The sequence below is a fragment of the Ideonella oryzae genome (assembly GCF_024055665.1).
Classification (GTDB): Bacteria; Pseudomonadota; Gammaproteobacteria; order Burkholderiales; family Burkholderiaceae_C; genus Ideonella; species Ideonella oryzae.
The window spans coordinates 336,866-392,986 of the sequence record NZ_JAMXMC010000004.1; the positions used below are offsets into that span (position 1 = coordinate 336,866).

At 69.6% G+C, this 56,121-nt stretch carries 50 protein-coding genes (2 of these 50 only partly in view); 31 read left to right on the forward strand and 19 right to left on the reverse strand.

What is annotated here, in order from left to right; all coding sequences use genetic code 11:
- From M0L44_RS08465 to murJ, 4 genes are all read right to left on the reverse strand, one after another.
- Positions 1–107 carry the start of a histidinol-phosphatase gene (locus tag M0L44_RS08465; protein WP_252769194.1) on the reverse strand. 568 nt of this gene lie to the left of the window's left edge, so only the first 107 of its 675 coding nucleotides appear in the window; it begins with the start codon at positions 105–107; its stop codon lies off the left edge, out of view.
- Positions 104–781: a DnaA regulatory inactivator Hda gene (gene hda, locus M0L44_RS08470; RefSeq protein ID WP_252769195.1), complete on the reverse strand. Its 678-nt coding sequence runs from the start codon at positions 779–781 to the stop codon at positions 104–106. Before hda ends, M0L44_RS08465 begins: the two co-directional genes overlap by 4 nt.
- A gap of 233 nt (positions 782–1,014) precedes the next feature.
- Entirely contained in the window at positions 1,015–1,884 is an 870-nt protein-coding gene (locus M0L44_RS08475; RefSeq protein ID WP_252769196.1) for a SirB1 family protein, read from the reverse strand.
- Positions 1,885–1,917: 33 nt separating this feature from the next.
- A complete protein-coding gene (gene murJ, locus M0L44_RS08480; RefSeq protein WP_252769197.1) occupies positions 1,918–3,474 on the reverse strand; it encodes a murein biosynthesis integral membrane protein MurJ in 1,557 nt (518 codons plus the stop codon).
- A gap of 151 nt (positions 3,475–3,625) precedes the next feature.
- On the opposite strand from murJ, the gene rpsT reads away from it, so the two are divergent.
- On the forward strand, positions 3,626–3,922 hold the full coding sequence (gene rpsT, locus M0L44_RS08485; RefSeq protein WP_252769198.1) for a 30S ribosomal protein S20: 297 nt from the start codon (positions 3,626–3,628) through the stop codon (positions 3,920–3,922).
- Positions 3,923–4,026: 104 nt separating this feature from the next.
- Here rpsT and M0L44_RS08490 read toward each other — a convergent pair whose 3' ends face one another.
- On the reverse strand, positions 4,027–4,362 hold the full coding sequence (locus M0L44_RS08490) for a DUF3579 domain-containing protein (protein ID WP_252769199.1): 336 nt from the start codon (positions 4,360–4,362) through the stop codon (positions 4,027–4,029).
- A 329-nt stretch (positions 4,363–4,691) separates the two neighbouring features.
- Between M0L44_RS08490 and M0L44_RS08495 the strand changes: the two genes are divergently transcribed.
- The 9 genes from M0L44_RS08495 to M0L44_RS08535 all read left to right on the forward strand — a co-directional run bounded on the left by M0L44_RS08495 (position 4,692) and on the right by M0L44_RS08535 (position 14,341).
- Entirely contained in the window at positions 4,692–5,885 is a 1,194-nt protein-coding gene (locus M0L44_RS08495; RefSeq protein WP_252769200.1) for an aspartate aminotransferase family protein, read from the forward strand.
- Positions 5,882–6,844 (forward strand): ornithine carbamoyltransferase, encoded by a 963-nt coding sequence (gene argF / locus M0L44_RS08500; RefSeq protein ID WP_252769201.1) that lies wholly within the window; start codon positions 5,882–5,884, stop codon positions 6,842–6,844. Before M0L44_RS08495 ends, argF begins: the two co-directional genes overlap by 4 nt.
- An 82-nt stretch (positions 6,845–6,926) precedes the next feature.
- Positions 6,927–7,670, forward strand: a complete 744-nt coding sequence (locus M0L44_RS08505) for a metallophosphoesterase family protein (protein WP_252769202.1) — start codon at positions 6,927–6,929, stop codon at positions 7,668–7,670.
- A complete protein-coding gene (locus M0L44_RS08510; RefSeq protein WP_252769203.1) occupies positions 7,660–9,168 on the forward strand; it encodes a serine/threonine protein kinase in 1,509 nt (502 codons plus the stop codon). Before M0L44_RS08505 ends, M0L44_RS08510 begins: the two co-directional genes overlap by 11 nt.
- A 4-nt stretch (positions 9,169–9,172) precedes the next feature.
- A complete protein-coding gene (locus M0L44_RS08515) occupies positions 9,173–9,520 on the forward strand; it encodes a YkgJ family cysteine cluster protein (protein ID WP_252769204.1) in 348 nt (115 codons plus the stop codon).
- A gap of 84 nt (positions 9,521–9,604) precedes the next feature.
- On the forward strand, positions 9,605–10,264 hold the full coding sequence (gene kynB / locus M0L44_RS08520) for an arylformamidase (RefSeq protein WP_256490193.1): 660 nt from the start codon (positions 9,605–9,607) through the stop codon (positions 10,262–10,264).
- 25 nt (positions 10,265–10,289) lie between these two features.
- Complete coding sequence (kynU, locus tag M0L44_RS08525; protein WP_252769205.1) at positions 10,290–11,576, forward strand: kynureninase; 1,287 nt, start codon at positions 10,290–10,292, stop codon at positions 11,574–11,576.
- Between the two features lies 1 nt (position 11,577).
- Positions 11,578–12,447, forward strand: a complete 870-nt coding sequence (gene kynA / locus M0L44_RS08530; protein ID WP_252769206.1) for a tryptophan 2,3-dioxygenase — start codon at positions 11,578–11,580, stop codon at positions 12,445–12,447.
- Between the two features lie 85 nt (positions 12,448–12,532).
- Positions 12,533–14,341 (forward strand): aminopeptidase P family protein, encoded by a 1,809-nt coding sequence (locus M0L44_RS08535; RefSeq protein WP_252769207.1) that lies wholly within the window; start codon positions 12,533–12,535, stop codon positions 14,339–14,341.
- A gap of 24 nt (positions 14,342–14,365) precedes the next feature.
- On the opposite strand, the gene M0L44_RS08540 is transcribed toward M0L44_RS08535, so the two are convergent.
- The 3 genes from M0L44_RS08540 to M0L44_RS08550 all read right to left on the reverse strand — a co-directional run bounded on the left by M0L44_RS08540 (position 14,366) and on the right by M0L44_RS08550 (position 18,708).
- Complete coding sequence (locus M0L44_RS08540; RefSeq protein ID WP_252769208.1) at positions 14,366–14,770, reverse strand: hypothetical protein; 405 nt, start codon at positions 14,768–14,770, stop codon at positions 14,366–14,368.
- A gap of 263 nt (positions 14,771–15,033) precedes the next feature.
- The gene (ettA, locus tag M0L44_RS08545) at positions 15,034–16,698 is read right to left on the reverse strand and encodes an energy-dependent translational throttle protein EttA (RefSeq protein ID WP_252769209.1); all 1,665 of its coding nucleotides are present in this window, start codon (positions 16,696–16,698) and stop codon (positions 15,034–15,036) included.
- Between the two features lie 129 nt (positions 16,699–16,827).
- Positions 16,828–18,708, reverse strand: a complete 1,881-nt coding sequence (locus tag M0L44_RS08550; RefSeq protein ID WP_252769210.1) for a putative bifunctional diguanylate cyclase/phosphodiesterase — start codon at positions 18,706–18,708, stop codon at positions 16,828–16,830.
- Between the two features lie 317 nt (positions 18,709–19,025).
- Between M0L44_RS08550 and M0L44_RS08555 the strand changes: the two genes are divergently transcribed.
- The 4 genes from M0L44_RS08555 to M0L44_RS08570 all read left to right on the forward strand — a co-directional run bounded on the left by M0L44_RS08555 (position 19,026) and on the right by M0L44_RS08570 (position 25,263).
- On the forward strand, positions 19,026–20,438 hold the full coding sequence (locus tag M0L44_RS08555) for a DEAD/DEAH box helicase (protein WP_252769211.1): 1,413 nt from the start codon (positions 19,026–19,028) through the stop codon (positions 20,436–20,438).
- A 237-nt stretch (positions 20,439–20,675) separates the two neighbouring features.
- Positions 20,676–22,493, forward strand: a complete 1,818-nt coding sequence (locus M0L44_RS08560) for a methyl-accepting chemotaxis protein (RefSeq protein WP_252769212.1) — start codon at positions 20,676–20,678, stop codon at positions 22,491–22,493.
- Between the two features lie 110 nt (positions 22,494–22,603).
- Positions 22,604–23,977 (forward strand): MBL fold metallo-hydrolase RNA specificity domain-containing protein, encoded by a 1,374-nt coding sequence (locus M0L44_RS08565; RefSeq protein ID WP_252769213.1) that lies wholly within the window; start codon positions 22,604–22,606, stop codon positions 23,975–23,977.
- Positions 23,977–25,263, forward strand: a complete 1,287-nt coding sequence (locus tag M0L44_RS08570) for an MgtC/SapB family protein (protein ID WP_252769214.1) — start codon at positions 23,977–23,979, stop codon at positions 25,261–25,263. Before M0L44_RS08565 ends, M0L44_RS08570 begins: the two co-directional genes overlap by 1 nt.
- Positions 25,264–25,281: 18 nt before the next feature.
- Here M0L44_RS08570 and M0L44_RS08575 read toward each other — a convergent pair whose 3' ends face one another.
- Genes M0L44_RS08575 through ypfH form a run of 3 tightly spaced genes read right to left on the reverse strand, consistent with a single transcriptional unit; the run spans position 25,282 to position 27,659 of the window.
- Positions 25,282–26,115 carry a 2OG-Fe(II) oxygenase gene (locus M0L44_RS08575; protein WP_252769215.1) on the reverse strand — a complete coding sequence of 278 codons (834 nt, stop codon included), beginning with the start codon at positions 26,113–26,115 and terminating at the stop codon, positions 25,282–25,284.
- The gene (yaaA, locus tag M0L44_RS08580; protein WP_252769216.1) at positions 26,112–26,897 is read right to left on the reverse strand and encodes a peroxide stress protein YaaA; all 786 of its coding nucleotides are present in this window, start codon (positions 26,895–26,897) and stop codon (positions 26,112–26,114) included. Before yaaA ends, M0L44_RS08575 begins: the two co-directional genes overlap by 4 nt.
- Positions 26,898–26,924: 27 nt before the next feature.
- Complete coding sequence (gene ypfH, locus M0L44_RS08585) at positions 26,925–27,659, reverse strand: esterase (protein ID WP_252769219.1); 735 nt, start codon at positions 27,657–27,659, stop codon at positions 26,925–26,927.
- Between the two features lie 75 nt (positions 27,660–27,734).
- On the opposite strand from ypfH, the gene metG reads away from it, so the two are divergent.
- Positions 27,735–29,780: a methionine--tRNA ligase gene (metG, locus tag M0L44_RS08590; protein ID WP_252769221.1), complete on the forward strand. Its 2,046-nt coding sequence runs from the start codon at positions 27,735–27,737 to the stop codon at positions 29,778–29,780.
- Positions 29,781–29,798: 18 nt separating this feature from the next.
- Here metG and M0L44_RS08595 read toward each other — a convergent pair whose 3' ends face one another.
- The gene (locus M0L44_RS08595) at positions 29,799–30,407 is read right to left on the reverse strand and encodes a DNA-3-methyladenine glycosylase I (protein ID WP_252769223.1); all 609 of its coding nucleotides are present in this window, start codon (positions 30,405–30,407) and stop codon (positions 29,799–29,801) included.
- Positions 30,408–30,601: 194 nt separating this feature from the next.
- Between M0L44_RS08595 and M0L44_RS08600 the strand changes: the two genes are divergently transcribed.
- Positions 30,602–32,284 (forward strand): SulP family inorganic anion transporter, encoded by a 1,683-nt coding sequence (locus M0L44_RS08600; protein ID WP_252769224.1) that lies wholly within the window; start codon positions 30,602–30,604, stop codon positions 32,282–32,284.
- A gap of 6 nt (positions 32,285–32,290) precedes the next feature.
- Here M0L44_RS08600 and M0L44_RS08605 read toward each other — a convergent pair whose 3' ends face one another.
- The gene (locus tag M0L44_RS08605) at positions 32,291–33,826 is read right to left on the reverse strand and encodes a CYTH and CHAD domain-containing protein (RefSeq protein ID WP_252769226.1); all 1,536 of its coding nucleotides are present in this window, start codon (positions 33,824–33,826) and stop codon (positions 32,291–32,293) included.
- A 76-nt stretch (positions 33,827–33,902) separates the two neighbouring features.
- Between M0L44_RS08605 and M0L44_RS08610 the strand changes: the two genes are divergently transcribed.
- From M0L44_RS08610 to M0L44_RS08620, 3 genes are all read left to right on the forward strand, one after another.
- Positions 33,903–34,667: a GNAT family N-acetyltransferase gene (locus tag M0L44_RS08610; RefSeq protein WP_252769228.1), complete on the forward strand. Its 765-nt coding sequence runs from the start codon at positions 33,903–33,905 to the stop codon at positions 34,665–34,667.
- A gap of 66 nt (positions 34,668–34,733) precedes the next feature.
- A complete protein-coding gene (locus M0L44_RS08615; RefSeq protein ID WP_252769230.1) occupies positions 34,734–34,937 on the forward strand; it encodes a DUF3460 family protein in 204 nt (67 codons plus the stop codon).
- A 91-nt stretch (positions 34,938–35,028) separates the two neighbouring features.
- On the forward strand, positions 35,029–35,874 hold the full coding sequence (locus tag M0L44_RS08620; protein ID WP_252769307.1) for a segregation and condensation protein A: 846 nt from the start codon (positions 35,029–35,031) through the stop codon (positions 35,872–35,874).
- Positions 35,875–35,895: 21 nt separating this feature from the next.
- Here M0L44_RS08620 and M0L44_RS08625 read toward each other — a convergent pair whose 3' ends face one another.
- Together M0L44_RS08625 and M0L44_RS08630 are read right to left on the reverse strand one after the other, a co-directional pair.
- A complete protein-coding gene (locus M0L44_RS08625; protein ID WP_252769232.1) occupies positions 35,896–36,609 on the reverse strand; it encodes a LuxR C-terminal-related transcriptional regulator in 714 nt (237 codons plus the stop codon).
- A gap of 114 nt (positions 36,610–36,723) precedes the next feature.
- Positions 36,724–37,347: a nucleotide-binding protein gene (locus M0L44_RS08630; protein WP_252769233.1), complete on the reverse strand. Its 624-nt coding sequence runs from the start codon at positions 37,345–37,347 to the stop codon at positions 36,724–36,726.
- A gap of 43 nt (positions 37,348–37,390) precedes the next feature.
- Here M0L44_RS08630 and kefF point away from each other — a divergent pair, with 43 nt between their 5' ends.
- From kefF to M0L44_RS08645, 3 genes are all read left to right on the forward strand, one after another.
- Positions 37,391–38,002 carry a glutathione-regulated potassium-efflux system oxidoreductase KefF gene (gene kefF, locus M0L44_RS08635; protein ID WP_252769234.1) on the forward strand — a complete coding sequence of 204 codons (612 nt, stop codon included), beginning with the start codon at positions 37,391–37,393 and terminating at the stop codon, positions 38,000–38,002.
- Entirely contained in the window at positions 37,999–39,867 is a 1,869-nt protein-coding gene (gene kefC / locus M0L44_RS08640) for a glutathione-regulated potassium-efflux system protein KefC (RefSeq protein ID WP_252769235.1), read from the forward strand. Before kefF ends, kefC begins: the two co-directional genes overlap by 4 nt.
- A gap of 111 nt (positions 39,868–39,978) precedes the next feature.
- Positions 39,979–41,949, forward strand: coding sequence for an aminotransferase class I/II-fold pyridoxal phosphate-dependent enzyme (locus tag M0L44_RS08645; RefSeq protein ID WP_252769236.1), 1,971 nt, complete (start codon positions 39,979–39,981; stop codon positions 41,947–41,949).
- Between the two features lie 88 nt (positions 41,950–42,037).
- Here the strand turns inward: M0L44_RS08645 and M0L44_RS08650 are convergent, their stop codons facing one another.
- Complete coding sequence (locus M0L44_RS08650) at positions 42,038–42,418, reverse strand: hypothetical protein (protein ID WP_252769237.1); 381 nt, start codon at positions 42,416–42,418, stop codon at positions 42,038–42,040.
- A gap of 206 nt (positions 42,419–42,624) precedes the next feature.
- Entirely contained in the window at positions 42,625–44,031 is a 1,407-nt protein-coding gene (locus tag M0L44_RS08655) for an aminotransferase-like domain-containing protein (protein WP_252769309.1), read from the reverse strand.
- A 195-nt stretch (positions 44,032–44,226) separates the two neighbouring features.
- Here M0L44_RS08655 and M0L44_RS08660 point away from each other — a divergent pair, with 195 nt between their 5' ends.
- Genes M0L44_RS08660 through M0L44_RS08670 form a run of 3 tightly spaced genes read left to right on the forward strand, consistent with a single transcriptional unit; the run spans position 44,227 to position 46,779 of the window.
- Entirely contained in the window at positions 44,227–45,459 is a 1,233-nt protein-coding gene (locus M0L44_RS08660; protein WP_252769238.1) for an aminotransferase-like domain-containing protein, read from the forward strand.
- Complete coding sequence (locus M0L44_RS08665; RefSeq protein WP_252769239.1) at positions 45,456–46,301, forward strand: PhzF family phenazine biosynthesis protein; 846 nt, start codon at positions 45,456–45,458, stop codon at positions 46,299–46,301. Before M0L44_RS08660 ends, M0L44_RS08665 begins: the two co-directional genes overlap by 4 nt.
- A gap of 46 nt (positions 46,302–46,347) precedes the next feature.
- Positions 46,348–46,779 carry a DUF1841 family protein gene (locus M0L44_RS08670; RefSeq protein WP_252769241.1) on the forward strand — a complete coding sequence of 144 codons (432 nt, stop codon included), beginning with the start codon at positions 46,348–46,350 and terminating at the stop codon, positions 46,777–46,779.
- A 24-nt stretch (positions 46,780–46,803) separates the two neighbouring features.
- On the opposite strand, the gene M0L44_RS08675 is transcribed toward M0L44_RS08670, so the two are convergent.
- Positions 46,804–48,051, reverse strand: coding sequence for a cyclic di-GMP phosphodiesterase (locus M0L44_RS08675; RefSeq protein WP_252769243.1), 1,248 nt, complete (start codon positions 48,049–48,051; stop codon positions 46,804–46,806).
- A gap of 111 nt (positions 48,052–48,162) precedes the next feature.
- Complete coding sequence (locus tag M0L44_RS08680) at positions 48,163–48,819, reverse strand: c-type cytochrome (RefSeq protein WP_252769244.1); 657 nt, start codon at positions 48,817–48,819, stop codon at positions 48,163–48,165.
- 108 nt (positions 48,820–48,927) lie between these two features.
- Here M0L44_RS08680 and M0L44_RS08685 point away from each other — a divergent pair, with 108 nt between their 5' ends.
- The 6 genes from M0L44_RS08685 to M0L44_RS08715 form a co-directional block, all read left to right on the forward strand.
- Positions 48,928–49,770: an AAA family ATPase gene (locus M0L44_RS08685; protein ID WP_252769245.1), complete on the forward strand. Its 843-nt coding sequence runs from the start codon at positions 48,928–48,930 to the stop codon at positions 49,768–49,770.
- Positions 49,771–49,780: 10 nt separating this feature from the next.
- Positions 49,781–50,374, forward strand: coding sequence for a GNAT family N-acetyltransferase (locus M0L44_RS08690; protein ID WP_252769247.1), 594 nt, complete (start codon positions 49,781–49,783; stop codon positions 50,372–50,374).
- Positions 50,375–50,444: 70 nt separating this feature from the next.
- Complete coding sequence (locus tag M0L44_RS08695) at positions 50,445–52,499, forward strand: S9 family peptidase (protein ID WP_252769249.1); 2,055 nt, start codon at positions 50,445–50,447, stop codon at positions 52,497–52,499.
- An 18-nt stretch (positions 52,500–52,517) separates the two neighbouring features.
- A complete protein-coding gene (locus M0L44_RS08700) occupies positions 52,518–53,687 on the forward strand; it encodes a vWA domain-containing protein (RefSeq protein ID WP_252769250.1) in 1,170 nt (389 codons plus the stop codon).
- Positions 53,688–53,907: 220 nt separating this feature from the next.
- The gene (locus tag M0L44_RS22095) at positions 53,908–55,620 is read left to right on the forward strand and encodes an autotransporter assembly complex protein TamA (protein ID WP_354004110.1); all 1,713 of its coding nucleotides are present in this window, start codon (positions 53,908–53,910) and stop codon (positions 55,618–55,620) included.
- Positions 55,621–55,628: 8 nt separating this feature from the next.
- On the forward strand, positions 55,629–56,121 hold the start of the coding sequence (locus tag M0L44_RS08715) for a translocation/assembly module TamB domain-containing protein (RefSeq protein WP_252769251.1). 3,692 nt of this gene lie beyond the right edge of the window; 493 of the gene's 4,185 nt are visible here — the first part of the coding sequence; it begins with the start codon at positions 55,629–55,631; the stop codon falls past the right edge of the window.

Genomic DNA, 56,121 nt, shown 5'->3' on the forward strand with positions numbered 1-56,121 from the left:
CAGGTTTCGCCGTCCACCCAGCCGAGGGTGACCATGAACTCGCCGAAGGCGTGGTCGGAATCGGTGGGCAGCAGCGTGCCGTCCAGGTCGAACAGGGCCAGTTTCATTCCAGGGTCTCCGGCGCTTCGGCCAGCATCTTCTTCAACAAAGGCACCGTGACGGCCCGCCCCTGGGCCAGCGAAAAGCGATCCAGCCGCTGCAGCAGCCCCATCAGCGAGCCCAGGTCACGGCTGAAATGGGTCAACAGATGGTCCAGCACCTCGGGCGAAAGACGCAGCCCGCGGCGCCGGGCTTCGTCGGCCAGCACCTGGCGCACCGCAGCGTCGGGCAAGGGCTGCACGGCAAAGACCGGCCCCCAGCCGAAGCGGGTGCGCAGGTCTTCCCGCACCTCCAGGTTGACCGGCGGCAGGCGCCCGGCCGCAGCCACCTGGATGCCGTGGGTGGCGGCCTCGACGAAGAGCATGAAGGCCGCATGCTGGCGCGCCGGGTCCAGCCGCTCCGCGCCGTCGATCACGATCAGCGACCAGCCTTCGTCGAAAGGCCAGTCCAGCGGATCCTCGGCGTCGAACCAGCCCACGCGGCCGCCCTGCTCCCGCACCTGGTGGGCCCAGGCCGCCAGCAGATGGGTCTTGCCCACGCCGCCGGGGCCGTGCAGATAGACCGGCGCCCCGGGCAGCACGGCATGGCGCAGGCTGTCGACCACCAGCGCGTTGTCGCCCACCACGAAGGCGTCGAAATCCTGCTCGGTCTCCAGGCCGATGGCCAGGGGCAACTGCCTCACACGGACTCCCTCACCCGGGGCGCAGCGCCCGCGCAGCAGACGTGCGGCGGAAACCGGTTGCGCGAAGAGGACATCAGAGGCATGGCAGGAAACATCGGGGGCCGGGCTCATCATCGCCGTGGGCCCGCGGGCCACACATCCCTGCGGGAGGGGAACCGCATGAAGCCCGGCAGGGGCGGGGCTGCAGGGCCCGGCGGAATGTTGCATTGTAGAGGGCTGCGCCCCGGATCACTTCAATGCCAGCGCGGCGGCGGCTGTTCGCGCAGCCGCCGCAGTTGCTGGCGAATGCCGTCGGCATCGTCGGCCTCCGGCACCTCGCGCAGATAGAGCGCCAGGTCGTCGACCGCCCTCTGGCACTGCCCGAGTTCTGCCAGCAGCAGCCCCCGATCGCGCCATTCCTCCCACGCTTCGGGCACCAGACGCACCAGCCGCTCCTGTACCGCCAGGCCGGACACCGGATCCCCGGCCGTGCGGTGAATGGACTTGAGGTTGCCCAGCATGCGCGCCAGGATGTCGCGCGGGCTGGCGGCCTGCAGGAACAGGCCCAAGGGCACGGCATCGTCCCCCACCAGGCCGCGCTGCTGGCAAAAAGGCTCCAGACGCTCCTCCAGTTCCTCGCGGGACAGCGATCGCCCGTCCAGCGGGTCCAGCAGCACCTCGCCCGCCGGCAGGTGCAGCTTCACCAGGAAATGCCCCGGGAACGACACCCCCAGGGCCGGCAGGCCGGCCTGGGTGGCCAGCTCGACATAGAGCACGGCCAGGGACACCGGAATACCGCGACGCGTCTCCAGCACGCGGTGCACATAGCTGTTCTGCGGGTCGTAGAAATTGTTCGCGTTGCCGCCAAACCCCAGCTCGTGGAAGAAGTAGCGGTTGAGCATGCGCAGGCGGTGCAGCGGCGCGGCATCGGCTGGCAGGCGGCCGCAAAAGCGCTGGGCCAGCCGATCCACCTCATCCAGCACGGCCTGCACGTCCAGGCCCGGGTCGGCGTCCTGGCCCAGCAGCGCGGCCGCCTCCAGCAGTGGAAGATGCGCGTCCTCGGCCACCAGGGCGGCGAAGTACTCCAGCGCACTGGGGGCCTCAAAGCGCATCGGAAGGCTCATGGTTCCTCAGTGTAGGCGCAGCGCCAGGCGGGTTCAGGCCCGCCTCAGAAAGGTTCGGGGCCGAAGGCCGGCCAGCCACAGCAGACCGAAATAGATCACCGCACCAACGCCGATGACCCCGAACAGCATCCCGGCCCGCAGCAGCACATGACTGCGCCAGGCCAGCCAGTCGACGGCGTGGGTGGTCCAGCCCAGCCACAGCCCCAGTGCCAGATTGGCCGGCAGCAGGCGCAGCAGAAACACCGGCCAGCCCGGTGACGCCCGGTACAGCCCCCGGGCCCGCAGGCCGTACAGCAGCCAGGCCGCATTGACCATGGCCCCCAGGCCGATCGACAGGGCCAGACCGGCATGCCCCAGCCAGGGCACGAACACCAGGTTCATCAGCTGGGTGCAGGCCAGCACGATGACCGCGATGCGCACCGGGGTGCGCAGGTCCTGCTGAGCGAAGAAACCCGGCGCCAGCACCTTCACACCGATCAATCCCAGCAGCCCCACGCCATAACCCCGCAGGGCCATGACGGTCATGTCCACGGCCTCGGGACTGAAGCGGCCGTAATGGAACAGCACCGCCACCATCGGCTTGGCGAAGACCAGCATCGCGATCGCGCAGGGAATGGCCAGCAGGGCCACCAGCCGCAGGCCCCAGTCCAGGTGACCGGAGTAGCCCTCGTGGTCGCCCCGTGCCTGCAGCGCCGACAGCCCGGGCACCAGCACCACCCCCAGGGCGACACCCAGCAGCGCGGTCGGAAACTCCATCAGCCGGTCGGCATAGAACAGCCAGGACACGGCACCCGGACCGAGGTGGGAGGCGATCTGGGTGTTGATCAGCAGCGACAGCTGCGCCACCGACACCCCCAGCAGGGCCGGCGCCATCTGCCGCAGCACCTGGCGCACCCCCGGGTGGTGCCAGGCCTGCGTCAGCGCGCCCTTGCGCCAGCCGATGCGCGGCACCATGCCCAGCCGGCGCAGGGCCGGCACCTGGATGGCCAGTTGCAACATGCCGCCCAGCAACACGCCAACCGACAGGGCATGGATGGGCGCAATCCCGACGCGCCGCAGCAGCGGCGTCAGGCCGACCACGCTCAGGATCATGGCCACATTGAGCAGCACCGGCGTGGCGGCCGGCACGGCAAAGTTCTTCCAGGTGTTGAGCACCCCCGCGGCCAGCGCCACCAGGGACATGAAGCCGATGTAGGGGAACATCCAGCGGGTCATCACCACCGCCAGATCGAATTCCTCCAACCCGGCTCCAAAGGCCCAGACCACCCCCTGGGCCCCCACGATGCCGACGACGCAGGTCACGAACAGCACCCAGAACAGCACGGTGGCCACGGCATTGACCATGGCGTGCGTACCTTCGTCGCCTTCGCGCTCGCGGGTGGCCGCCAGCAGAGGCACAAAGGCCGCCGAGAACGCACCTTCCGCGAACAGCCGTCGCAGCAGGTTGGGAATGCGGAACGCCACATTGAAGGCGTCGGTCAGCGCGCTGGCGCCAAAACCGGCGGCGATGAGCTGGTCCCGCACCAGACCGGTGATGCGGGAGAGCAGGGTCCACATGGAAACCGTGGACGCGGCCTTGAGAAGATTCATGGACGGGCCGGCCCCAGGGCAGCGGCTGAACAGGGTGGCGGATTATAGGAAGGCCCTGCCGGCCCCTGCGGGCAAACCCGTGCCGGAGCTTGCAAGCGCTGTCAAAAATCCGCTATACTCGATGGTCTTTCCCACCTGGAAACTAAAAGCAATGGCAACCTCTTCCAAAGCCAAGAAGCGCACCGTGCGTCTGGCATCGGGCCGCAAGCGCGCTCGCCAAGACGTCAAGCTGAACGCCGCCAACTCGTCGCTGCGTTCGAAGTTCCGCACCTCGATCAAGAACGTGCTGAAGGCTGTCGCCGCCGGTGACAAGACCCAGGCCTCCGAACTGTTCAAGACGGCCCAGGGCGTGATCGACTCGATCGCCGACAAGGGCATCTTCCACAAGAACAAGGCCGCCCGTCACAAGAGCCGCCTGTCCGCCAAGGTCAAGGCCCTGGCCGCCTGACATCTACATCCAGGTGGACGACAAGAAGGCCCCGCAGTGCGGGGCCTTTTTCATGGCCATGCCACCCGGTCAAGCGGCCAGCGCTGGGACAGCGCTGACGTCGCTCAGGACGCCTTCTTGGGCGCGCCGTCTTCCGGCAGCAGGCAGGCCTCGGTGACCTGCAAGCCGTTGTCGCGGGCGAAGTTCATCACGAAATCCCAGGCCATGGGCTCGATGCCTCTCAGGGCCTCGTTGACGATCACGCACTTCACGCCATTGATCACCCGCGGCACGCAATAAGGCGAGTAGCCGATGAAGGCGCCAATCCCGCCTGCTTTCGCCCCGCCCGGCCGGAAGCAGGACATGGCCCCCGCCAGCCGCTCCGCCCAGTCGCTGGGTCGGAATGTTCGGCCTTCTTTGGTGAGGCCCTGAATGAAGAATTCGCGGGGCTTGGTGGTCATGGAGAGCGTGTCGATCGATCGGCGATGGTAGGAACAGAAGCTTGCGAGCCGCTGTCTATCCCGGGGCAGTCCGACCGCAACTGAATTGCGCGGGGGCTGATTTTGCCTTGCTCTTGACGCAATGCAGCGAAAACACCCGAGCGCCCCAGGGAAGTGCTCATCCTCTCGCCACGGCCGAGGCCCTCCGGCAGCAGGTCCCGGCCACAGATTCATCCCCCCCGCCCCGCGGCTTGAACCTTAGAATTCGGGCAGGTTGGCGCGACACCCCTTGCTGCGGCACAGGGTGTGACCAGCCTTTTCTTTTTTGTCATCCACCCGGAGATCTGAGAATGTCCGCCTCCATGCCCCATGTCATGAACACCTACGGCCGGCTGCCTGTGGCACTGTCGCACGGCCGAGGCTGCGAAGTGTGGGACACCCGAGGCCGACGTTACCTGGACGCGCTGGGCGGCATCGCCGTCAACACCCTGGGCCACGCCCACCCGAAGCTGGTGGAGGCCCTGCAGGCCCAGATCGGCCAGCTGATCCACTGCTCCAACTACTACGAAAGCCCGCTGCAGGAGCAGCTGGCCACGCTGCTGTGCGAGCGCTCCGGCCTGGACGTGGCCTTCTTCTGCTCCACGGGCCTGGAAGCCAACGAAGCCGCGCTGAAGATCGCCCGCAAGTACGGCCATGACAAGGGCATCGAACGCCCGGAGATCATCGTGCTGGACAAGGCCTTCCATGGCCGCTCCATCGCCACGCTGTCGGCCACCGGCAACGTCAAGGTGCAGGAAGGCTTCGGCCCGCTGGTCGAAGGTTTCGTGCGCGTGCCGCTCAACGACATCGGCGCGATGCGCGACGCCGCGGGCACGCACCCGAACGTGGTGGCCGTGATGCTGGAAACCATCCAGGGCGAGGGCGGCATCCGCCCCGTCCAATGGGACTACCTGCGTCAGGTCCGCCAGCTCTGCGACGAGCGCGGCTGGCTGCTGATGCTCGACGAGGTGCAGTGCGGCATCGGCCGCACCGGCAAGTGGTTCGCCTGCCAATGGGCCGGCATCCAGCCCGACGTGATGCAGCTGGCCAAGGGCCTGGGCTCGGGCGTGCCGGTGGGCGCGGTGCTGGCCGGCCCCAAGGCCCGCAATGTGCTGGGCCCGGGCAACCACGGCACCACCTTCGGCGGCAACCCGCTGGCCATGCGCGCCGGCATCGAGACCCTGCAGATCATGACGGCCGACGGCCTGCTGGAAAACGCCAGCGCGGTGGGTGGCTACCTCAAGAGCGCCCTGCAGGCCGCACTGGGCGACGTGCCGGGCGTCAAGGACGTGCGTGGCGAAGGCCTGATGCTGGGCATCGAGCTCGACCGCCCCTGCGGCGCCATCCTGACCCGCGCGATGGAGGCCGGCCTGCTGCTGTCCGTGACTGCCGACAGCGTGGTGCGCCTGCTGCCGCCGCTGATCTTCAGCCGCGAAAACGCCGATGAACTGCTGTCCATCCTCGTTCCGCTGATCCAGAATTTCCTCTCGGAGACCCAGGCATGAAACCGGGTTACAGCCTCATGCGCCACTACCTGCAATTCAAGGACTTCCGGGCCGAAGAGTACGCCTACCTGTTCGAGCGCGCCCGCGTCATCAAGCAGCGCTTCAAGAACTACGAGAAGTACCAGCCGCTGACCGACCGCACCCTGGCCATGATCTTCGAGAAGGCCAGCACCCGCACCCGCGTCAGCTTCGAGGCCGGCATGTACCAGATGGGCGGCTCGGTGGTGCACCTGACCACCGGCGACAGCCAGCTGGGCCGCAGCGAGCCGATCGAGGACAGCGCCCGCGTCATCAGCCGCATGGTCGACCTGGTGATGATCCGCACCTTCGAGCAGAGCAAGATCGAGCGCTTCGCCGCCCACTCGCGCGTGCCGGTCATCAACGGCCTGACCAACGAGTTCCATCCCTGCCAGATCCTGGCCGATCTGCTGACCTACCTGGAGCACCGTGCCCCGGTGAACGCCAGCGGCTACGACCTGAACTGCCTCAAGGGCAAGGTGGTGGCCTGGGTGGGCGATGGCAACAACATGGCCAACACCTGGCTGCAGGCCGCCGAGATCCTGGGCTTCACGGTCCATGTCAGCACCCCCTCGGGCTACGAGGTGGACCCGGCGGTGGCCGGCGTGCGCGACATCGGCTGCTACAAGGTCTTCAAGAACCCGCTGGACGCCTGCCGCGGCGCCCACCTGGTCACCACCGACGTGTGGACCAGCATGGGCTACGAAGCCGAGAACGCCGAACGCCTGAAGGCCTTTGCCGACTGGTGCGTCGACGCCGAGATGATGGCCGCGGCCCAGCCCGATGCGCTGTTCATGCACTGCCTGCCCGCCCACCGTGGCGAGGAGGTCACCGCCGATGTCATCGACGGCCCGCAATCGGTGGTCTGGGACGAGGCCGAGAACCGCATGCACGTGCAGAAGGCCCTGATGGAATACCTGCTGCTCGGCCGCATCGGGTAAATCCTGAGCCCGCCTGGCGCCGGGCATCAGTCCGGCGTCAGCGCCTGGGCGCACAGTGGCGGCAGGAGACAACGACAAGACCATGAAGCTGGCCCTGATCACCGACCTGCACGCCAACCGCGAGGCCGTGCAGGCCGTGCTGGAACACGCGGAGGCCCAGGGCGCCGGCCGCTACGCCTTCCTGGGCGACTATGTGGGTTACGGTGCCGACCCGGGCTGGGTCATCGACACCGTGCGCCGCTATGTCGACCAGGGCGCCATCGCCGTGGGCGGCAACCACGATGCCGGCGTGGCCACCGAGATCTCCCCCTCCATGCGGCCCGATGCCCGCCAGGTCGTCGAATGGACCCGCGGCCAGCTCACACCCGAGCAGCTGGCCTTCCTCTCCGCCCGGCCCCTGTCCCACACCGAGGGCGACATGCTGTTCGTGCATGCCAACGCCTTTGCCCCCGCGGAATGGGAGTACATCCAGGGCCGGCTGGAAGCGGTGCGCAGCCTGCATGCCACGACCTGCCACTACACCTTCTGCGGGCACATGCACGAGCCCAAGCTGTTCCACCTGTCGGGCACCGGCAAGGCGGGTGATTTCGTGCCCTCGCCCGGTGTGGCCATCCCCATCCCGCCCATCCGCCAATGGCTGATCGTGCCCGGCTCGGCCGGCCAGCCGCGCGACGGCAACCCCGCCGCCTGCTACGCCATGTTCGACCTGGCCGAGCAGTCGCTGACCTTCCACCGCGTGCCCTACGATCACGACACCGCGGCGCGCAAGATCCTCGACGCCGGTCTGCCGGCACGCCTGGCGGAGCGGCTGATCCATGGCCAATGAAGCGACGGCAGCCCCCCTCCCCGCGGAAGAGCCTGTCGCAGAAGGTGGCAACAGCCCGCTGAAGCCGGGTCAGATCATCGACGGCTTCCGGCTGGAAGAGGCTCTGCACCGGGGTGGCATGGCCACGCTGTGGCGGGTGCGCCGGGTACAGGCCGATGGCAACCCGGCCGACGGTCCCGAAGCCCTGCCGCTGATCATGAAGGTCCCGCGCATCAAGGGTGGCGAGGACCCGGCCACCATCGTCGGCTTCGAAGTCGAGCGCATGATCATGCCGACCCTGTCCGGTCCGCATGTGCCCAAGTTCATCGCCAAGGGCGACTTCACCCGCCAGCCCTACATCGTGATGGAGCACATCCCCGGCCCCACGCTGCGGCCACGGCTGGACGAGGCGCCCCTGCCCTTTGACGAGATCGTCGAGGTGGGCGAGCGGGTGGCCACCGCGCTGCACGAGCTGCACCGACAGCATGTGGTGCACCTGGACATCAAGCCCAGCAACATCCTCTTCCGCCCGGACGGCACGGCCGTGCTGGTCGACTTCGGCCTCTCGCGCCACGACCAGCTGCCCGATCTGCTGGACGAGGAGTTCACGCTGCCCATGGGCACCGGGCCCTACATGTCGCCCGAGCAGGTGCAGTTCGTGCGCAGCGACCCCCGCAGCGACCTCTTCGCGCTGGGCGTCATGCTCTACCACCTCACCACCGGCGAGCGCCCCTTCGGCGCCCCCAACAGCGTGCGCGGGCTGCGCAAGCGCCTCTATGTGGACCCGGTGCCCCCGCGTGCCCTGCGCAAGGACTGTCCGCCCTGGTTGCAGGAGGTCATCCTGAAATGCCTGGAGGTCAACGCCGACCAGCGCTACCAGAGCGCGGCCCAGCTCTCGCTGGACCTGCAGGCCCCGGCCCAGATCCCGCTCACCCGCCGGTCCGAGAAGCTGCAGGGCGCCTCCACGCTCAAGCGGCTCAAGCGCTGGTTCTTCGCCCTGGGCTCGGAGCCGGACCAGCGTCCGGTCACCGTGGCCGAACAGGTGCACCGCAACCCCATCATCATGGCCGCGGTGGACACCGAGGCCACGCCGGCCCTGTCCAACCAACTGCGCGACACGGTGCAGCGCATCGTCAAGACCGAGCCCGGCGCCCGTCTGGCCTGCGTCAGCGTGATGCGCACCGCCCGCATCGGCATGGACGATCTGGTGGACAAGTCCGGTCAGAGCCGGCACGTCAAGCAGCTGGTGCAGATCAAGCACTGGGCCCACCCGATCGCCAAGGCCCTGTTCTTCGACGAGGGCCGGTTGACCTTCCATGTGCTGGAAGCGCCGGACCCGGCCGCCGCCATCGTCGAGTTCGCCCGACGCAACCAGGTGGACCACATCGTGATGGGCGCACGTGGCCAGTCGGCCCTGCGCCGCTACCTGGGCAGCACCTCCTCGCAGGTGGTGGCCGAATGCGATTGCACCGTCACCGTGGTGCGGGCCCCGCAGCAGGGCACCGAGGCCCAGGAATGAAGCCATGAGCGGGGCCATCAGCGAAGCGGACAACCCCTGCGTGCGCTGCGGCGCCTGCTGCGCCAGCTTCCGGGTGGACTTTGCCCGCGAGGAGCTGATGAGCGAGGGCGGCTGCGTGCCCGATGGCCTGGCCGTGAACCTGACCGAGCACCTCTGCCGCATGCGCGGCACCGACCACGCCCAGCCCCGCTGTGCGGCGCTCAGCGGCCAGGTGGGTGTGGATGCCCGCTGCGGCATCTACGAATGGCGGCCCGGCCCCTGCCGAGAGTTCGGGATGCTCGCGCCCTTGGGCCGCGGCGACGACGCCTGCCGCCGGGCCCGCCAGCGCCACGGCCTGCCGCCGCTGGACTGACCCTCGGCGCCCCTCGGGACATTCCCTGCCCTGTTGGAAGCAAGCGACACCACGCCCGCCCGGGCGGCGCTACTGTTCGCCGCCATGTCAGACACCCCCTCCAACGCCCCGGTGCGCAGCCGCCGCTTGTGGGACATTTCGCCGCCGGTGCACCGCGCCGCCCCGGTCTTCCCCGGCGACACGCCCTACCAGCAGCAGTGGGCCGCCACGCTCGGTCCGGGCTGCCCGGTCAACGTCGCCACCCTGACCCTCTCGCCCCATGTAGGCGCCCATGCCGACGCCCCGCTGCACTACAGCCCCGATGGCGCGGCGGTGGGGGCGCTGGACCTGGCCCCCTACCTGGGCCCCTGCCGCGTGATCCACGCCATTGGCTGCGGCCCGCTGGTGCAAGCCGAGCACCTGCGCCATGCCGCGCAGGGCCTGCCCCCGCGGGTGCTGGTGCGCACCTATGCCCGCATGCCGCAGGACCACTTCGACACCGCCCTGCCGGCCTTCGCGCCCCAGACCCTCGAATGGCTGGCCGACCAGGGCGTGCAGCTGGTGGGCATCGACTCGGCCAGCGTGGACCCGGCCGACAGCAAGACGCTGGACAGCCACCAGGTGCTGCGGCGGCGCGGGCTGCGGGTGCTGGAGAACCTGGTGCTCGACGCCGTGCCCGAGGGCGATTACGAGCTGATCGCCCTGCCGCTGAAACTGACCGAGGCCGACGCCTCCCCTGTGCGCGCCGTGCTGCGCGAACTCTGACCCCGACCCCCGCATGAGTGACCCCATGACCCTGACCCGAGACGACTGCGCGGCGCTGGACGCCGCCGATCCCCTGGCCCCGCTGCGGGCCCAGTTCGCCCTGCCCGAGGGCGTGATCTACCTGGACGGCAACTCCCTGGGCGTGCTGCCCGCCGCCACCCCGGCCCGGGTGGCCAGCGCCATCCAGCAGGAATGGGGCGATGGCCTGATCCGCAGCTGGAACAGCGCCGGCTGGATCGACCTGCCCCAGCGCGTGGGCGACAAGATCGCCCGCCTGGTGGGTGCCGCCCCCGGCGAGCTGGTGGTGGCCGATTCAACCTCGGTCAACCTCTACAAGGTGCTCAGCGCCGCGCTGGCCATCGCCCGCGCCGACGCCCCCGCGCGCCGGGTGGTGCTCTCCGACGCCGAGAACTTCCCCACGGACCTCTACATCGCCCAGTCGCTGTGCGCGCAACACGGGCTGACGCTGGAGCTGACCACCGCAGACGCGCTGGAGGCCCGGCTGGCCCGCGGCCAGGACGTGGCCGTGCTGCTGTGGACCCAGGTGAACTACCGCAGTGGGCTGATGCTGGACATGGCCCGCACCACCGCCCTGGCCCATGCCGCCGGCGCGCTGGCCCTCTGGGACCTGGCCCACTCGGCCGGCGCGGTGCCGGTGGACCTCAACGGCGCGCAAGCCGACTTCGCCATCGGCTGCGGCTACAAGTACCTCAACGGCGGCCCCGGCGCGCCGGCCTTCGTCTGGGCCCATGGCCGCCATGCCGAGCGCTTCTGGCAGCCGCTGTCGGGCTGGATGGGCCACGCCGCGCCCTTCCGTTTCGAGACCGGCTACCAGCCCGCGCCGGGCATCGCCCGCTACCTGTGCGGCACGCCCTCGGTGCTGGCCATGACGGCGCTGGAGGTTGGGGTGGACACCCTGCTGGCGGCCGAGCCCCTGGGCGGCATGGCCGCGCTGCGGGCCAAGTCGCTGCAGCTCTCACGTCTGTTCATCGCGCAGGTGCGCGAGCGCTGCGCCGCCCATGCCCTGCCGCTGGCCTCGCCCGAAGACGACGCTGAGCGCGGCAGCCAGGTCTCGTTGGCCTGCAACGAGGGTGGCTACGCGGTGATGGCCGCGCTGATCGCCCGCGGTGTGATCGGCGACTTCCGCGCCGGCCAGGGCACGGCCGAGGCGCCGGATCTGCTGCGCTTCGGCTTCACCCCGCTCTACACCCGCTTCGTCGATGTCTTCGACGCCGTCACCGCGCTGGCCACCGTGCTGGACAGCGGCGAATGGCGCGAGGCGCGCTTCAACCAACGTGCGGCGGTGACCTGACATGACGTGCCCCCATCACCCCGCGCCCGAGACACCGTGCGGCGCCGAGATCGTCCGCCAGGAAGGCGCGCAGCTCGACTTCTCGCGGGCCATGAGCTACGGCGACTACCTGCACCTGAACGAGATCCTGGGCGCCCAGCACCCGCTCTCGCCCGAGCACAACGAGATGTTGTTCATCGTGCAGCACCAGACCGGCGAGCTCTGGATGAAGCTGATGCTGCACGAGCTGGGCGCCGCGGTGCGCCACGTGGGCAGCGACCAGTTGCAGCCGGCCTTCAAGATGCTGGCCCGGGTCTCCAAGATCATGGAGCAGCTGGTGCATGCCTGGGATGTGCTGGCCACCATGACCCCGCCCGAGTACTCGGCCATCCGGCCCTACCTGGCGCAGTCCAGCGGCTTCCAGAGCTGGCAGTACCGCTGCATCGAGTTCACGCTGGGCAACAAGAACGCGGCCATGCTGCAGCCCCATGCCCACCGGGCGGACCTGCTGCAGACCGTGGAGACGGCCTGGCGCGCCCCCTCGCTGTACGACGAGGCCCTGCGCCTGCTGGCCCGCCGCGGCCTGCCGGTGCCCGACAGCCACACCCAGCGCGACTGGACCCAGCCCTACGCGGCCAGCGAGGCAGTGCAGGCGGCCTGGCTGGAGGTCTACCGCCATCCCGAGCAGCACTGGGACCTCTACCAGCTGGGCGAGGAACTGACCGACCTGGAGGACGCCTTCCGTCTCTGGCGTTTCCGCCACCTCACCACGGTGGAGCGGGTCATCGGCTTCAAGCGCGGCACCGGCGGCACCGGCGGCGTGAGCTACCTGCGCAAGATGCTGGACGTCGTCCTCTTTCCCGAGATCTGGTCCCTGCGCACCAGTTTGTGAAGAAAACCGCGTCGCGGACCGAGATTTGTTCACGGGTGGTTTTCCTAGAATGGACGTTTCCCCTTTTCGCTTCTGGAGCCGCCCCATGGACACCCGCACTTCTGCCGCCCGCCTGCGCATCGCCCGTCTGCGCGAGACCATGGCCCAGTCCGGCCTGGACGGGGTGCTGGTGCCCTCCAGCGACCCGCACATCTCCGAATACCTGCCGGCGCACTGGCAGGGCCGCGAATGGTTCTCGGGCTTCACCGGCTCGATGGGCACCCTGGTGGTGACCGCCCAGGACGCCGCCGTCTTCGCCGACAGCCGCTACTGGGTGCAGGCCGAGGTGGAGCTCGAAGGCAGCGGCATCGCGCTGGAAAAGATCCAGACCGGCGCCGCCACCAACCACCTGGAATGGATCGCCAGCCACCTGCAGCCCGGCCAGACCCTGGGCGTGGATGGCCAGGTGCTGGGCCTGGCCGCGGCGCAGCAGCTGCGTGCCACCTGCGAACGCGCAGGCCTCACCCTGCGCACCGGTGGGGACCCGCTGGCCGCCGCCTGGGATGACCGCCCGGGCCTGCCGGCCGCTGCCGTCTATGAACACCGCGCCCCGCATGCCGCCGTAGGCCGACCGGCCAAGCTGGCCGCGGTGCGCGCCGGCATGGCTGCGCACGGCGCCGGCCACCACTTCGTCTCCACCGTGGACGATATCGCCTGGATCACCAATCTGCGCGGCGCCGACGTGGCCTACAACCCCGTCTTCCTGGCCCACCTGCTGATCGGCCCGGCGCGCGCCACGCTGTTCGTCGGCACCGGCAAGGTAGACGCGGCCCTGACGGCCACGCTGGCGGCCGAGGGCATCGACCTGGCCGACTATGACCAGGCCGCCGCCGCCCTGGCCGCCCTGCCGGCCGGCAGCACCCTGCTGGTGGACCCGCGCCGCGTCACCCTGGGCCTGCGCGAGGCCGTGGCCGCAGGCGTGAAGGTGGTGGAAGCGACCAACCCCAGCACCCTGGCCAAGGGCCGCAAGACACCCGAGGAGGCGGCCTTCATCCGCGAGGCCATGGTGCAGGACGGCCTGGCCATGTGCCGCTTCTACGCCTGGTTCGAGGCCGCGATGGCGCGTGGCGAACGCATCACCGAACTGACCATCGACGAGAAGCTCAGCGCCGAGCGAGCACGTCAGCCCGGCTTCGTCGGCCTGTCCTTCCCCACCATCGCCGGCTTCAACGCCAACGGCGCGATGCCGCACTACCGGGCCACGCCCGAGTCGCATGCGGTGATCGAGGGCAACGGCCTGCTGCTGATCGACTCCGGTGCCCAGTACCTGGGCGGCACCACCGACATCACCCGAGTCTGGCCGGTGGGCCAGCTCAGCGCCGAGCACAAGCGCGACTTCACCCTGGTGCTCAAGGGCACGCTGGGCCTGTCGCGCGCCCGCTTCCCGCTGGGCACGCCCAGCCCCATGCTGGACACCCTGGCCCGCGCGCCACTGTGGGCAGAGAGCCTGGAATACGGCCACGGTACCGGCCACGGCGTGGGCTACTTCCTGAACGTGCACGAAGGCCCGCAGAGCATCAGCAAGGCGGTACCCACCGCCGACATGGCCATGCAGCCGGGCATGGTGACTTCGGTGGAACCGGGCCTCTACCGCCCGGGCCGCTGGGGCGTGCGCATCGAGAACCTGGTGCTCAACGTCGAGGCCCCGGCCTCGGAGTTCGGGCCCTTCCTCGAATTCGAGACCCTGACCCTGTGCCCCATCGACACCCGCTGCATCGACCGCGCCCTGCTGCGCGACGACGAGCGCGTCTGGCTGAACCAGTACCACGCCATGGTGCGCGCGCGCCTGGCCCCCGGCCTGGACGGCGAGGCCCTGGCCTGGCTGATGACCCGCACGGAGCCGCTGGGCGCCTGAGCCCCCGGCGACCCCACGACGGCGTCAGGACGCCGTGCTGCCCGCCGGCGCCGGGGCGGATGCCCCGGATGCCGCTGCCGCCGGCACAGCCGTGGGTGCAGAAGCCGCTTCTGCCGCCGTCGCCAACTTCTTCAGCGTGAACTGCACCTGGGCGGGCACGACGTTGGCGGCGTCCAGCGGCGTGCGCTCGCTGAACTCCAGCGTCTGGGGTTCATAACCCTCCAGGCTGGCGGTGAAGCGGTACACGCTGAACCAGCCAAACTGGTCCTGGATGGACTTGTCGAACGGTGCCGTGCCGATCACGTCGCCGTTGTAGCGGACCTGCGCACCGGCGGGCTCCGACGCGAAATGGGTGGTGGTGGCACAGCCGGCGGCCAGGGCGGCCAGTGTCAGCGCAGCGAGAGGACGGACCAGACGGAACTGGGACATGGAATCACTCCTTTGAGTTGTTATGGACGGACGCCTCCGCGGGTTCTGTTCCCTGGAGCGTCCGGGCCGGGAGTGTGTCCAAACTGGCCCACCACAGGCCATGGTCAAACTGATGACATGACCTAAACGCGACGTTCATCACGCCCACATGCCCTGCAAACTAGGGATGTGTTGTGTCCATGAATGAAAAAGGGCCACCCCGCGGGGTGGCCCTTTTTCATGGCGTACCCGACCGCAGCCGGGGCGCGCCAAGGCTCAGGCGCTCACTTGAGGGCCTTGAAACGCAGGCGGTGCGGCTTGGCGCCCTCTTCACCCAGGCGCTTCTTCTTGTCGGCCTCGTACTCGGTGAAGTTGCCGTCGTAGAAGAACCACTGCGAGTCGCCTTCGCAGGCCAGGATGTGGGTGCAGATGCGGTCCAGGAACCAGCGGTCGTGGGAGATGATCATGGCCGAGCCGGCGAACTCCAGCAGGGCATCTTCCAGCGCGCGCAAGGTTTCCACGTCCAGGTCGTTGGACGGCTCGTCCAGCATCAGCACGTTGCCGCCCTGGGCCAGGGTCTTGGCCAGGTGCAGGCGGCCGCGCTCACCCCCCGAGAGGCTGCCCACCAGCTTCTGCTGGTCATTGCCCTTGAAGTTGAAGCGTCCAAGGTAGGCGCGGCTGGGCATCACGAACTTGCCCACCACGATGTTGTCCAGGCCACCGGAGACGTCTTGCCACACGGTGTTCTCGGCAGCCAGTCCTTCGCGGCTCTGGTCGACGAAGGCCAGCTGCGCGGTCTTGCCGATGCTGACTTCGCCCGAATCCGGCGTCTCCACGCCCTGGATCATGCGGAACAGCGTCGATTTACCGGCGCCGTTGGGGCCGATGATGCCGACGATGGCACCCGCCGGCACCTTGAACGACAGGTTGTCGATCAGCATCCGGTCACCGAAGCTCTTCGAGACGTTCTTGAACTCGATCACTTCGTTGCCCAGGCGCTCGGCCACGGGAATGAAGATCTCGTTGGTCTCGTTGCGCTTCTGGTATTCGACGTCGCTCAGCTCCTCGAAACGGGCCAGACGCGCCTTGCTCTTGGCCTGGCGGCCCTTGGCGTTCTTGCGCACCCACTCCAGTTCCTGCTTCATGGCCTTGGCGCGGGCGTCCTCGGCCTTCTGCTCGGCCTCCAGGCGCTTTTCCTTGCCTTCCAGCCAGTCGGAGTAGTTGCCCTTGTAGGGGATGCCGTGGCCGCGGTCGAGTTCCAGGATCCACTCGGCGGCGTTGTCCAGGAAGTAGCGATCGTGGGTGATGGCCACCACGGTGCCGGAGAAGCGCTTGAGGAACTGCTCCAGCCACTCCACCGACTCGGCGTCCAAGTGATTGGTCGGCTCGTCCAGCAGCAGCATGTCGGGCTTGGACAGCAGCAGGCGGCACAGGGCCACGCGACGCTTCTCGCCACCGGACAGCGGGCCGATCTTGGCGTCCCAGGGCGGCAGGCGCAGCGCGTCGGCGGCGATGTCCAGCAGATGGTCGGTGTTCTCGCCACCGGCCGCGGCAATGATGGCTTCCAGTTCGGCCTGCTCGGTGGCCAGGGCGTCGAAATCAGCATCCGGCTCGGCATAGGCGGCATAGACCTCCTCCAGCCGCTTCTGCGCGGCCAGGGCGCCGCCGATGCCTTCCTCGACCGCCTGGCGCACGGTCTGCTCGGGGTCCAGCTGGGGCTCCTGCGGCAGGTAGCCGATCTTCAGGCCTGGCATCGGGACGGCTTCGCCCTCGATGTCCTTGTCCAGGCCCGCCATGATCTTGAGCAGGGTGGACTTGCCCGAGCCGTTCAGGCCCAGCACGCCGATCTTGGCGCCGGGAAAGAAGGACAGGGAGATGTCCTTCAGGATCTGCCGCTTCGGCGGCACGATCTTGCCGACGCGGTTCATGGTGAAGACGTATTGCGCCATTGCTTGTCCTGAAGTGGAGGTGCCGGCTGCACAAGCCGGTGGCCGGCGGCCTGCGAGGGCTGCCAGCACGAGAAGAATGGAAGGGGGCTGGCCCGCCTCGGAGCGGCGGCTGGCCCGGTCAACCCTGGATTATCGCGCGGACGGCCAGCCCAGCGGCATCTGGGCCGAAGCGGAACCCCGGGCCGTCACAGCATCGACCGGCATGGGACGGGTGCCCACATCCCAGCCGTCGATCATCCGACGCAGGGCCTCGGAGGACACCGGCTCGGCCAACAGGTTGCCCTGCACCGCGGTGCAGCCCGCTTCCTGCAGCACATCGAGCTGAGCCGCCTCTTCGACCCCCTCGGCCACGGTCTGCATGCCCAGCAGACGGGCCAACTCGACGATGGTCCGCACGATGGCGCGGGCATCCGGGTAGCCCAGCAACTCGCGCACGAAGGCGCGGTCGATCTTCAGGGTGTCAAAGGGGAAGCGCCGCAGGTAGGCCAGCGAGGAATAGCCGGTGCCGAAGTCATCCAGCGCGATCTGCACGCCCAGCGCCTTGATCTGGTGCAGATTGCTCATCGCCGTGGGCGTGGCGTCCAGCATCACACCTTCGGTGATCTCGACCTCCAGCCGCTCAGGGCCCAGGCCGGACTGCGCCAGGGCCCGGCGCACATCATCGACCAGACCGGCGTGCATCATTTGCACCGGCGAGACATTCACCGAGATCCGCAGATCGCCCAGCACCGTCTGGGCTTCCTGGCAGGCACGCTGCAGCACCCAGGCCCCGATGTCGCCGATCAGGCCACACCTCTCGGCCACCGGGATGAACTCGGACGGCGGCACCCAGCCCAGCGTGGGGTGCTCCCAGCGCACCAGGGCCTCGGCGCTCACCACCTCCCAGGCTTCGATGGAGACCCAGGGCTGCCAGGCCAGGCTCAGTTCGCCACGGGCCAGCGCCTCGCGCAGCTCGCGCTCCAGCAGCACCTGCCGCCGGCTGCGTTCACCCATCCAGGGCGCGAAATACTCGCAGCGCCCGCGGCCGCGCTCCTTGGCGGCGCTCAACGCCAGGTCGGCATGCCCGAGCACTTCGTCCACCGTGTCGCCATGGTCCGGAATGAGGGCCACGCCCATGCTGGCGGAGGGATGGACCAGCCGGCCCTGCACCTCACCCGGCGCATTGACCACCTGCATCAGGCGGCGGGTCAGCTGGTAGACCTCCTCGTCACTGCGCACATCGTCCAGCAAAACGGCGAACTCATCACCGCCCAGACGGGCCACCAGATCGGCCTTGCGCAGCACCGACTGCAGGCGCTTGGCCACCAGGCGCAAGGCGGCATCGCCCACCGAATGCCCCAGCGCGTCGTTGATCGACTTGAAGTTGTCCAGATCGAGGAAGATCAGCCCGCTGCGGCGCGGCGGATCGCCCCGGTGAGCCAGCACCTGCGTCAGCCGCTCGTGCAGCTGCATCCGGTTGGCCAGACCCGTCAGCGAATCGACATGAGCCAGGTAGCCCAGCGTGGGACGCTGCAGGCGGTCCTGGGTGACATCGCTGACCATGCCGCGCCAGCCCAGCCACTCGCCGGCGACGCCCTGCAGCGGCTTGGCCGACACCAGCCACCAGCGCGGCCCCTCGGCCCCCTTGAGCTGCAACAGCAGATCCCGGAAAGGCTTGCCGCGCTCCATGGCCGCCCGCATCGCCCGCACCCCCGGCACGACGGGATCCGACTCCAGCTGCGCGGTCTCCAGCACATCCAGCCAGGACGCCTGCTGCAGGCGCTGCACCGGCAGACCCAGCCAGACCGCCAGGCGCTCGGCCCCCAGCACCAGATGCCCCTGGGCATCCAGGTCCCAGAGCACATCGGGCGACGCATCGTCCCGTGCCGGGTTCACCTCGCCGATCACCGGCGCAGGCGGCAGGCCATCCGTCGCGGGCGTGCGCCCGCAACCTTCGCCCGCAAAGCGGCACTCCCACCAGCTGCGCAGGCGAGCGAACATTCGGGGCAGGTTGATGGGCAGCAAAGGCATGGTGACGCGCAGCCCGGCTGAACGGGGCTGTGGAAGTGAATGTAACCGCGCCCTTCCAGGCCCCGCACTGTCGCACTAGGGGGGCAGGTCGGAACAAGGGGCAAAGGCGGTCCTGCTCCGACGCGATTCCGGCCCGTCCGCCGGAGTGGCCTGCTACACTGCTCACCAGTAGTTGCCCGCACCAGCCCGGCAGCCTCCGCGCCGCCTCTGGCGCCGGCCCATCCCTCCCGGGTGTGCCCTCCTCTACTCCACCGGCTCCTTGCTGGTCGCCCCGCTCAGCGGGCGACGGTCCGGTCTCTTGCTCCCACAGAGCCTCCATGAGTTTTGATTCTCTCGGCCTGGCCGAACCGCTCGTTCGCGCCGTGCGCGAACAGGGCTACACCCAACCCACCCCGATCCAGGCGCAAGCCATTCCCGCTGTCCTGAAGGGCGGCGACCTGATGGCCGGCGCCCAGACCGGCACCGGCAAGACCGCCGGCTTCACCCTGCCCACCCTGCACCGCCTGGCCGCTGCCGGCTCCAAGCGCGATGCGCGCGGCCGCGTCGCCATCCGCGCCCTGATCCTCACCCCCACCCGCGAACTGGCCGCCCAGGTCGAGGAAAGCGTGCGCCAGTACGGCAAGTACCTGCCGCTGACCAGCATGGTGATGTTCGGCGGCGTGGGCATGCAGCCCCAGATCGACCGCCTGCGCAAAGGCGTGGACATCCTGGTGGCCACCCCGGGCCGCCTGCTGGACCACCACCAGCAAGGCACGCTGGACCTGTCGCACATCGAGATCCTCATCCTCGACGAAGCCGACCGCATGCTGGACATGGGCTTCATCCATGACATCAAGAAGGTCCTGGCCATCGTGCCCAAGCAGAAGCAGAGCCTGCTGTTCTCGGCCACCTTCAGCGACGACATCAAGGCCCTGGCCGACCGGCTGCTGAACCAGCCGGCCCTCATCGAGGTGGCTCGCCGCAACCAGACCAACGACGCGATCGCCCAGAAGGTTCATCCGGTGGGCCGCGAGCGCAAGAAGGAACTGCTGGCCCACCTGATCCGCCAGGGCAACTGGCACCAGGTGCTGGTCTTCACCCGCATGAAGCACGGCGCCAACCGCCTGGCCGAATTCCTGAACAAGGAAGACATCAGCGCGATGGCGATCCACGGCAACAAGAGCCAGGGCGCCCGCACCAAGGCCCTGTCGGAGTTCAAGGCCGGCACGCTGCAGGTGCTGGTGGCCACCGACATCGCTGCCCGCGGCATCGACATCGACCAGCTGCCGCACGTCGTCAACTTCGAGCTGCCCAATGTGCCCGAGGACTATGTGCACCGCATCGGCCGCACCGGCCGCGCCGGCGCCCAGGGCGAGGCCGTCTCGCTGGTCTGCGTGGACGAAGAGCAGTTCCTGCGCGACATCGAGAAGCTGATCAAGCGCGAGATCCCCAAGGCCGTGGTGCCGGGCTTCGAGCCGCCGGCCGGTGAAAAGGCCGAGCCCATCGTGCTGGGCCGCCGGATGACGATCGGCGTGGGTACCGCCGGCCGTGGGGGCCGCGGTGGTTCCGGACGCCCGGGCGGTGGCGACGGTCGCGGCCGCCAAGGGCAGCCCGGCCAGAGCACCCAGGCCCGTGCCCCCGGCCAGGGAGCGCGCCAAGGCCAGCGCCAGGGTCAGGGCAGCGCCGACAGCGGTCGCAGGGATCGCCCCGCCACGCCGGGCGGTTCGCGCCCGCCGCGTTCTGGGCGCTGAGCCTGGTCTGCCTAAAAAAGCCGCCTTCGGGCGGCTTTTTCATGGCCGAGTTCAGAAAATTCTGAGGAGTCTTGGGGTCAATTCTGGCGCTCACCATCCGATATCTGCGTTTGTAATACGGGCATTCACCCATGCAATGCGGACCACCTCGGCCACGCCCACGACCGTATACGTGGCTGGACCCATGCGCAGGTGATGACACCGTGTTTGCCGTCAGCGAGCCACTCAGGGACCCCCATGCGAACCAATCTGCCCGTCAGCCAGCACGAATACCCCTTCCCCGAGGGGGAGACGCTGGTGTCCACCACCGATCTGCAGGGACGCATCCTCTACTGCAATGCGGCCTTCATCGAGGTGAGCGGCTACATCCGACAAGAACTGCTGGGGCAGCCCCACAACCTGATCCGGCACCCGGACATGCCCGAGGAAGCCTTCCGGGACATGTGGGAGACGATCCAGCATGGGTACCCCTGGTCGGGCCTGGTGAAGAACCGCCGCAAGGATGGGTCCTTCTACTGGGTGATGGCCAATGTGACCCCGCTCATTGATGCCGGCGGCAAGGTGACCGGCTACATGTCGGTGCGTACACAGCCCGAGCGAACCGCCGTGGAGGGCGCCGAAAAGCTCTATGCCCGCATGCGCGAAGAAGCCAAGGCAGGCCGCTCCAGCCTGTGCCTGCACCGCGGGCAGGTGCTGGGCACCGGGGGGCTGGCCCGTCTCGCCCACCGTCTGCGTCCCGGCCTGCGGGGTAAGGTGGCCCTGACCACCGGCCTGATCAGCGTCATCAGCTTCTTCCTGGGTGAGTACGAGGCTGAAGGCCTTCCCCACATGAGCTGGGGCGAAGGCTTGGCCGGCATCGCTGCGGCCGGCGTGCTGGGCCTGATCGGCTCCAGCTATCTGCGCAAGCTGATTGCCACCCCGATCATGCGGCTGGTCGGCTTTGCCAACCAGATTGCCGGTGGCAACCTGACCCAGACCATCAGCAGCGACCGCACGGACGAGATCGGTCACCTGACGAAGGCGCTGGCCCAGCTCAACGTGAACCTGATGTCCATCGTGCGCGACGCCCGCAACGGGGTGGTGCAGATGACCCGCGACACCGGCGTCATCGCCGAAGGCAACCAGGATCTTTCTGCCCGCACCGAAGCCCAGGCCAGCAACCTGGAAGAGACCGCTTCGTCGATGGAGGAGATCACCAGCACCATCCGCCAGAGCACCGACATGGCACAGCAGGCGGCCCAGCGGGCCGACAACGCCCGCAGCGTGACCGACCACAGTGCCGAGGCGGTGCAGGCCCTCTCGGCCACCATGGCCCACATCAGCGATGCGTCCAGCAAGATCGCCGACATCATCCAGGTGGTCGACAGCATCGCCTTCCAGACCAACATCCTGGCCCTGAACGCCGCGGTCGAAGCCGCCCGTGCCGGCGAGCAGGGCCGCGGTTTCGCGGTGGTGGCCAGCGAAGTGCGGGCGCTGGCCCAGCGCACCTCGGTCGCCGCCCGCGAGGTGCGCGGCCTGATCCAGGCCTCGGCCGATCAGGTGAGCACCGGCAGCCAACAGACCGAGGCCGCCCGCTCGGCCATGGATTCCGCCCGCGGGGCAATCGACGAGGTCCACAAGTTCATCCTGCAGCTGAGCCATGGCATGCAGGAACAGATGCTGGGCGTCAACCAGGTCAACCAGGCCGTCTCCGACATGGACAGCCTGACCCAGAAGAATGCCGCCCTGGTGGAAGAGATTGCCGCATCGGCCTCGACGCTGCGCGACAAGGCCGGCGAGGTGGCGTCCTCCGTCTCCGTCTTCCAGCTCAAGGGTGGAGCCGGGACCACGGGCACGTCCACCCCCGATGCCGTGACCCTGCGCAAGACCATGAAGGCCCAGCAGGCTGCTTCGGCAAAAACCGCGCAGAGCCCCGCGGCACGCCCCTCGCACCCCACGCAGGCCAAGCTGACCCCGTCGTCCGCCAAGCCCCGCCCCACCGCCGCACCACCTCGCCCGGCGCCCGAACCGGCCCTGAGCACGGGTCAGGACGACAGCGACTGGACCAGCTTCTGATCTGCACTTGACGCGGCCGGAGCCCGGCGCTGCGGCCGCGTGCCATCATCCGCATTGACGGACCCGAAATGCCCCCTGGTGGGGCATTTGTCCATTCCATGGATTCGACAATGCAAATCGACTTTCTCGGCGCAGCCGACTGCGTCACCGGCTCGCGGCACCTGGTCACCTGGGGTGGCCAACGGGTGCTGCTGGACTGCGGCATGTTCCAGGGCTTCAAGGTGCTGCGCGAACGCAACTGGCAGCCGCCGTCGCCAGACATCCTGGCCGCGGACGCGGTGCTGCTGAGCCACGCCCACCTGGACCACAGCGGCTGGCTGCCGGTGCTGGTGCGCCATGGCTGGCGCGGCCCGATCTACACCTCCCCCGCCACCCGGGACCTGGCCGAGGTGCTGCTGCTGGATGCGGCGCATCTGCAGGAAGAGGACGCCCGGCGGGCCAACCGCTACGGCTACAGCCGCCACGCCAAGGCCCTGCCCCTGTTCACCCAGGCCGACGCCAAGCGCGCGATCGGCCAGATGGTGGCCGTGCCGGAGAACCGCCCGCGTGCCGTCGGCAAGGGCCCGCTGCAGTTCACGCTGCGTCCGGCCGGCCACCTGCTGGGGGCCTGCTCCGTCGTGCTGGAGTGCGAAGGCGAGCGCCTGCTGTTTTCCGGTGACCTGGGCCGGCAGAACGACCTGCTGATGAAGCCGCCCACCCCGCTGGACCATGCGGACGTGGTGCTGGTGGAATCGACCTACGGCAACCGCCTGCACCCGCGCGAGGACATCGCCGGCGTGCTGGCCGACATCATCCACGCCAGCATCCGCCGCGGCGGCTCGGTGCTGATGCCGGCCTTTGCCGTCGGCCGGGCCCAGGCCCTGCTGCTGGTGCTGCAGCGCCTGAAGGCCCAGGGCGAGATCCCCTCGCACCTGCCCATCTTCCTGGACAGCCCGATGGCGGTGGAGGCCACGGCGCTGTACCGCAAGTACCGGCGTCAGCTGCGCGTGCCCGAGCGCGAGATGCAGCAGCTGTGCGATGGCGTGCACCTGGTCACCACCCCGGCCCAGTCGCAGCGCTTGGTGCGCTCGCAGACGGGCGCCCACCTGCCAGCGGTCATCATTTCGGCCAGCGGCATGGCCACCGGCGGCCGGGTGCTGCACCACCTGAAGGCCATGGCCCCGGACGACCGGCACCACATCGTCTTTGCCGGCTTCCAGGTCGGTGGCAGCCGGGGCGCCAGCCTGGTGGGCGGCGCCCGCGAGGTCAAGATCCACGGCGAATGGGTGCCGGTGCGCGCCCCGGTGACCCACCTGGAGGGCTTCTCCGGCCATGCCGATGCCAACGAACTGATGAAGTGGCTGGGCCAGGCCAGCCCGCCGCCCCGCCAGACCTTCATCGTGCACGGCGAGCCCGAAGCGGCCGACGCCCTGCGTCAGCGGGTCGCGCGGGAACTGCAGTGGCCGGTGCGCGTGCCACCGGCTGGCGGGCGCTTCACCCCCTGATGGCAGGCGAGCTGCAGATCCCGGGCCTGGTGCAGGGCCTGGTGCAGGGCCTGGCCGCGGCCCTGGGCGCCGGTCTGCTGGTCGGGCTGGAGCGCGAGCGCCGCAAGGGCGAAAGCCGCGAGCGCAATGCCGCGGGCATCCGCACCTTCACCGTCACCGCCCTGCTGGGGGCCCTGGCCCAGACGCTCTCACGCCAGCTGGATGAGCCCATGCTGGTGTTGCTGGGCGGCGTGCTGGTGGTGGCGCTGGCGGTGGTGTCCTACCTGCGCAGCCTGCAGCGCGACCCCGGGGTGACCACCGAGCTGGCCCTGTTCACCACCTATGTGATCGGCGTGCTCTGCGCGGTGGCGCCGCTGCAGGGCGGCGGTCTGGCGGTGGTGCTGGCCATGGTGCTGGCCTCGCGCTCGCAGCTGCACCGCTTCTCCACCCGGGTGCTGACCGAAGCCGAGTTGCACGATGGCCTGATGCTGGCTGCCCTGGCCCTGGTGGCCCTGCCGCTGATCCCGCCTGGGCCGCTGCCGGCCCTGGGCGGCCTCAACCCGCGCCAGATCACCCTGCTGGTGCTGCTGCTGCTGGTGATGCAGGCCGCCGGTCACATCGCCCTGCGCGCCTTCGGCGAGCGCGCCGGCATGGTGCTCACCGGGGTGTTCGGGGGCGTGGTCTCCAGCACCGCCACCATCGCCTCGATGGGCACCAAGGCCCGCCACGGCGAGCTGCCGCCCCAGGCGGCACTGACCGCGGCCGTGGCCTCCACCGTGGCCACCTGGACGCAGGCCGAGCTGATCCTGCTGACCCAGTCACCCCAGCTGGCCTTTCACCTGCTGCCGCCCGCCCTGATGGGCACGCTGGTGGCCGCCGCGGGCACCGGCCTGCTGATCCGCCACAACGGTGTGGGTCAGTCCGGCACGCAACCCGTCAAGGGCGCCCGCGTGCTGCAGATGAAGGAGGCCCTGCTGGTGGCCGGCGCGCTGACACTGATCGCCGCCCTGGTGCGGGCCGCTTCCCACTGGCTGGGGCCGGAAGCGGTGGTGGCCAGCGCCTCGCTGTCCGCGGTGGTGGATGCCCACGCCAGCGCCGCGGCGCTGGGCGGCCTCTACAGCAGCGGCGACATCGACATCGCCACCGCCAAGGTCGGCGTGGTGGCGGTCATCACCGCCAATTCGCTGTCGCGGGCCGCCGTGGCCGCCTCGGCCGGCGGTGGCCGTTTTGCCTTGCCGGTGGCCGCCAACCTGGTGGTCTCGGCCGCGGCCAGCTGGGTCGGCTGGTGGTTCAGCCGAGGGTTCTGAGCCTCCCGGAACCGGGGTTCAGCGGAATTCGCGCTGGCGCAGCCACTTGGTGGCCACCCACTTCTCGCCCGACTGCACCGGCGCGCCACCGTGCAGGGTGCGGGTGGCGGCATCCGGGCGCGGGTAGCTGAAGAACACGGCATTGCCCTTGATCGGCGCCACCTCCAACCCGACATCGGGAAAGGTCGTCGCACCGCCGGCCTCCGGCGTGTTCAGGTACATGACCAGGGTGGCCAGGCGCTGCCCGCCCCGGGCCAGGATGGAGGTGGCCCCAGGCTGTGCCGGGTCGAAGTAGTCGTGGTGCGGCAGGTACTGCGCACCGGGACGGTAGCGCAGCACCTGCAGGCCTTCGCCGTGACTGACCGGCCAGCCCACCAGCGCCGCGATGCGGGCCTCGATGCGCTCGCACAGCTCGGTCTCGCCGCGCTCGAAGAACATGCCCTCGCTGGTGCGGGCGCTGTTGACCTCGCTGCCTCCGGTGTCGCCCACCACCGTCTCGGAGCGGGCCAGGCGGTCGGCCGCCAGCGCGACCAGGGCATCGCACTCTTCGTCGGACAGGAAGCCGCCCAGCACCACCACACGGGGCAGCGTCATCGACAGCAGCACGTCCACCGTGCGATCGGGCAGCACCAGGCGGTTGACCGCCCCTTCCAGCGCAATGCGGGGCAGGCCGTCCTCGCTCTGCGCGGCCGTGTCCAGCGTGGCCAGCACGCTTTGCAGGGCTGACAGGGCGACCGAGCGCTCCCAGCCGCTGGCTTGCATGGACTGCAGCACGTCCTCGGTGCGGCAGCCCGCTTCCAGCTGCTCATGGATCCAGGCCCGCAGCTCGGGGGTGATGGCCTGCGCGCTCATGCCGGCTCCCTGCGGCGGAACACCAGACGGTCCGGGCCCGAGGCGCCAGCGTCAAAGGCATAGCCCTCGCTGTCAAAGCCTTCCAGGGCCTGGACCCGGGTGATGCGGTGGGTGATGGCGAAACGCGCCATCAGCCCCCGGGCCCGTTTGGCGTGGAAGCTGATGACCTTCCACTGCCCGCCCTTCCAGTCCTCGAACAGGCAGTCCACCACCCGGGCCTTCAGGGCCTTGCGGTCCACCGCCTTGAAGTACTCCTGCGAGGCGAGGTTGACCACCACCGGCGCCAGGTCCGGGCCCAGCTGGGTGTTGAGGGTGCGGCTGAGCGTGTCGCCCCAGTAGCCGTAGAGGTTCTTCGCGCCGGGCGTGGCCAGCGCCGTGCCCATCTCCAACCGGTAGGGCTGCAGCCGGTCCAGCGGCCGCAGCAGGCCGTACAGACCCGAGAGGATGACCAGGTGCTGCTGCGCCCAGGCCAGGTCCTCGGTGCCCAGGCTGGCGGCGGCCAGGCCCTCGTACACATCGCCGTTGAAGGCCAGCACGGCCGGTTTGCTGTTGCGCTCGGTGAAGCGGGTCGACCAGGCGCCGTAGCGGGCAACGTTCAGCTGGGCCAGCGGGTCAGACAGGTCCATCAGCGAGGCGATGTCCTGGGCGCTCTTGGTTTTCAGCACCTCGATCAGGGCGGCCGCTTCCTTGACGAAGCGGGGCCGGGTGGCCAGGGCGGCGACCTCGGTCGGCACTGGGGTTTCGTAATCCAGGGTCTTGGCAGGCGAGATCAGGAACAGCATGGCAAGGGATTCGGGGGCTCTCTCGGTTCAGGGCACGCAGGCGCCGTCGTCATCGGCATCCTCGTCAGGCTGGCCCGCGCGGGGCCTCGCCGGCGCCGCGCCCAGGGCCTCGGCCCAGGTGCGGTGGGGAATGTGGCTGGTCAGCCGGTGCAGGGCGCATTGCAGCAGATGGCCATTGATTTCGTGACCCACGCCCTCGGCGATGTCGATGGTGGCGTCGCCCTGCAGGCCCGCCAGGCGCTCGATCGCGTCGCGTGCATGCTGGGCCGGGATCACCGGATCGGCTCCGCCGTGCAGAAAGTGCAGCGTGGTCAGGGCCGGTGCCGCCTCAGGCAGGGCGGCATAACGGCCCGAGAAGGACAACACCCGCCCGGCCAGGCCGTCGTGCAACTGCACCAGTTCCAGCGCCATGATGGCGCCCTGCGAGAAGCCGAAGATCGCGGTGGCGGCCGGCCCCACGCCCAGGCGTTCCTGGGTTTGGCGCAGCCAGTCGGCCAGGGCCGGCAAGGCCTCGGCCACCCGGGCCGGGCGGTTGTCTTCGGTCACCCCGGCGATGGAGAACCATTGCCGGGCCCGGCCGGAGGGGTCGACATCCAGCGGCTCGAAGCCATCCGGCGCCACGATGGCCGCTTGCGGAAAGGCACGCTGCAGCTGAGCCGCCAGCGGGGCCATGCCCTGGGCACTGTCGCCCACGCCGTGCAGCAGCACCATCAGCTGGGCCGGGTCGCCCTGGGCGGGCAGCCATTGCAGAGGGGTGTTCATATGCTCATTGTCCACGGGGTGAAGTATCCGGGTGCGGGATCCTAAAATGCCGGTTTCGACGCGAAACGCACTGACATGACCCGCAAGCTCTTCGTCACGACTGCCCTGCCCTACGCCAATGCGCCCTTCCACATCGGGCACATGATGGAGTACATCCAGGCCGACATCTGGGTGCGGTTCCAGCGCATGCAAGGGTCCGAGGTGCACTTCGTCGGCGCCGACGACGCCCACGGCGCGCCGATCATGATCGCCGCCGAGAAGGCCGGCATCACGCCGCAGCAGTTCGTGGCCCAGGTGGCCGCCGGCCGTCCGCAGTACTTGAACGGCTTCCACATCGCCTTCGACAACTGGCACTCCACCGACGGCCCGGAGAACCACCAGTTGGCCCAGGACATCTACCGCGCGCTGCGGGCCCACGAACTGATCGACGTGAAGACGATCGAGCAGTTCTTCGACCCGGACAAGGGCATGTTCCTGCCCGACCGCTTCATCAAGGGCGAGTGCCCCAAGTGCGGCGCGGCCGACCAGTACGGCGACTCCTGCGAGGTCTGCGGCGCCGTCTACGCCCCCACCGAGCTGAAGAAGCCCTACTCGGCCCTGTCGGGCGCCACCCCGGTGCTCAAGTCCTCGGACCACTACTTCTTCCGCCTCTCCGACCCGCGCTGCGTCGAGTTTCTGGAGCAGTGGACCCACACCCCCGGCCGCCTGCAGCCCGAGGTGCTCAACAAGATCAAGGAATGGTTCGCCAAGGACGACGAGGGCCAGGGTGGTCTGGGCGACTGGGACATCAGCCGCGACGCGCCCTACTTCGGCATCGAGATCCCCGACGCCCCGGGCAAGTACTTCTACGTCTGGCTGGACGCCCCCATCGGCTACCTGGCGTCCCTCAAGAACTACTTCGGCAAGAAGGGCATCGACTACGACGCCTTCTTCGCCGACCCGGCGGTGGAGCAGATCCACTTCATCGGCAAGGACATCACCTACTTCCACACCCTGTTCTGGCCGGCCATGCTGCACTTCAGCGGCCGCAAGACGCCCGACAAGATCAACGTGCACGGCTTCATCACCGTCAACGGCGGCCAGAAGATGAGCAAGAGCCGGGGCACCGGCATCAGCCCGCTGAAGTACCTGGAGCTGGGCATGCACCCCGAGTGGCTGCGCTACTACATCGCCGCCAAGCTCAACAGCCGGGTCGAGGACATCGACTTCAACCCCGAGGACTTCATGGCCCGGGTCAATTCCGACCTGGTGGGCAAGTACATCAACATCGCCTCCCGGGCGGCCGGCTTCATCGCCAAGCGCTTCGAGGGCCGGCTCTCGGCCGACCTGGGCGTGGAAGGCCGCAGCCTGCTGGACGCGCTGCGCGCCCAGCGCGCCGCCATCACCGAGCTCTACGAGGAGCGCGAGTACGGCAAGGCCCTGCGCGAGGTCATGGCCCTGGCCGACAAGGTCAACGAATACGTCGACACCCACAAGCCCTGGGAATTGGCCAAGCACCCCGAGCAGGCCGCGGTGCTGCACGACGTCTGCAGCACCTGCATCGAGGCCTTCCGCCTGCTGACCATCTACCTCAAGCCGGTACTGCCGGCCCTGGCCGAGAAGGTCGAAGCCTTCCTGCAGGTCGCACCGATGAACTTCGAGGACATCGGCCGCGCGCTGGGCGCCCACACCATCGGCACCTACCAGCACCTGATGCAGCGCGTCGACGCGCAGCTGCTCGACGAACTGCTGGCCCCGCCGCCGGCGCCCAAGCTCATCCCCGGCGGGGAGGAGCTGGCCCCCGAGATCAAGATCGACGACTTCAGCAAGGTCGACCTGCGCATCGCCAAGATCGTCAAGGCCGAGCCTGTGGAGGGCAGCGACAAGCTGCTGCGCCTGACCCTGGACGTGGGCGAAGGCCAGACCCGCAACGTCTTCAGCGGCATCAAGAGCGCCTACAAGCCCGAGGACCTGGAAGGCAAGCTGACCGTGATGGTGGCCAACCTGGCCCCGCGCAAGATGAAGTTCGGCCTCAGCGAGGGCATGGTGCTGGCCGCCAGCCACGCCGACGAGAAGGCCCACCCCGGCATCTTCGTGCTGGAGCCCTTCCCCGGCGCCCAGCCGGGCATGCGGGTTCGCTAAGCAGCCCGCCCCGCCGGCTCAGCCGGGCCGCTGGAAAGCGGCCCGCGCCCGTGCCACCTCGGCGCGGGTCACGCAGCCCTCGGCATGGTCGTTGACCAGGCCCATGGCCTGCATGAAGGCATAGACCGTGGTCGGGCCGACGAACTTCCAGCCCCGCTTCTTCAGGTCCTTGGACAGGGCGATCGACTCGGGCGAAACCGACACGGTCTGCGGCGAGGCCAGTGCATCGCCCACCGGTTCGTAGCCCCAGAAATAGGCCGCCAGCGAGCCGACCTCCTCGGCCAGGGCCTGGGCCCGGCCGGCGTTGTGGATCACCGCCTCGATCTTGCCGCGGTGGCGCACGATGCCGGCATCGGCCAGCAGCCGGGCCACGTCGGCCTCGCCATAGCGGGCCATGGCATGAAAGTCGAAGCCGTCGAAGGCGGCGCGGAAGTTCTCCCGCTTGGCCAGGATGGTGCGCCAGCTCAGGCCCGACTGGAACCCCTCCAGACACAGCTTCTCGAACAGGCGTCGGTCGTCCATCACCGGGTAGCCCCACTCGCGGTCGTGGTAGGCCAGGTATTCCGGCGTGGCCAGGCACCAGCGGCAGCGCGGTTGGCCATCGGATGCCATCTCGGTGGCGCTCATCGTGTCTTTCCCCCTTGTGAGGCGGTGGGGCGGGCGCGGACAATCACCCCCATGCCTCCCCCGCATGCCCACGAAGTGTCGCAGGTCCGCCGCCTCTCGCGGCGGCGCAGCTTCTTCGTGCGCCTGCACCACTGCGGTCCTCCGGCACAGGTCCTGACCGACCTGTGTTCCTTCCCTTCCCTTCCGGAGTTTCCATGCCGCTGGCCACCTTGCGGGCTGCCCTGCAGCCCTTCCGCCCCCGCGCCCTGACCGCACTGAAAGGGCTCAGCCGGGAGCAGCTCGTCGCCGACTTCGGCGCGGGCCTCACCGTGGGCATCGTCGCCCTGCCGCTGGCCATGGCCTTTGCCATCGCCTCCGGCGTCAAGCCCGAAGCCGGGCTGTTCACCGCCATCATCGCGGGCTTCCTGATCTCCGCCCTGGGCGGGTCCAACGTCCAGATCGGGGGCCCAGCCGGTGCCTTCATCGTCATCGTCTACGGCATCGTCGACCGCTACGGCTTGGCCAACCTGCTGATCGCCACCTCGCTGGCCGGCGTGCTGCTGTTCGCGATGGGCCTGTTCAAGCTCGGGGCGCTGGTGCGCTTCATCCCGGTGTCCATCGTGATCGGCTTCACCAACGGCATCGCGGTGCTGATCGGCCTGTCGCAGTTCAAGGACGCCCTGGGCCTGCCCATCGCCAAGATGCCGGGCGACTTCTTCGCCCAGCTGCGCACCCTGGCCGAGCACGCCGGACAGATCAACCCCTGGGCCCTGGCGCTGACCGGCGGCTGCCTGGCCCTGGTGGTCGTCTGGCCCAAGAGCTACACCATGCCAGTCGGCGTTCGCCTGGGCTGGCACCACCGCCTGCGGCGCGTGGCCGCCCACCTGCCCGGCACGGTGGTGGCGCTGGCGGGCGCCACGCTGCTCACCCGCGGGCTGCACCTGCCGGTGGAGACCATCGGCAGCCGCTTCGGCGGCATTCCCCAGGGCCTGCCGGGCTTCGAGCTGCCCGCCCTGTCCTGGGACAGTGCCAAGCAGCTGTTCATCCCGACCGTGACGATCGCCCTGCTGGGGTCCATTGAATCCCTGCTTTGCGCCCGGGTGGCCGACAACGCCGCCGACATCCCCCGCCATGACCCCAACCAGGAGCTGATGGCCCAGGGCGTGGCGAACTTCGTCAGCCCCTTCTTCGGCGGCATCCCGGCCACCGGCACCATCGCCCGCACCGTCACCAATGTGCGGGCCGGCGGTCGCACGCCGCTGGCGGGCATCGTCCATGCGGCCACCCTGCTGCTCATCGTGCTGGTGGCCGCGCCGCTGGCCGCGGGCATTCCGCTGGCGGCCATGGCCGGCATCCTGCTGTTCGTGGCCTGGAACATGGGCGAGTGGCGCGAGTTCGCCCGGCTGCGCCAGTTCCGCTGGCCCTACCGCCTGCTGCTGGTGGGCACCTTCGTGCTGACGGTGGTCTTCGACCTCACGGTCGCGGTGGAAGTGGGCCTGGTCTCGGCCTGCGCCTTCTTCATCGTGCGCATGGGCTCGCTGTTCCAGGTCCGGCCCAGCACGCCAGCGCAGGCCCCCGCCGGGGTGCAGGTGATGGAACTCTACGGCGCGCTGTTCTTCGGCGCGGTGGACAAGCTGGAGGACCTGCCGGCCCGGCTGCCCGAAGGCACCCAGCGCGTGGTGCTGGACCTGCACCGCCTGGTGGCGATGGACACCTCCGGCCTGGAGGCCCTGCACCAGCTGCAGCAGGCCCTGCAGCGGCGTGGCATCACGATGGACCTGGCCCGGGCCGCCGAAGCGCCGCTGTCGCTGCTGGAGCGCTCAGGCTTCGCCGACGAGCTGGGGCCGCTGCACCTGTGGCCCACCTTGGAAGCGGCGCTGGCCCCGGCCGGCCGCTGAAGGCGCTCAGTCCCAGGCGGCGTCGGTTCGACGCAAGGCCTGCAGGACCTGGTCACATCGCAACCCCTGGGTCTGGCGCTGAGCCTGCAGCCAGCCCACCGCCCACCAGGCCCGAGGCTCCTGCTCAGCCGCCTGGGCGAACAGGGCCTGTGCCAGCGCCTGGTCGTGCTCGGAGCCCAGGGCATCCTGGGCCTCGCGCAGCGCGGCCAGATGGCGGGCCAGCGCCTTGGCCGGCCACAGGCTGGCGCTCATCTCCAGCAGATAGCGCAGGCGCTTGACGCGCTTGCGCAAGCGGTGATGGGCCGCCTCGTCCAGGGCGGCATAGGCCTTGGCATCGCGCCGCACCTGCTTGTGCAGCGGCGCCAGGCAGGCCCGCATCCAGCGCCGCAGCGAAGGCCGGTCCGCGGTCCCGGCAGGCAGCCCCCCCGGGGTCTGGACAAAGGCCAGCAGGGCGATCAGCAGTCGGGTGAAGCCGGGGTGGCGCAGTTCGGCCCCCACGTCCACGTCCGCACCGGTGGGCTGCAAGGCGTCCGTCCAAGGGGCGCCGGCCGCCTGCAGCGCCGGCAGCAGGCCCTGGGCCAGGGCGTCGCGGTCGCGCTGCAGGCCCAGTCGGCGGAAGACCTCGGCCAGCGCGGCCTCCCAGGCCGGGTCGGCCTGCAGGCCCGCGGCCTCAGGGGGCACCAGCACGCGCAGCACGGTGCGCAGCCGGCGCAGGCCGATGCGGCACTGGCGCAGGTACTCGTCCCGCTCGCCCAGCGCCGGCAGCGCCGCATCGGCCAGCACGGCGGCATTGGCCAAGACCTGGCCCAGGGCCGCCCGCAGCAAGGACTGCAGGGCACGTTCAGGCCGCTGGCTGTTGCGCAGCACAGGCGCCTCACCCCGCGCCGGCGGCGAGGCCCAGCGCCCGGCCGCCAGCAGGTGGCCACGCTCGGCCTTGCTGCGCACATCCAGCCACAGACCGTGGCGGTCCACCCAGCGCCGGGCCAGGGCCAGCAGATCGGCCGGCTCGCCCTGCACCAGCTCGAACTCCAGTTCGCACACCGGCCATTCGCGCCCGCCCGCCCGGATCATGCCGACATCGAAGGCCAGCTCCACCCGGGCGCCCCCGGGCAGGCGGACCACCCGGCTCAGACGCTGGATATCGGTCTCGAAATGCACCGCCAGGCCCTGTGCCTGCCCATCGCCCGCCAGCACGCCGATGCCCAGGGCGCGGGCCAGGGCAGCGGCCGCGGGCGTGTCGGCATGGCGCGCCAGATCCGGGTCCGGCGGCAGCTCGCCACCGGGCAACACCACCTCGTGCTCCAGCCGCTGCATCGGGTTGTCGCCCTCGGCCTTGAAGGTCTGCACCCAGTGGGCGCCTTCGTCACGCAGGCGCAGCGCGGCCCGCGCCCGCGCCAGGCGGCGGTCCGGCGTGTCCAGGTAGCGGGCCCGCAACCGCTGCCGACGGGCCTGGGCCGTGCCCACGGCGCGACGCACCGCGGCCTCGGCGCCCGCTGGCACCTGGAACTTCAATTCGATCTCGAACACGGTCAGGCCCCTCATGCAGCAGAAAACAGGCTGCAGCAGATTCTGCCCGCAGCGCCAGGCAGGCGCGATGACAGTGACCTACCATCGACCCATGGCGCCCCCCGACCCCGCAGCACCGATCGACCTGCCCACCTGGGCCGCCCTGGAAGCCGCCGCCTGGGCCGCCTGGCCCGCACTGTCCGAAGCCGACCATGCCGGCTGGCGGCTGCGCACGGCCCAGGGCTACACCAAGCGTGCCAACTCGGCCAATGCTGACCTGTCGGCACAGGCCCTGGCGGCGCACGATCTGGATGCCATCGAGGCCCATTACGCTGGGCAGGGCCTGCCGGCCATCTTCCGGCTGACCGAGCCCGGCCCCCAACCCGCCCTGGACGCCACGCTGGCGCAGCGCGGGTACCGGCGGGTGGACCCGTCGCTGGTGCTCTGGCGTCCACTCGGTCCCGCAGACAGCGGCGGCCCCGCCCCCGCCACCCGGCCCTGGGCCGATTGGCTGGCAGCCTTCCAGTCCGTGTCCGGCAAGCTGGGCCCGGGTCAGGCCACCCACCTGGCCATGCTGCAATCCATCACGGATGCCTGTGCACCGACGGTGTGGCCCGCCCATGACCCGCGCAGCGTCGGTCTGGCGGTGCGGCACCAGGGCTGGGCCGGCCTGTTCGATGTGGCCACCGCGCCCGACGCCCGCCGACAGGGCCTGGCCCGTGCGCTGTGCCAGCAACTGCTGGGCTGGGCTGCGGCCCAGGGCGCCCACCACGCCTACCTGCAGGTGGTGGAGGCCAACACCGCAGCCCGCACGCTCTACGCCCAGCTGGGCTTCGTGACGGCCTACCGCTACTGGTACCGGGTGAAGGCCAGCTGACACCGCGCCCCGCTAGAATCCGGGCTTCCTGCCGACACTGAAGGCGCGCGAGCGCCCGTTCCTGCCATGCCGCTGTTCTGGAAGCCCTACAAGTCCGAGATCACCCAGTTCATCGACGAGCTCAAGACCAAGCGCCCGTCGCTGGAGGCCGAGCAGCGTGCCGGCCGTGGCCTGCTGTGGGACCGCCCGCAGGACCGCGAGGCCGAGGCCGAGTTCAAGGCTTCCCGCGTGGCTCAGCAGCCCTACGTCTACCAGACCCACGGCCACTGAGCCGTGTGGCCCAACGCGGGCTGACGTGAACGAGCCGCTCCCCGACGCCCTCCCGCCCGAGTTGCCCGAACCGCCCATCCCTTCGGAGGCGATGGGGCCGGTCACCGAGCTGCCGCCGCCGGTGGCGCCCGAGGTGGACACCCCCGCCATGGTGGATGGGGTGGCGGTGGCCCGCCTGTACGGCGAACCGCTGTTCGCCCTGCCCAACGACCTCTACATCCCGCCGGATGCGCTGGAGGTCTTCCTGGAGGCCTTCCAGGGGCCGCTGGATCTACTGCTCTACCTGATCCGCAAGCAGAACTTCAACATCCTCGACATCCCGATGGCGGATGTCACGCGGCAGTATCTGACCTATGTGGATCAGATCCGGGCGCACAACCTCGAACTGGCGGCCGACTATCTGCTGATGGCGGCCATGCTCATCGAGATCAAGTCGCGCATGCTGCTGCCCCCCAAGCCCAGCGAGAACGGCGAAGAGGCCGAGGATCCGCGGGCCGAGTTGGTGCGCCGGCTGCTCGAATACGAGCAGATGAAGCTGGCCGCGGCCCGTCTGGACAGCCTGCCGGTGATGGGGCGCGATTTCCTGCGGGCGCAGGTCCATGTCGAGCAGTCCATCCAGACCCGCTTTCCAGAAGTCTCGCTGGTCGACATCCAGGAGGCCTGGCGCGACATCCTGCGGCGCGCCAAGCTCAACCAGCACCACCGCATCACGCGCGAGCAGCTCTCGGTGCGCGAGTACATGAGTGTGGTGCTGCGCCGCCTGCAGGGCGAGCGCTTCGTCGAGTTCCAGGACCTGTTCGACGTGAGCCAGGGCTCGCCGGTGGTGGTGGTGACCTTCATCGCGATGCTGGAACTGGCCCGCGAGCGCCTGCTTGAGATCACCCAGGCCGAAGCCTTCGCGCCGATCTACGTGCGCCTGGCTTACCAGCCCACCTGAGGTCTGGCGCCGCGGCGCGGCTCAGCGCAGGGGCGTGACCGCGGCCGGCCCGTTGCGCTTGGCGCCCAGCTGACTGACCGCCAGCACCGCCTGCGTGCGCGAATTCACCCCCAGGGCCCGCAGCACGGCCTGCACATGGTCCTTCACCGTCTCCACGGACAGCCCCAGGCGCCGGGCGATTTCCTTGTTGGGCTTGCCCTGCAAGAGCAGGCTCAGCACATCAGCCTGACGAGGGGTCAGCCCCAGCGTCTCGAAGGAAGGCAGGGTCTGGTAAGGCACCGCCTCACCATGACCGGTGCCTGCGGCAGGCTGGAGCGAGGTCCGGGTGGACAGGGGATCGGGCAGTCCCATGGGCGGCACGAAGATGCCCCCGTCCAGGATCAACCGCAGCGCATCGGCCAGGGCGCCGGTGCTCATCCGCTTGGGCAGGTAGCCACAGGCGCCCAGATCGATGGACTGGATGACATCGGCTGCGTGGTCGGTGGCAGAGGACACCACCACGGGCACCTCGGGGTGGTTGATCCGCAGTTCGGCCAGCAGGGCATAGCCCTCACCGGGCGCGCCCAGTTGGAGATCCAGCAGCACCAGACCGCAGGCGCCACCGTGGGCCATGGCCTCCCTCAGTTCGGCGGGCGTGCAGACGTTGCGCACCGTGACCCCCGGCCGGATGTCTTCCAGCAACGCCTGGAAGGCCCAGAGGATCAGGGGATGGTTGTCAGCCAACAGGATATGCATGGCTCCCAGCGTGGGCAGCAGCGCAACTGCGCATGCGCCCGAAGTTGTTGTTGTGCCCTCAGTGTAAGGAAACACACGTCAACACGCATCCATCTCCCGGCGGGTCTGGGGAACTCAGCGGTCCTGGCACCACTGCAGCAAGGGGCCCCATTGATCCAGGTCACGTTCGACCCGACTGGGTGTCACGTCCCAGAGCGTCAGCCCGTGGGCTGCCAGATGCACGTAGTTCTGGGTGTCTCGCAGCGTGGCCACCAGCGGCGCCTTCAGCGTGGCCAGGAACTCCTGCAGACGGTCCTGGGCGATGGTGTGGTCCTTGACCCGCATGCCCACCAGGCCGATCTGGACCCTCTTGGTCAACTCGAGCTCGGCCATCTCCTGGAGGAAACCGTGGATGGCCTGGATGTCGAACAGGCTGGGCTGCAGGGGAATCAGCAGGCGATCGACCTGGGCCATCACGGCCCTGAGCTTCTTGCCGTGCAGGCCCGCCGGGGTGTCCACCACCGCCCGATCCACCCCCTTGGGCGGGGAGGCCAGGTCACCGGCATCGTCCAGCCGCCAGCCCTGGATGGGGCGGGCGGCGGCGGGCCGCAGGTCCAGCCACTGGCGGGCCGACTGCTGTCGGTCCAAGTCCCCCAGGGCCACCGTGTGCCCCCGCTGCACCAGGGCACCGGCCAGGTTGGTGGCCAGCGTGCTCTTGCCCACCCCGCCCTTGGGATTGGCGATCGCAATGACCTGCATCGTGACTCCTCCGTGCTGCAAACCAAGGTATGGTAGCGACAGCATGGCCGAAATCGTTGTCCTCACCGCCCATCCCCGACTGGAGCATTCCCGCGTCAACCAGGCCCTGCTGCAGGCCGCCCAGGACCTCCCGCCCGAACGGGTCCAGCTGCGCGACCTGTACGCGCTATACCCCGACTACCTGATCGACGTCGCCGCCGAACGCGCGGCGCTGGCCGGGGCCCGGCTGGTGGTGTGGCAGTTCCCCTTCCACTGGTACAGCATGCCGCCCCTGCTCAAGCTCTGGCTGGACGAGGTGTTCGGCTTCGGCTGGGCCTACGGCATGGGTGGCGCCGCGCTGGAGGGCAAGGACCTGTGGCTGGTGGTGAGCACCGGCGGCGTCGAAGCCGCCTACCACCCGGCCGGCCAGAACCAGCACTTCATCGACGACTTCTGGCCCCCGATGGCGCAGACGGCCCGGGTGGCCGGCATGCGCTTTCTGCCGCCGCTGGTGCTGCATGGCGCCCACCGGGTCAGCGACGAGGCCGTGCGGGAACACGCCGCCCTGTTCGCGGACCGCCTGGCCCGCTACCCCGCCTGGCCCGAGCTGGAGGACCTGCCGCCCGAAGCCGGCTGCGAGGTGCCCGACGACGACCGCCCCCACCGCAAGCCATGACCGCTGCCGACGCCCTGCCCCACGCCGCCACCACGCTCGGCCACGGCTGGCTGCTGCAAAGCCTGGTCTATCTGGGCGCCGCCGTGCTGGCCGTGCCGCTGGCCCGGCTGGCCGGCCTGGGCGCCATCATCGGCTACCTGGCCGCCGGCATCCTGATCGGCCCCTGGGGCCTGGCCCTGGTGACCGATGCCCAGGACATGCTGCACTTCGCCGAATTCGGTGTGGTGCTGATGCTCTTCCTGGTGGGGCTGGAACTGGAGCCGCGCCGGCTCTGGGCCCTGCGCCGCCCCATCTTCGGCTGGGGCAGCGTGCAGTTGCTGGCCTCGGCCGCGCTGATGACCGGCGTGGCCATGCTGGCCGGGGTGGACTGGCACCTGGGCCTGGTGGTCGCACTGGGCCTGGCCCTGTCCTCCACCGCCATCGGCCTGGGCGTGCTGGCCGAGCGCAACCTCACCAGCACCACCTCCGGCCACAGCGTGCTGAGCGTGGCCCTGCTGCAGGACATCGCGGCCATCCCCATCCTGGCCATCGTGCCGCTGATGGCCGGCCAGCATCAGGCGGGCCAGGGCTGGGTGGGGGCGCTGAAGGCCGTCGCCGTCATCGCCGGCATCGTGCTGGGCGGCCGCCTGCTGCTGCGCCCGGCCCTGCGCTGGATCGCCCGCAGCAGGACACCCGAGATCTTCACCGCCGCCGCGCTGCTGCTGGTGGTGGCCACCGCCGCGCTGATGGAAGCGGTGGGCCTGTCGATGGCCCTGGGCGCCTTCCTGGCCGGCGTGCTGCTGGCCGAAAGCGAATACCGCCGCGAGCTGGAAACCGACCTGGAGCCCTTCAAGGGCCTGCTGCTGGGCCTGTTCTTCATCGCGGTGGGCATGAGCATCGATTTCTCGGTCGTGCTGCACCGGCCCTTCATCGTGCTGCTGCTGGTGGTGGCGGTGCTGGGGCTCAAAGCCCTGGTGCTGTGGGTGATGGCCCGGGTGATGCCCATTCCCCTGGGCGAGCGACCGGTCTTCATCGTGCTGCTGGCCCAGGGCGGCGAGTTCGGCTTCGTGGTCTTCCAGGCGGCCCAGCAGCGCGGCGTGATCGACGCGCGCACCGCCTCGCTGCTGATCGCGGTGGTGGCCATGACCATGCTGCTCACCCCGCTGCTGCTGCTGGTGGCCGACCGGGTGGCGACGCGCCGCGCGGCCTGCCAGCCGGACCAGGCGCCGCTGAGTGAGTTGAGCGAGGAGCAGGACGCGCCAGTGATCATCGCGGGCTTTGGCCGCTACGGCCAGATCGTCGGCCGCCTGCTCTACGCCAGCGGCCTCAAGGCCACGGTGCTGGAACACGATGCCGACCAGGTCGAGAGCCTGCGCAAGTTCGGCTGGCGGGTCTTTTATGGCGATGCCCGGCGCCTGGACCTGCTGCGCATGGCCGGGGCCGACAAGGCCACGACGCTGGTGGTGGCGGTGGACGACATGGCCCAGTGCCTGGAGATCGTCGACATGGCCCGCGAACATTTCCCCCAGCTCATCCTGGTGGTGCGGGCCCGCAATGCGCAGCACTGGTTCGAGTTGCACCGGCGCGGCGTGCAGCACATCGAACGTGAGACCCTCGATTCGGCCTTGATGAGCGGGCGCAGCGTGCTGGAGACCCTGGGCTTTCGGCCCTACCAGGCCCGCACCCTGGCCCAGCGCTTTCGGCGCCACAGCATCGCGCAGCTGCAGGAGTCGGCGCCGCACTTCGGTGACGAGGCCCGGCTGCTGGCCATGGCCAAGGCCGGTCGTCAGCAGCTGGAGACCCTGTTCGCCCAGGAACGCGAGGCCCTGCTGCAGGCCCGGCGGCATGCCGCCACCGAGGGCGACAACCCCGGGACAACCCCCTAGGCCAGCGCCTGCTTGCCGAATCTTTCTCGGTCGCTCGCTCGCTACACTGGCTGTTTGCCCTGTGACCCATGGTGGGTCCCCGGGGTCGTTCTATTGCAGGAGTCGCCTCTCATGAAGCCCGTCACGCAGGTGCTGGTGGTCAGCGCCGATGAAGCCTGGCGCGAGGCCGTGGTCGGGGGGCTCAACGCCGCCGCCGAGCGGCTGGACAACCCCTACGGCCTGCGGGCCCTGAGCTGCCCCTGCGACGAACAGGCTCTGCAGGCGGTGCTGTCCACCGAGACCAAGGGCGCCGACCTGCAGGTGGTGCTGATCGACCACGGCGAGCGCAACGCCGACACCCGCCAGCGCGAACGCGCGGTGCGCACCGCCCAGCAGATCATCGAAGCCCGCCCCGAGCTGTCGCTTTACATGCTGCTGGAAGACGACAGCGACAAGCTGCTGGTCGAGCAGCTGGCCAGCGATGCAGTGGACGGCTACTTCTTTCGCAGCGAGCTGGACTTCCACGGCTGGTTCCGCATCCTGGCCGCCGAGGTGGCCGAGAAGGCCGACACCCCGTTCTACGACGCGCTGCGCGACTACGTGGCCCAGGCCAAGGACAGCTGGCACACGCCCGGCCACGGCGGTGGCGACTCCTTCAAGGGCAGCCCCTGGGTGGGCGACTTCTACGACTTCGTCGGCGAGGAGATGCTGCGCGCCGACCTCTCGGTCAGCGTGCCGGAACTCGATTCGCTGCTGCACCCGACCGGCGTCATCGCCCAGAGCCAGCGCCTGGCGGCCAAGGCCTTCGGGGCGCGCAAGACCTACTTCGCCACCAACGGCACCAGCACCTCCAACAAGGTGATCTTCCAGAGCCTGCTGGCCCCGGGCGACACCCTTCTGCTGGACCGCAACTGCCACAAGAGCGTGCACCACGGGGTGATCCTCTCGGGCGCGCGGCCGGTCTACCTGGACAGCTCGGTCAACCGCCACTTCGGCCTGTTCGGCCCGGTGCCGCAATCCACCATCCGCGCGGCCATCGACGCGCACCCCGAAGCCAAGGTGCTGATCCTCACCAGCTGCACCTACGACGGCCTGCGCTACGACCTGAAACCCATCATCGCGCTGGCCCATGCCGCAGGCATCAAGGTCATCGTCGACGAGGCCTGGTACGGCCATGCGCGCTTCCACCCCGAGCTGCGGCCCACCGCGCTGGAATGCGGCGCCGACTACGCCACCCAGAGCACACACAAGGTGTTGTCGGCCTTCTCGCAGGCCAGCATGATCCACGTGAACGACCCGTGCTTCGACGAGCACCTGTTCCGCGAGAACTTCAACATGCACGCCTCGACCAGCCCGCAGTACACGCTGATCGCCAGCCTGGACGTGGCGCGCAAGCAGGCGGTGATGGAGGGCTACCGGCTGCTGGACCGCTCGCTGCGCTACGCCCGCGAGCTGCGCGAGAAGATCAACGCCACCGGCGCCTTTCGCGTGCTGGAGCTGGACGACCTGCTGCCCGCCGAGGTGAAGGACGACGGCATCCGCCTGGACCCGACCAAGCTGACCATCGACATCTCGGCCAGCGGCTGGAGCGCAGACGAGTTGCGTGACGAGCTGATCAACCGCTACAACATCCAGGTCGAGAAGAACACGCACAACACGCTGACGCTGCTGCTGACCATCGGCACCACGCGCAGCAAGGTCTCGCGCCTGTTCGACGCCATGCTGCGCCTGGCCAAGGACCGCCGCCCGCCGCTGACCTACGGCCGCATGCCCGAGGCACCGCGCTTCACCCGTCTGGCCTGCCTGCCGCGCGACGCCTTCTACGAGGCCGGCGAGAAGCTGCCGGTGCTGGACGACAGCGGCCTGCCCAACGCGGCCCTCAACGGCCGCGTCTGCTGCGACCAGATCGTGCCCTACCCGCCGGGCATCCCGGTGCTGGTGCCCGGCCAGGTCATCGAGCCGGCCATCATCGCCTACCTGGCGCGCCTGCTGCAGACGCAGAAGAGCATCGAACTGCACGGTCTGGCCCTGCACGATGGCGAATGGCATCTGCGGGTGCTGAAGACCGAGGAACTGGTGGCCCTGCCGACGCTGGCCAGCTGACCAGCTGACCACCCAAGCCCATGAAAAAGGCCGGCAGGGCGAACCTGCCGGCCGGATGGCATGCGGGGAACGCTCCCCGCGCGGGAACTCAGCGCTTGCCGGACACCGGCTGCTGGGCCAGGCCCTCGGCCGGGACGCTGCCCACGGTGTAGGTGCCCGATTCCACCACCGAGCCATCGGCCGCATAGATGGTCCAGGTCGGGGTGTCGATGTTCAGCACGTAGACGGCGTTGGGCAGGTGGTTCAGGCTCAGGGTGTAGGCCTTGCCCTGCTTCTTCACGCTGCCCTTGGTGCCCACCGCCGCGCCGCCCACGCAGCCGGTTTCGCTGCCATAGGCCACACCGTTGCTGACGGTGATGCTGACACCGTCGCAGAAGCCGTCGAAGACCGCGCTGAAGGTGGCAGCCTGGGCCGAGGCGGTGCCAATCAAGGCCAGGGCCGCGGCGAAGATGGTGTGTTGGAGTTTCATGGCGGTTTCCTCACTGATTTCTGATTTGTGGGCATGGGCCGGGCGGAATGCCGGCACCACGTGACCGATCGGCGACGCAATGGCCGCCGACCGGTACCGGGATGGTGCTGCGGCGCCCCGGCGCTGCCAATCCACAAGGGCGCGGAGCACGCCCTCCACCCAATGGACGAGGCTCTCCCCCAATCAGGGGGCTCATCCAATGAGCCTCAGCGTCCGCAAGCCCGATCAAAGGCCCGCCAGAACCGCGCATCCTGGCTGGTGGCGAAGTTGATGCGCATCAGCGTGCTGGGCCGGCGACTGGCGTGGAAGAGATGCCCTGGCGCCAGCAGCCAGCCCTGGTCGTGCAGGCGCTGGGCCAGGGCTTCGGTGTCCACCCCGGTGTCCACCCAACCGAACAGGCCCTGCGGCGGCGTGACGAAGCGGCAGCCATGGGCCAGCGCCAGCTGTACCGAGCGTTGGCGGGCGGCGTCCAGCCGGGCGTGGACCCGCTCGACATGGCGGCGCAGGCTGCCCTGTTCCAGGCAGTAGGCCAGAGCCTGCTCCAGGATGGCCGGCGTGGTCAGCGTGGACAGCAGTTTCACGTCGATCAGGCGCTCGATGAGCGACGGGGGCGCAGCCACGAAGCCCACCCGCCAGCCCGGCGTGAGGATCTTGGAAAAGCCCGAGACATAGAGCGTGCGCTGCAGGCCATCCAGCGCCGCCAGACGCGGCAGATGGGCCGGCGCCAGCTCGCCGTAGGTGTCGTCCTCCACCACCCGGAAGTCGTGCTGCTCGGCCAGTCGAAGCAGCTGGTAGGCCCCGGCCGGCGTGAGCGAGTTGCCCGTGGGGTTGTGCAGCACCGAGATCGTCACATACAGCCGCGGCCGGTGTTCGCGCGCCAGGGTTTCCAGCACCGCCAGGTCCGGGCCGTCGGCGCCGCGCGGCACCGGCAGCAGGCGCATGCCCAGCTGGGTCAGGCGGGCGAACTCCACCGCCCAGCCCGGCTCGTCCACCAGCACCGCGTCCCCGGGGGCCAGCAGCGCACGCGAGACGATGTCCAGCGCATGGGTGGCGCCGGTGGCGGTGACGATCTGATCGGCCGAGGCCTGCAGGCCCAGCCCGCCCAGGCGCAGCGCCAGGGCCTGGCGCAGCCGCAGATCGCCCGCGGGTTGGCCGTACTGCAGGGCCAGCGCGCCCTCGGTCTGCCCCAGCACGCGGCGCAGGGCCGTGCTCATCAGGGCCGGGTCCAACCACTCCAGCGGCAAGGTGCCCAGGCCGGGCGCGGGCTGGTCGGTGCCGCTGTGGAACATGCCGCGGATCAGCGCGGTGGCATCCACCGGCGGCAGGGGCGGCCCGGCGGGCGCGGCCCGCGGCATGGCCGGCCGCAGCTCCGGCGTGCGCCGGTCGCGCACGAAGAAGCCGCGCTGCCGCCGGGCCTCCACCAGGCCCTGGGCCAGCAGCTGGTCGTAGGCCGCCACCACGGTGTGCGGGCTGACGCCATGCCGGCGCGCGGCGTCCCGCACCGAAGGCAGCCGCGTGCCCGGCGCCAGCAGGCGCTGGCGGATGCGCTGGGCATAGTGCTCGGCCAGCTGTTCGGTCAGGGTGCTGCCCCCTCCGCGCGAAAGCCCGCCCAGGGCAGATGCACCATCCAAGCCGGCTCCGGCAGCCGCGGCCTCACGCCATTCGTCACGCTCGCTCACTGTGTCACCTCACCCACCAGTACAGAACCCTCGGTGCATCGGGAAACTGTACTGTATCTGTATTGCCTGCCGGCCTACACTGACCCTCTCACGACCGGCCCGGCCGGCCATCGCTCCGGAGACACACGCATGAGCCCCTCGACCTCGCCCTCTTCTCCCTGGCACATGGCGCAGCGCGCCGCACGACTCAACCCCTCGGTGATCCGCGAGATCCTGAAGCTCACCGAGTTGCCGGGGGTACTGTCGCTGGCAGGGGGCCTGCCGGCCGCCTCCACCTTCCCGGTCGAAGCGATGCGCGAGGCCACCACCCGGGTGCTGGCCGAGCAACCCCAGGCCGCCCTGCAGTACGCCGCCAGCGAGGGCTACGGCCCCCTGCGCGAGTGGGTGGCCGAGCGCCTGAGCGCCCAAGGCATGACCCACGTGAAGGCCGAGCAGGTGCTGATGACCACCGGTTCTCAACAGGGCCTGGACCTGATCGCCAAGGTGATGGTCGATGCGGGTGCCCCGGTGGCCGTGGAGACCCCCACCTACCTCGGCGCGCTACAGGCTTTCACCCCCTTCGAACCGATCTTTGCCGGCGTGGCCAGCGACGGCCAGGGCGCGCTGCCCGAGGCCATCGCCCGCCTGCCGCACGACGCACCGGGCACGCGCTTCATGTACGTGCTGCCCAACTTCCAGAACCCCACCGGCCGGGTGATGCCGGAAGCCCGCCGCCAGGCGGTGGTGAAGGCAGCCCAGACCGCCGGCATCCCGCTGGTCGAAGACAACCCCTACGGCGACCTGTGGTTCGACGAGGCGCCGCCGGCACCGCTGGCGTCCCGCTGGGCCGAAGGCGTGGCCTACCTGGGCTCCTTCTCCAAGGTGCTGGCCCCGGGCCTGCGCCTGGGCTATGTGGTGGCACCGCCGGCCCTGGCCCCCAAGCTGCTGCAGGCCAAGCAGGCCGCTGACCTGCACACCCCCGGCTTCAACCAGCGGGTGGTCTATGAAGTGGTGAAGGACGGTTTCCTGGAGCGCCACATCCCGACGATCCGGGCGCAGTACAAGGCCCAGCGCGACGTGATGGCCGAGGCCCTGCGCGAGACCATGCCCGCCGGCACCGAATGGACCCAGCCGGAGGGTGGCATGTTCTTCTGGCTGCGCCTGCCGGCCGGCTGCCGCGCCATGGACCTGCTGCCCAAGGCCGTGGCTGCCGGCGTGGCCTTCGTGCCGGGTGAGCCCTTCTACGCGCATCAGCCCGATGCCCGCACGCTGCGCCTGTCCTTCGTGACGCTGAGCCCGGACGAGATCCGCCAGGCGGTGGCGGCCCTGGGCCGGGTGGTGCATCAAGCGTTGGAAGAGGCCCTGCAGGCCGGCACGCCATGAACGCCCCCCGCGCTCGCCGCTTCCACCAGCTGGATGTCTTCACCGGCACCGCCTTGCGGGGCAACCCGTTGGCAGTGATCCACGACGCCGAGGGCCTGGACGACGCCACACTGGCGGCCATGGCCCGCTGGACGAATCTCAGCGAGACCACCTTCCTGCTGCCGCCCACCGACCCGGCGGCCGACTACCGGGTGCGCATCTTCACCCCCGGCGGCGAGTTGCCCTTTGCCGGCCACCCGACGCTGGGCAGTTGCCAGGCCTGGCTGTTGGCCGGCGGCCGGCCCAAGCAGGCGGGCGAGGTGATCCAGCAGTGTGGCGTGGGCCTGGTGCGGGTGCGTCGGGAGGGCAGTCGCCTGGCCTTTGCGGCCCCGCCCTGCCGGATGACCGAGGTGGAACCCGTGCAACTGGCCCAGGTCGTGAAGGCCCTGGGCCTGGACACCGACCAAGTCCGCAAGGCACGCTGGCTGGACAACGGACCACAGTGGCTGGCTCTGCTGCTGGCCGATGCCGACGCCGTGCGCGCCCTGCAGCCTGACCATCTCGCGCTCAAGCGCCTGGCCAAGGTGGGCGTCGTCGCGCCTCAGGCGGCCGGGGAGGACACGGACTTCGAGGTCCGCGGCTTCGTCGCCCCCATCGGCATTGACGAGGACCCGGTGACCGGCAGCCTCAACGCCGGACTGGCCCAGTGGCTGACCGGCGAAGGCCTGGCACCGACCCGCTACGTGGCCGCTCAAGGCTCGCAGCTGGGCCGCGCCGGCCGGGTGCATGTGGCGCAGGAAGGCGACAGCGTCTGGATCGGTGGCGACGTGAGCACGGTCATCGAAGGCACGGTCACGCTCTGAAGCCCCACAGGCGCGGGCGGGCGCTGTTGGGGCGAAAATCCAGGCCATGTTTCAGCCTTCCCAACACGACGTCCGCCGCTTCTTCTGCGAGGTCCTGGCCAAACAGCGCGCCGGCCAGGTCCTCACCCCGATCGAGACCCTGGCCGCCGGCTGGGTCGACCAGCACCCGGAATACCATGGCGATCTGTCGGACGTGGACGCCGCCCTGGCTGCGGTCTACGACGTACAGGAAGGCCGCACCAACCCCTTCCTGCACCTGGCCATGCACCTGACGATCAGCGAGCAGGTGTCAATCGACCAGCCCCACGGCATCCGCCAGGCCGTGGAACTGCTGGCGGCGCGGCGCCAATCGCTGCATGACGCCCACCACGAGGTGATGGACTGCCTGGGCGAGATGGTCTGGGCCTCGCAGCGCAGCGGGCTGCCGCCCGATGGCCACGCCTACCTGGACGCGGTGCGTCAGCGGGCCACCCGCTGAGACCTCGCCGGGAACGGCCGCCCCTCAGCGCTTGGGCAGGTCGCCCGCCCAGAGGGCGTCCAGGTCCTTGAAGCCCCAGGCCTCGGGACTCTCGCGCGAAACGATCTGGTCGTTGGACTGGGACAGGTCCAGCACCGTCGGCGTGATGTGGAGCTGCGACTTGCTCGAGAAGAACACTTTCACCAAGGGTGAAACCAGGTTCTTCGGGTTCTGCTCGGTGACCACCGCCAACTTGCCGGACTTGAGCTTGACCAGCGAACCCACGGGGTAGATGCCCAGGCTCTTGACGAAGGCCTGGAACACCACGGTGTCGAAATGCCCCTTCCAGCCGGCCATCTGGGCGATGGAATGGGCCGGGTCCCAGCCGGCCTTGTAGGGCCGGTTGGAGGTAATGGCGTCGTACACGTCGCACACCGCGCCCATGCGGGCCAGCAGGCTCAGCTTGTCACCGGGCAGCTTGTGGGGATAGCCCGTGCCGTCGATCCGTTCATGGTGGTGCAGGCAGACGTCCATCGCGCCTTCCGGCGCACCGCGGGCCTCCTGCAGCATCTCGAAGCCCCGCACCGGGTGGCTCTTCATGATGGTGAACTCGTCGTCGGTGAGCTTGCCGGGCTTGTTCAGCACATCCTGCGGCATCACCGCCTTGCCCAGGTCGTGCAGCAGGCCGGACAGGCCCGCCTCCCGGCAGGCCGCCTCATCCAGGCCCAATTGCTTGCCCAGGGCCACCATCAGGGCGCAGACCGCCACGGAATGCATGTAGGTGTAGTCGTCCTGCGTCTTCAGCCGGGCCAGGCTGACCAGGGCGCCCGGGTTGCGGAAGACCGAGTCGGCGATGTCGTTGACCAGCGGCAGGCATTCCTCGGCATCGATGGCCTTGCCCAGCCGGGCCTCGGCAAACATCGAGGTCACCTGCTCGCGCGACTGACGGTAAATGGCCTTGGCCTGACTCAGTTCGTCGGCCATCGAGCACGAAGGCTCGGGCGGCGGACCGGAGGCCTTGCGGGGGGCCGCCGGCGGGACCGCCACCACCGCAGGTGCGGGAGCCGCGGCCCGAGGCGCCACCGGAGGCTCGGCCGCCTCCTGCACATCCACCCCCTTGGACACGTCGATCACCACCCCGGGCACGCCGCTGTGCACGAGCTTCTGCAGATCCTCCGGATCGGTCAGCACGAACCGGGTCTTCCAGAAGGGGTGGCTGATCCAGGGCCCTTCCAGCGCATGGATGTGCATGCCCAGCCGAACCTGGGTCACCGGAATGGTTCTTTTGCTCATGGTGGTCGATTCGCGCCAACAGGTTGTCGGCGTGTCGTCTCCTCCCACGCCTTCCCCGGAATATCGTCCCTGGTCGCAGGGACTTGAGGGGAAGCGGCTCTGGGCCAACCCTCAGTGCAGCATCGGCTGTGGCGCGGTGCGCAGATCGCCGGGCAAACCGGAGAGGTAGTCGGCGATGGCCCGTGCCTGAGCATCGTCCAGGGTGGCCGCCATGCCCACCATGATGGCGTTGCCCCGACCCACCAGCGCGTGGTTCTGCGTCTGGTAGGCCTTCAGGGCCTGGTAGAGGTAGTCGCGGTGCTGGCCGGCCAGCCGCGGGTAGCTGGCATCCACCGTGTTGTTGAAATTGGCCCCATGGCAGGCGGTGCAGGCCGCCAGCTTGTCCTTCAATTCGGCCGGCAACGCCACCTGGGCCGGCGGCTCGGTGGCCGGCGGCTTGCCCAGGGTGGCGTAGTAGGCCGCCAGATCGGCAATGTCCTGGTCGCTCAGCGAGCCGGCCACGCCGCGCATGGTGGGGTGCTTGCGCTCGCCCTTGCGGTAAGCCTCCAGAGCGGCCGACAGGTACTTGAGGTTCTGGCCGGCGATCATCGGCACGTGGTAGACCTGCGGAAAGCTGGCCCGGTAGCCCTCGATCCCGTGGCAACCGATGCACATCGCATTGATGCGGGCACCGTTCTCGGCCCGCCCGGCCAGCGCCTGGGCGCTCGCCGGTGCCGCCGCCACGATCAGCGAGGCGGCCAGCAGCGCCGCCTTGAGTCTCCACGTCATGTCGCCTCCAGTCAGGGCCTCTTCAGGGCCCATGCCAATGCCTAGAACGGGATCGATCGGGGGCGAGCATATACTGGCCCGGACCCCCTTCGCCCCCCGGATTCCCCTATGAAATTCCAAGGTTCCGACCGCTACGTCGCCACCGACGATTTGATGCTGGCCGTCAACGCGGCCATGACCCTCAAGCGCCCGCTGCTGGTCAAAGGCGAGCCCGGAACCGGCAAGACGATGCTGGCCGAGGAGGCCGCCCAGGCCCTGGGGCTGCGGCTGCTGGAATGGCACATCAAGAGCACCACCAAGGCCCACCAGGGCCTCTATGAATACGACGCGGTGAGCCGGCTGCGCGACAGCCAACTGGGCGACGAGAAGGTGCGCGACATCCGCAACTACATCGTCAAGGGCGTGCTGTGGCAGGCCTTCGAGGCCGAGGAGCCGGTGGCCCTGCTGATCGACGAGATCGACAAGGCCGACATCGAGTTTCCGAACGACCTGCTGCGCGAACTCGACCGCATGGAATTCCATTGCTACGAGACGCGCGAGACCATCCGCGCCAAGCACCGGCCGCTGGTCTTCATCACCTCCAACAACGAGAAGGAACTGCCCGACGCCTTCCTGCGCCGCTGCTTTTTCCACTTCATCAAGTTCCCCGAGCCGGACACGATGAAGCGCATCGTCGATGTGCACTTCCCCGGTCTGAAGCAAGAACTGCTGGCCGCCGCGCTGAAGTCTTTCTACGAGGTGCGCCACCTGCCGGGCCTGAAGAAGAAGCCCAGCACGTCGGAGCTGATCGACTGGCTCAAGCTGCTGGTGGCCGAGGACATTCCGCTGGACGCCCTGCGCAGCACCGACGAGAGCAGCAGCCTGCCGCCGCTGGTGGGCGCGCTCTTGAAGAACGAGCAGGACATCAGCCTGTTCGAGAAGCTGCTGGCCATGCAGCGCAACCACCGCTGAGTCCCGATCGATGCTGAACGTCCAACCCGTGACGCTGGCACAGGCGCCGGTGCGCCTGGTGCCCCTGACCCTGGCCCACGAGGCCGGCCTGAAGGCCGCCGCCGCCGATGGTGAGCTCTGGACGCTGCGCGTGACCTCGGTGCCCGAGCCCGAGCAGACCCGGACCTACATCGAGGCCGCACTGGCCGGCCAGGCCGCCGGCCACCGCCTGCCCTTTGCCGTGCTGGACAGCGCCAGCGGCCGCGTGCTGGGCAGCACCAGCTACCACGACATCGTGCCCGGCATCGACCGGCTGGAGATCGGCTACACCTGGTACGCCCGCTCGGTGCAGCGCAGCGCCGTCAACACCACGGCCAAGCTGCTGCTGCTCACGCATGCCTTCGAAACCCTGGGCGCACAGCTGGTCGGTTGGCGCACCGACAACTACAACTTCGCCTCCCAGCGTGCCATTGAGCGCCTGGGCGCAAAGAAGGACGGTGTGCTGCGCCACCATGCGCTGCGCCGCGACGGCACCGTGCGCGACACCGTGATGTACAGCCTGACCGCCGGTGAATGGCCGGAGGTCAAGGCCCATCTGAGCTGGCTGCTGGCGCGACCGCGCTGAGGCCAGCCCCGCGGCTGCCGGTGGGGACAGCGACCCTGTCCCTGCTGCCCTTGAACTTCCCGGAGATCCCGTGGCCAAGACCTCCCGCAAGCACCTCACGATCGACACCCTGTGGCAGCTGGCGCGCCTGGGTGCGCCCAGCCTGTCGCCCGACGGCGCCCAGGCGGTGGCCTCGGTCACCACCCACGACATGGCCGAGAACAAGGCCCGCAGCCAGCTCTGGCTGCTGTCCACCCTGGGCGGCCAGCCACGGGCGCTGACCCAATGCGGCGAGAAGGACGGCCAACCCCGCTTCAGCCCGGACGGCCAGTGGATCGGCTTTGTGGCCCAGCGCGAGCAGCAGGGCCAGAAGGACGCCACGCCCCAGTTCTACGTCATCCCGCCCGACGGCGGCGAGGCCCGCCGCGTGGGCGAGGTGGCCACCGGCATCGAGGCCTTCCGCTGGTTTCCGGACGGCAAACGCATCGCCTTCATCAGCTGGGTCTGGCCCGAGCTGAAGGGCCCCAAGGCTCAGGCCAAGGCGTTCAAGGCCTTCAAGGAACGCAAGGAAAGCGGCTACGTCACCAGCGAGATGGCCTACCGCTTCTGGGACCACCACCTGCCCCAGGGCCGCGTGCCCCATTTGCACGTGATGGACATCGCCAGCGGCAAGGTCACCGACCTGTTCGAGGGCAGCGACTACGAGCTCAGCCGTTTCGAGCCGGACGCCACCACCTTCGACATCGCACCCGACGGCCGGCACATCGTCTTTGCCTTCGATCCCGGCCAGCCCAAGTCCGTCGACGCGCGCAACGCCCTGGTGGAGCTGAACCTGCGCAAGCACAGCTTCCGTGAACGGGTGCGCGATGCCGGCTGGGACTGCAGCACCCCGCGCTACAGCCCGGATGGCCAGCGCATCGCCTTTCGGGCCTCGCACCAGGGCCTCAAGCACACCATGCCCTGTCAGCTGGCGGTGCTAGACCGGCGCAGCGATGACTGGCAGGTGGTGAGCGCCGACTGGGACCACGAGGTGCACGCCCCGCTGCAGTGGTCCGCGGATGGCCAGGCCGTGCTCTTCACTGCCGAGCAGAAGGGCCGCTGCCACCTCTGGCGCTTCGACCTGGCCGACCGTCAGGCCGAGATCCTGGTGGCCGGGGGCACCGTCAGCGCCTTCGACCAGGCCGACCGCACGCTGGTGAGCCTGAGCAACACGGCCGATCACCCCGCGCGCCTGCACGCCCGGCACGCGGGCGAGCCGGCGCGGCGCATCGAGACCTTCAACGACGCCCTGCTGGCCCCGCTGGACCTGGGCCGCACCGAGGAGGTCTGGTTCACCGGTGCGCTGGGCGAGCCGGTGCAGATGTGGCTGCACTACCCGCCGGACTTCGACCCGAAGAAGAAGCACCCGGTGCTGCACACCATCCACGGCGGCCCGCACACTGGCCCGGGCGATGGCTGGCATGACCGCTGGTGCTGGAAGCTGTTCGCCGCCCAGGGCTACGTGGTGGCCAGCGTCAACTACCACGGCTCCTCGGGCTTCGGCCATGCCTTCCTGGATGCCATCACCCACCGCTGGGGCGAACTGGAGCTGCAGGACGTGGAGGCCGCCACCGACTGGCTGCTCAAGAAGCCCTGGGCGGACAAGAAGCGCGTGTTCGCCAGCGGTGGCAGCTACGGCGGCTACATGGTGGCCTGGATGAACGGGCATGTGGCGCCGGGGCGCTACGCCGCCTATGTCTGCCATGCCGGTTGCTACGACTGGACCGCCATGTTCGCCGACGATGCCTTCAGCTGGCATGCCAAGGAGTTGGGCGCCTGGTACTGGGAGGACCCGGCCAAGGTGGCCTCGCAGAGCCCGCACGCCTTTGCCGGCGCCTTCGCCACGCCCACCCTGGTCACCCACGGCGCGCTGGACTACCGCGTGCCCGACCAACAGGGCCTGGCCTACTACAACACGCTCAAGCAGCGCGGCGTGGACGCCCGGCTGCTCTGGTTCCCGGACGAGAACCACTGGGTGCTCAAGCCGCGCAACAGCCGGCTCTGGTACGAGGAATTCTTCGCCTGGCTGCGGCGCCATGACCCGGCCCACCGCGCGGACAAGGCCGGCAAGAAGGCCCGCGGGCACAATGCCTCCCGTGGCGGCTGAGCGCCGCCCTGCCCATCCATGCTGATCGACTTCTTCTACACGCTGCGCGCTGCCCGGCTGCCCGTCTCCGTGCGGGAGTACCTCACGCTGCTGGAGGCGCTGCGCGCCGGCGTCATCGGCCCCTCGGTGGACGAGTTCTACCACCTGGCCCGCATCACGCTGGTGAAGGACGAAGCCCATTTCGACAAGTTCGACCAGGCCTTCGCCGCCTACTTCCAGGGTGTCGAACTGCTGACCGACTTCGGCCAGGAGATTCCGCTGGACTGGCTCAAGAAGGTGCTGGAGAAGGAACTCAGCCCCGAGGAGAAGGCCGCCATTGAGGCCCTGGGCTGGGACGAGCTGATGAAGACGCTGGCCAAGCGCCTGGAAGAGCAGAAGGAACGCCACGAGGGCGGCAACAAGTGGATCGGCACCGGCGGCACCAGCCCCTTCGGCCACGGCGGCTACAACCCGCGCGGCATCCGCATCGGCGGGCCGGGCCGGCAGCGCAGCGCGGTGAAGGTCTGGGACAAGCGCGAGTTCGCCGACTACGACGACAGCCGCGAGATCGGCACCCGCAACATCAAGGTGGCGCTGCGCCGGCTGCGCCGCTTCGCCCGCGAAGGCTCGGACCTGGAACTGGCGCTGGACGACACCATCCGCGCCACCGCCGCCAATGCCGGGATGCTGGACATCCAGATGGTGCCCGAGCGCCACAACAAGGTGAAGGTGCTGCTGCTGATGGACGTGGGCGGCACGATGGACGACCACGTGGCCCAGGTGGAGGAGCTGTTCTCCGCCGCCAAGAGCGAGTTCAAGCACCTGGAGTTCTACTACTTCCACAACTGCGTCTACGACTTCCTCTGGAAGGAGAACCGGCGCCGCTACAACGAGAAGACCCCGACCTGGGATGTCCTGCGCAAGTACAACAAGGACTGGCGGCTGATCTTTGTCGGCGACGCGACGATGAGCCCCTACGAGATCCTGCAGCGCGGCGGCAGCGTCGAGTACAACAACGACGAAGCCGGCGCCGAGTGGCTGCAGCGTCTCACCCACGCCTTCCCGAAGTTCGTCTGGATCAACCCGGAGCCCACCGCCGTATGGGAATACCGGCAGAGCGTCGCCATCGTCCAGCGGCTGATGCAGCAGCGCATGTTCCCGCTCACGCTGGCCGGCCTGGAAGGCGCGATGCGCATGCTCAGCAAGTGAGGAGCCGGCCCTGCTGACCCGCGCTTTTCCGCTGCATCTGGCTCCATGGGGCCGGGCCTGGCTGCCCGTCCTGGCGCTGGCCCTGGGGCCGCTGGCCACCTGGGCGCAGGAGGCCGCCGACGCGCCCTCCGCGACAGCATCCGCCCCCGCCCCCGCCGAGGCTGCGTCCGCCGCATCCGAGGCGACTCCGGCGCCCGCCGCGGCCCTGCCCCGCCTGACCGTGAACGCCCCGGGCGAGCTGCGCGCGCTGCTGGAGAACAACCTGGACCTGGCCCGCGCGCTGAAGCTGCCGGAAGCCGGCAGCCTCAGCGACGCCGAGTGGTCGCGCCTGATTGCCGCGGCCCCGGCCCAGGCCGAGGAGCTGGCCCGCACGGCAGGCTACTTCAACGCCCAGGCCCGCATCGCCCAGCTCGAAGGTGGCGGGGCCCAGCCCCTGCAGGTCACCCTGACCCTGGAACCCGGGCCGACCGTGCGCGTCGGCCGGGTCACCCTGCAAATCCAGGGCGAGCTCTACGACCTGGCCGAAGAGGGTCAGGCCGACGCCCGTGCCCTGCGCCAGCAGCTGGAACAGCAATGGGCGCTGCCCACCGGTGCGCGCTTCAATGAAGACGCCTGGGGCAGCGCCAAGACGGCCGTCATCGCCACCCTGCGCTCGGCCGGCTATGGCGCGGCCAGCTGGGCCGGTACCGCCGCCGAGGTGGACCCTCAAACCAACCAGGTCCGCGTCTTCGTGGTGGCCGACAGTGGCCCGCTCTACCGGGCCGGCGAGGTGCAGGTCAGCGGCCTGCAGCGCCATGATCCCGAACGCATCCGCCGCCTGAGTGGCCTGCCCCAGGGCACGCCCCTGACCGAGGCCCGGCTGCAGGACTACCAGGAACGCCTGCGCAAGACCGGCCTGTTCGACCAGGTCACGGTCAGCATGGACCCGGATCTCGACAAAGCCGGCCACGCCACGGTGCTGGTCCAGGTGAAGGAATCGCAGTTGCAGACCGCCACCACCGCGCTGGGCATCAGCACCTCCACCGGCCCGCGGGCCAGCCTGGAGCATGTGCACCGGCAGCTGTTCGGCTACCCGGTGACGGCCACCAACAAGTTTGTCTGGGGCAAGAGCGAGCAGTCCTGGAACGGGGAGCTGTCCACCTACCTCAACGAGCACCTGCAGCGCGACCTGGTGGGCGGCCAGGTGGACCGCCAGTTCACCGACGAGGACATGGTGATCTCCCAGCGCCTGCGGGTGGGCCGCTCCACCGAGCACCCGGTGGTCGAGCGTCTGGACTACCTGGAGCTCGACACCTCCAAGGAATGCACCCGCGACGGCGGGCAGTACATCAACTGTGACACCCTCAAGGCCATCTCGGCCGACACCGACCGCACCTGGCGCAAGGTGGACAGCGTGCTGCTGCCGACCACCGGCTACACGCTGAGCGCCCAGTTCGGCTCCGGCCTGGCCGATGGCAGCGCCACGCGCCGCGGCGTCTTCGGCCGCGCCTATGGTCGGCTGACGATGTACTGGCCGGTGGGAGGCTGGTACACCCAGGGCCGGCTGGAGCTGGGCAAGGTGCTCACGCCCGCGGGCGTGCAGGTGCCAGACAGCCTGCGCTTCCGGGCTGGCGGCGACAACTCGGTGCGCGGCTATGCCTACCGCACGCTGGCGCCCAGCACCCCGGACGGCGGCATCACCGGCGGCCGCATGCTGTTCACCACCAGCGTCGAAGTGGCCCACCCCATCTCGGACAGCCTGCCCTCGGTCTGGGGCGCCCTCTTCGTCGACGCCGGCCGGGCGGCCGACAAGATCAGCGAGCTCAAGCCTGCCCTGGGCTACGGCCTGGGCGTGCGCTGGCGCAGCCCGGTCGGCCCGCTGGCGGTGGACTGGGCCTGGGGCCAGGAAGACCACCGGGGCCGGATCCACCTGAACGTGGGCATCGCCTTCTGAGCACGACCATGTCCGACGCGCCCACCGACCTGCCTCCCCCGCCGACGCCCGGCACGGTGCCGCGCCGCTGGCGCCGGGGCCTGGCCATCGGTGCTGTGGTCGCCACGGCGGCCGGCCTGCTGGGACTGGGCAGCCTGGGCACCTGGGTCTGGCGCAGCGAAGCCGGGCTGGACTGGGCCCTGGCCCAGGTGCCCGGGCTGACGGTGACCGGAGCCCAGGGCTCGCTGGCCGGCGGCCGCTTCCAGGCCCGGCAGCTGCACCTGAGCCTGTCCAGCGGCACGCTGGACATTGAGAACCTCCGCCTGGATGGCCTGCGAACCCAGCCCGGCGCGCGCCCGGGCAACTGGCTGCGCCTGACCGTCGGCCAGGTGGCGGCGCAAGATCTGCGCTGGCAATCCCGCCCCGGCCAACCGCCCAGTCCCCCACCCACCAACCTGGGGCTGCCGCTGGACCTGGACGTGGCCCGCTTGACCGTGGCCCGGCTGGAGATCGACCAACTGC

What these genes read in the sequence shown, in the direction of transcription:
- M0L44_RS08475 (WP_252769196.1), bottom strand. Translation starts at nt 1,884, where the DNA reads ATGAGCCTTCCGATGCGCTTTGAGGCCCCCAGTGCGCTGGAGTACTTC.
- murJ (WP_252769197.1), bottom strand. Translation starts at nt 3,474, where the DNA reads ATGAATCTTCTCAAGGCCGCGTCCACGGTTTCCATGTGGACCCTGCTC.
- rpsT (WP_252769198.1), top strand. Translation starts at nt 3,626, where the DNA reads ATGGCAACCTCTTCCAAAGCCAAGAAGCGCACCGTGCGTCTGGCATCG.
- M0L44_RS08490 (WP_252769199.1), bottom strand. Translation starts at nt 4,362, where the DNA reads ATGACCACCAAGCCCCGCGAATTCTTCATTCAGGGCCTCACCAAAGAA.
- M0L44_RS08495 (WP_252769200.1), top strand. Translation starts at nt 4,692, where the DNA reads ATGTCCGCCTCCATGCCCCATGTCATGAACACCTACGGCCGGCTGCCT.
- argF (WP_252769201.1), top strand. Translation starts at nt 5,882, where the DNA reads ATGAAACCGGGTTACAGCCTCATGCGCCACTACCTGCAATTCAAGGAC.
- M0L44_RS08505 (WP_252769202.1), top strand. Translation starts at nt 6,927, where the DNA reads ATGAAGCTGGCCCTGATCACCGACCTGCACGCCAACCGCGAGGCCGTG.
- M0L44_RS08510 (WP_252769203.1), top strand. Translation starts at nt 7,660, where the DNA reads ATGGCCAATGAAGCGACGGCAGCCCCCCTCCCCGCGGAAGAGCCTGTC.
- M0L44_RS08515 (WP_252769204.1), top strand. Translation starts at nt 9,173, where the DNA reads ATGAGCGGGGCCATCAGCGAAGCGGACAACCCCTGCGTGCGCTGCGGC.
- kynB (WP_256490193.1), top strand. Translation starts at nt 9,605, where the DNA reads ATGTCAGACACCCCCTCCAACGCCCCGGTGCGCAGCCGCCGCTTGTGG.
- kynU (WP_252769205.1), top strand. Translation starts at nt 10,290, where the DNA reads ATGACCCTGACCCGAGACGACTGCGCGGCGCTGGACGCCGCCGATCCC.
- kynA (WP_252769206.1), top strand. Translation starts at nt 11,578, where the DNA reads ATGACGTGCCCCCATCACCCCGCGCCCGAGACACCGTGCGGCGCCGAG.
- M0L44_RS08535 (WP_252769207.1), top strand. Translation starts at nt 12,533, where the DNA reads ATGGACACCCGCACTTCTGCCGCCCGCCTGCGCATCGCCCGTCTGCGC.
- M0L44_RS08540 (WP_252769208.1), bottom strand. Translation starts at nt 14,770, where the DNA reads ATGTCCCAGTTCCGTCTGGTCCGTCCTCTCGCTGCGCTGACACTGGCC.
- ettA (WP_252769209.1), bottom strand. Translation starts at nt 16,698, where the DNA reads ATGGCGCAATACGTCTTCACCATGAACCGCGTCGGCAAGATCGTGCCG.
- M0L44_RS08550 (WP_252769210.1), bottom strand. Translation starts at nt 18,708, where the DNA reads ATGCCTTTGCTGCCCATCAACCTGCCCCGAATGTTCGCTCGCCTGCGC.
- M0L44_RS08555 (WP_252769211.1), top strand. Translation starts at nt 19,026, where the DNA reads ATGAGTTTTGATTCTCTCGGCCTGGCCGAACCGCTCGTTCGCGCCGTG.
- M0L44_RS08560 (WP_252769212.1), top strand. Translation starts at nt 20,676, where the DNA reads ATGCGAACCAATCTGCCCGTCAGCCAGCACGAATACCCCTTCCCCGAG.
- M0L44_RS08565 (WP_252769213.1), top strand. Translation starts at nt 22,604, where the DNA reads ATGCAAATCGACTTTCTCGGCGCAGCCGACTGCGTCACCGGCTCGCGG.
- M0L44_RS08570 (WP_252769214.1), top strand. Translation starts at nt 23,977, where the DNA reads ATGGCAGGCGAGCTGCAGATCCCGGGCCTGGTGCAGGGCCTGGTGCAG.
- M0L44_RS08575 (WP_252769215.1), bottom strand. Translation starts at nt 26,115, where the DNA reads ATGAGCGCGCAGGCCATCACCCCCGAGCTGCGGGCCTGGATCCATGAG.
- yaaA (WP_252769216.1), bottom strand. Translation starts at nt 26,897, where the DNA reads ATGCTGTTCCTGATCTCGCCTGCCAAGACCCTGGATTACGAAACCCCA.
- ypfH (WP_252769219.1), bottom strand. Translation starts at nt 27,659, where the DNA reads ATGAACACCCCTCTGCAATGGCTGCCCGCCCAGGGCGACCCGGCCCAG.
- metG (WP_252769221.1), top strand. Translation starts at nt 27,735, where the DNA reads ATGACCCGCAAGCTCTTCGTCACGACTGCCCTGCCCTACGCCAATGCG.
- M0L44_RS08595 (WP_252769223.1), bottom strand. Translation starts at nt 30,407, where the DNA reads ATGAGCGCCACCGAGATGGCATCCGATGGCCAACCGCGCTGCCGCTGG.
- M0L44_RS08600 (WP_252769224.1), top strand. Translation starts at nt 30,602, where the DNA reads ATGCCGCTGGCCACCTTGCGGGCTGCCCTGCAGCCCTTCCGCCCCCGC.
- M0L44_RS08605 (WP_252769226.1), bottom strand. Translation starts at nt 33,826, where the DNA reads ATGAGGGGCCTGACCGTGTTCGAGATCGAATTGAAGTTCCAGGTGCCA.
- M0L44_RS08610 (WP_252769228.1), top strand. Translation starts at nt 33,903, where the DNA reads ATGGCGCCCCCCGACCCCGCAGCACCGATCGACCTGCCCACCTGGGCC.
- M0L44_RS08615 (WP_252769230.1), top strand. Translation starts at nt 34,734, where the DNA reads ATGCCGCTGTTCTGGAAGCCCTACAAGTCCGAGATCACCCAGTTCATC.
- M0L44_RS08620 (WP_252769307.1), top strand. Translation starts at nt 35,029, where the DNA reads ATGGGGCCGGTCACCGAGCTGCCGCCGCCGGTGGCGCCCGAGGTGGAC.
- M0L44_RS08625 (WP_252769232.1), bottom strand. Translation starts at nt 36,609, where the DNA reads ATGCATATCCTGTTGGCTGACAACCATCCCCTGATCCTCTGGGCCTTC.
- M0L44_RS08630 (WP_252769233.1), bottom strand. Translation starts at nt 37,347, where the DNA reads ATGCAGGTCATTGCGATCGCCAATCCCAAGGGCGGGGTGGGCAAGAGC.
- kefF (WP_252769234.1), top strand. Translation starts at nt 37,391, where the DNA reads ATGGCCGAAATCGTTGTCCTCACCGCCCATCCCCGACTGGAGCATTCC.
- kefC (WP_252769235.1), top strand. Translation starts at nt 37,999, where the DNA reads ATGACCGCTGCCGACGCCCTGCCCCACGCCGCCACCACGCTCGGCCAC.
- M0L44_RS08645 (WP_252769236.1), top strand. Translation starts at nt 39,979, where the DNA reads ATGAAGCCCGTCACGCAGGTGCTGGTGGTCAGCGCCGATGAAGCCTGG.
- M0L44_RS08650 (WP_252769237.1), bottom strand. Translation starts at nt 42,418, where the DNA reads ATGAAACTCCAACACACCATCTTCGCCGCGGCCCTGGCCTTGATTGGC.
- M0L44_RS08660 (WP_252769238.1), top strand. Translation starts at nt 44,227, where the DNA reads ATGAGCCCCTCGACCTCGCCCTCTTCTCCCTGGCACATGGCGCAGCGC.
- M0L44_RS08665 (WP_252769239.1), top strand. Translation starts at nt 45,456, where the DNA reads ATGAACGCCCCCCGCGCTCGCCGCTTCCACCAGCTGGATGTCTTCACC.
- M0L44_RS08670 (WP_252769241.1), top strand. Translation starts at nt 46,348, where the DNA reads ATGTTTCAGCCTTCCCAACACGACGTCCGCCGCTTCTTCTGCGAGGTC.
- M0L44_RS08675 (WP_252769243.1), bottom strand. Translation starts at nt 48,051, where the DNA reads ATGAGCAAAAGAACCATTCCGGTGACCCAGGTTCGGCTGGGCATGCAC.
- M0L44_RS08680 (WP_252769244.1), bottom strand. Translation starts at nt 48,819, where the DNA reads ATGACGTGGAGACTCAAGGCGGCGCTGCTGGCCGCCTCGCTGATCGTG.
- M0L44_RS08685 (WP_252769245.1), top strand. Translation starts at nt 48,928, where the DNA reads ATGAAATTCCAAGGTTCCGACCGCTACGTCGCCACCGACGATTTGATG.
- M0L44_RS08690 (WP_252769247.1), top strand. Translation starts at nt 49,781, where the DNA reads ATGCTGAACGTCCAACCCGTGACGCTGGCACAGGCGCCGGTGCGCCTG.
- M0L44_RS08700 (WP_252769250.1), top strand. Translation starts at nt 52,518, where the DNA reads ATGCTGATCGACTTCTTCTACACGCTGCGCGCTGCCCGGCTGCCCGTC.